Genomic DNA, 55,805 nt, shown 5'->3' with positions numbered 1-55,805 from the left:
GTTTGGGTTAAATGAGGAAAAAATAAAGAAACTAACTTCATCATTTTAATAAGAGCGTAGATAAAAAATGCAGGGAAATGTTTTATGTACGCGAATGTAATACTTGAGGGGTATGGGAGCTGTTAGCCTGTTTTCACTCATTTTTTATACATTAAAAGTACCATAAACGTACCATTTAGGTTCTTTTTGTTTTCTATTTTACTACTTTTATTATTCAAAATCTAGACGAGCGTACAGTAGACGCTTATGACTATAGAGAGAAAGGTGTTTTTGGTTATCATGTTCAATAAATTAAAATTGGAGTGGTTTGGCAACGTGAAAGGAGATATTCTTTCAGGTATTGTCGTAGCGCTTGCGCTCATTCCTGAAGCTATTGCATTTTCTATTATTGCCGGGGTAGATCCGATGGTGGGCTTACACGCATCTTTTTGTATCGCCGTTGTGATGGCCTTTGTAGGAGGGCGTCCTGCGATGATTTCTGCAGCTACCGGCGCGATGGCCCTGCTGATGGTGACACTCGTAAAAGAGCATGGAATGGAGTATTTATGGGCAACGACTATTTTAACGGGTGTGATTCAACTTCTGTTTGGCATCTTTAAAATTGCTCGCTTTATGAAATTCATTCCGAGGTCCGTGATGGTAGGATTTGTGAATGCATTAGCGATTTTAATTTTTATGGCACAAGTTCCGCATTTTGTAGGAATCTCAACGATGACGTATGTGTTTGTTGCGTTAACTCTTGTTATTATTTACGTTTTACCGCGCTTTACAAAAGCAGTGCCTTCGCCATTAGTAGCGATTGTCGTCATGACAATTGTAGCTGTTTTTGGAGGATTTAATTTGCGTACAGTAGGAGACTTAGGAGAAATTACAAAATCACTGCCGGTGTTTTCTATTCCTAACGTTCCTTGGAATATGGAAACACTGTCTATCATTTTTCCAACAGCGCTAGGATTATCTATTGTCGGATTAACGGAATCGCTGCTAACGGCATCGATTGTGGATGATATGACAGATACGTCTAGTAATAAAAACCAGGAAAGCAGAGGGCAAGGAATTGCGAACATGCTCGTTGGTTTCTTTGGCGGCATGGCTGGCTGTGCGATGATTGGTCAAACCGTTATTAATGTAAAATCAGGAGGACGCGGTCGTTTATCAACGTTTGTAGCAGGCATATTTCTCATGTTTCTTATCTTGGTACTAGGGGACTGGGTTGTTAAAATTCCAATGGCTGCACTAGCCGGGGTCATGATTATGGTATCGATCGGAACATTTGACTGGTCTTCACTTCGTACATTAACGAAAGTTCCTTTAACAGATACCGTTGTGATGCTTGTTACGGTGATTACGGTTGTAGCAACGCATGATTTATCAAAAGGAGTTATTGCGGGTGTTATTTTAAGTGCAGTGTTCTTTGTGGCTAAAATTTCAAAGCTAGATGTGTCAGCAAAAGAATCTGAACATCGAACAGTTTACAAAGTAAAAGGTCAGCTGTTCTTTGCCTCTGTAGAAGACTTTGTTAACTCGTTTTCGTTTACAGAAAAACAAGATTTAATTTTAATTGATTTTTCAGAAGCGCATATTTGGGACGACTCAGCCGTAGCGGCTATCGATAAAATTGTACTGAAGCTAAAAGAACAAACGTCTGCTGAGGTGAAGCTGACAGGTTTAAATGATGTAAGTGAAGAATTACTTCAAAGATTAGCGACTTACAACAAGCCAAATGCAAGAGCATCAGCTCATTAAGAGAGTGATAATTCCTAGGTTCAAATTCTATAGAATTTGAACCTTTTCTTTTGCGGTTAAATATGTCACCTTGTTTTCTTTACCAGTCTATATAGTTTTGGAAGACTAGAAAACCAAGCAGTATAAAGAAGGCAAAAACAAATAAGGCTTCGGCAGAATGTTGTCGTTCCGCTTTTTTTACGTTTATTTTTTCTCTATATTTCGATTGAATGTTTCTTCTTTTCGAATCCAGTTTCATATATAGACTCCTTAAACGATTTTATATAAATGATTTTACCATATTATTGAATATATGGTTTTTTAATCTGAGAAATCAAGATTATTGGAACAATGAATGAAGTTTGTAATTTGTATATTTCAATTTAGTACTATATGGTATTATTTTCTTTAGTTAGGAGGTATTTGAAATGAGTGTTTCAAAAGAAAATAAGCCAATTGTATTAACAATTATTTTGCTGGCAGCTGCGTTTGTAGTGTTTTTTGCGAATCGGATATTCCCATCAAATTCAATTTTTCCAAGTAGAAGCGGTGATTTGACTATTCCGCTGTGGCTGTTTTTTGGGATAGATGTTGGCTTTATTGTGGCGTTAGTTTTAGGAGTTCGAACAAAGAAGCCAAGCGTCGTGTGGTTTAGCATTATCACAAACAGCATCTTTATTGTGTTGCTTTCTGCTTTGATGTTTTTATTAGCGATTGCAAATGGAATTTCTGAGCCGTAAGTTTATTATTTTTATTATAGGTGAATGATTAGGATTTAGAGAGGTTGATAGATATGATGATAGGCGGTCCTTTACTGATTGCCCTGCTGCCAGGTGTACTTATACTCATGTTAACTTGGCTGTTCAGAAAAATGAAATGGAACAAGGTCATTAGAATGCTTCCTTCAATGCTAACCGTTCTTGCCGCCGCCGTGTTTTTTTATATTGGCTATGTAGAAGTAAGAGGGTTTGAAGGCGCCGGCTATTTGTTTTTATCCGTATGTTTACTTGTGTTTGCGACTGTTGCATTTATCATTGCCAAAAAACCTGTAGGATAATTTTTATAAACTTTATAAATTCTTTATAAATCCCTCCTATACTACGTGTAGGGGGGATTTAATATGAAAAATATTATTTTAGATGTAAAAAGCGTTTCAAAAAAAGTAAGGCGTCGTCACTTAGTAAAAGAAGTATCGTTTCAAATTAATGAAGGGGAAATATGTGGACTGCTAGGGCCAAACGGTGCTGGTAAAACGACTTTAATTCGTTTGTTGACGGGGTTGATTAAACCAACTGGGGGAGAAGTTTTTATTAATAGTAAAACCATTCTTTCACAAAGAAAAGAAGCGCTGCAAAGCGTTGGTGCGATTGTAGAGTCGCCCATCTTTTTTCCTTATATGACAGGAAAAGAAAACCTGACAAATTTAGCTCGCCTGCATTCATTTTCGACAAAGCAAAAAAGGCAGCAAAGAGTAAAAGAAGTGCTTGATATCGTGGGATTAACCGGCAGAGAAAATGATAAAGTTCGAACGTATTCTCTGGGGATGAAGCAAAGGCTCGGAATTGCCCAAGCGCTTTTAGGCGACCCGGACCTGTTGATACTAGATGAGCCAGCCAACGGCTTAGATCCAATGGGCGTACGTGAACTGCGCGAGCTGCTTTTTACGTTAAAACGTGACTATAACAAAACGATTCTGATTTCTAGTCATTTACTGGATGAATTACAGCGAGTATGTGATCAAATTGTTGTAATGAGAGAAGGAGAGCTAATGTGGGACGGCGCTTTAGACCGGTTAGCATCTGGTAAAAATCTTGAAGATGCGTTTGTAGAGCTGGTGTCGCAATGAAGGAGCTGTTAGTAGCGGAGTGGGAAAGACTTTGGAAACGAAAAGTGGCGTGGCTGACCTTTTTGTTAGTGCCGGTGGTGCTGTTAGCTGCTTCATCCTATCTCCAAAAAGAAAACGGAGCACTCACAGTCGATTTACCACAGTATACGTTTGCAGGAAACTTTCCTGTACTAAGCCTAGCCGAAATGTTATTTACCGTTTTTAATGCCATGTTCTTAGTTTTTATTACGCTCGTTGTTACCGGCGAGTACCGGTCAGGACAGCTTCGAATGGTTATGATACGATCATATTCGTTTAAAGAAATCATCCTAGCAAAAGCCATAGCGCTTCTGCTGTTTAATTTACTGTTTTTTATTACGTATTTTTGTATGAGCCATGCGATAGGCTTTCTGATGTTTGAACATCCGCAAAGCTACTTTGTGTTTTATCACAGTCATGCTTTTAACATAAAAGAAGCGCTAGTATATAATCTTGCATTCTATGGATATGCCTATTTAACGACGATTGCAATATGCTGCGTGCTGTTTTTTATCTCTGTTATCAGCAAAACGACTACTACGGCTGTTGGAATTGGGGTTGCTTTTATACTAATATCATTTTCGTATCCTACTTTATTAAGAGGGTTTAGACAGTGGATGAGTGAAGAGCTCTTTGGACAGCTGTTTTTTACTTCCGTACCGATGATTCAATGGCAGGGCATTACAGTCATGATGGCAGAAAACCCGCAGTTTGTAGGGTGGAATTTCGGGGTTTTAGGTTTTTATATTTTATTTTTTGGCGGTTTAACGTATGTAGCTATTCGAAAAAAAGAATCGTTTCTATAAAAGGAGAGAAGACATGATGACAGGACTTTTTATAAGTGAATTAGAGCGAACGTTTAGACGGAAAAAGACAGCGGTGGTACTAGGTGTGTACATAGGATTACTTGCTTTTAGCTGGTTCTTTTTCTTTCAAAGGGGAGGCATTTCGTTTTTTGATGCGGCTCATGACGTAAAAATTGATTCTTTAAATGCAGCACCGCTGCTTCTTCGAGACCTATCCTTTGCGATTACGTTTATTGTCATTCCTATGTTTGTGGCAGATAGCTTCAACGGTGAGTACACGTCGGGAGCTCTGCGTATGGTACTAATTCGGCCGCACCATCGCGTGAAGCTGTTTTTTGTAAAGTGGGCAGTTCAATGTTTACTAGTTTTTATTATTCTTTGTATTACGTGGGTAGTGGGGACATGTCTTGGAAGAATGGTTATGCCTCATGTAAATGAAACCACATTTTTAGGCGGACATACGCTAGGGACTTTAGGGGCGTTACTATATTCGCTCAAATTTTACGGCATTTGTTTTTGTATCTTTATAGCAGTTATTAGTATCGGGAGTATCCTGAGTGTTCTTATGCCTAATTCCATTTTATCTTACGTCGCAACCACGGGTGCTTTAATTGGAAGTGTGTATGTGTCAGATAAACTAAGCTTCTTTTTCTCCGTAACCGATTCTGTTTTTCATGAATTAAGCAGACCAAACTCTGAATTTTTAGTGAACCTATTATTTCCAATTTTACTCATTAGCCTTATAATAAACCTATTCGTATGGAAAAAGAAGGAATGGGTAGGGTGAGATGGAGATGAAGCAAACAATTTTACTAGTGGACGACGAAAAAGACATTATTTCCTTTATGAAAGATGCGCTGCAAGATGAAGGATATGAGGTGGTGTTTGCTTACGAAGGTCAAGAAGCGTTAACAAAGTTAAAAATAAATCCAGACTTAATTGTGCTGGATGTGATGATGCCAGGCATGGACGGCTTTGCACTTTGTGAAATGATCCGAAAAAGCATATCATGCCCCATTATCTTTCTAAGCGCTAAACAAACGGAGCAGGACCGAGTAAAAGGACTATTAGTGGGTGGAGATGATTACTTAGTTAAGCCTTTTAGCATGAAAGAACTAAAAGCCCGCATTTACGCCCATCTGCGCCGAGAGCAGAGAATTAACAGTAACTCCTATAACAGGCTTCACTTTGGAGAGTTAACCATTGATTTAAATGGCTATCAAATTTTACATAGCAATGAAGTAATTCCGTTTACTTCAAGAGAATTTGAGATTATTCATTTTTTAGCTCTTCATCCAGGTCAGGTTTTTACACGCGAGCAGCTGTATGAAAAGGTGTGGGGCTACGACGCGGAAGGAGATTCGTCTACGATTACGGAACACGTAAAGAAAATTAGAGCAAAACTATTAAAATATGACGAAACGCCTTACATCTCAACCGTTTGGGGCATTGGCTACAAATGGGTAAAATAAAAAAATGGATGAACCGAGCAACATTAAAAGCGCAGTTTGTGTTATCGTTTCATTTAATCTTACTGTACAGCCTGCTTGCGACGCTCTTAACGTGGGGCATTGTGATTGCAGTAAACTGGTTTCTTATGCCTGGAGCACTGAATCCAGCAAATTACTATGAAAAACAAATTCCTGATATTCTTCAGTTCGTCAAAGAAAAAGAAGATGCGCTCCTTTCAAGAGATGCTAAAAACCAAGTAGAAGCGGTGATTCCGCTAGAAGGAATGGATTATCAAATTATAAATAAAAAAGGGCAAATTGTGTATGGGTCCATGTCCACTTCATACATAAAAAATAAACGGGATTTTTACTCTCAGGTCAATACCAATATTCGCTCAGGTAAATATATTATAAAAGTTTATCCGCTTTTTAATTCAAAAGACGAAGTAAACGGGGCGATTGCGCTAAGATATCAATTAAATATGGCTTCTACTAATCCGAATATTAAATGGATCGTTGCGCTTGTCACATTTGTATCGCTAGCCAGTCCGTTTCTTTATTTTTACTTGTTTGCCTATTTGTTTGGAAGACGATTTAGTAAAAAAATTGAACGGCCTTTTAACGAGCTGATGACCGCAGCCAAAAACATTCAGCATAATAATTTAGATTTTTCGCTGTCCGTCACTCAAGACGCCAAAGAATTAAGTCAGCTGCTTCACGCCTTTGAAGAAATGCGAAAAGAATTAAAGCAATCGCTAACTAAACAGTGGCAGCTAGAAGAAGACCGCAAAGATATGACGGCTGCGATTGCGCATGATTTACGAACGCCTCTTACGATTATTCATGGGCATACGGAAATTTTAGTAGAAGGAAGCAAAAGAGACCCGGAGAGGCTTAATCGATATTTACATACGATCTACACAAATACACAGCGTTCGATTCAGCTATTAAATCAGCTGCAAGAAGTATCTGTCATAGAAAGTCCGGGCTTTACTGTAAAACGGGAACCTATTGATATCTATACATTTGTTCATGAGAAAACAGACGAGTTTCAGCTTTTATGTCAAAAAAAAGAGATTGCCTTTTTACCTTCGGTTAGTGAAACAGAAGCATCAAGTCAATTTTACGGAGATCCTCAGCGTATTTCTCAAGTGCTAGATAATATCATTACAAACTGTATTCGCTACACGCCTGAACGAGGGGAGATAGCGTGGAATACCGTCATTCATCAGAACGAAGTAATCTTTGAAATACATGATACGGGTCCCGGCTTTGCGTTATCAAACAAAGAGCAGGTGTTTAAAAAGTTTTACAGAGAAGATGCATCGAGAACAAGCGGCCACGGAAACTTAGGGCTAGGTCTTTATATTGCTCATTCCATTGTGAAAAACCACGGAGGAAGCATCACGGTCGATAATAAAGAGACGGGAGGGGCATTATTTAAGATTGTTCTTCCGATGGGAAAGAAGTAAACGCATAAAAAAGAACCCTCAAAAAGAGAGTTCCAAAAAGGGTAAGTAAGAAAGAAATGTACATGTTCCTTTGGGGGGACTGCATCTGTACAGTAAAATTTATACCCGGTATGCACTTGTTAAAACGTTGAAAAATAAACCAATCATGTAAAAAATAGATGAAATCAGCTTTTAGCATTTAAAAAAAGACTGCAAAACGGCGGTATACCGTATTCTGCAGTCTTTCTCTCGTTTATTTGCTTAAAAACTCTCTCATAAATTCATTCACCTTTTCTGGCTGCTCATGCTGAGGAGCATGTCCTACACCATCTAAGCGGTGAATCGTTACGTTTGGAACGTACTCTTCAATTCCATCTAAATTACTATTTTCAAACGCTTCGTCCGCATTTCCCCATACAATTAAAGTTGGAGATTCGAATACTTTATGCGGCAGTGCTACAGGTTTATGAACGCGCTCTTCAAACGGGTAAAGTGAAGACGCACGGTAGTAGTTAAGCATGGATTTCATTGCATTCGGCTGGTTCCACGCCTCTACGTATTTAGCTTCTTCTTCTTTTGTTAAATAGCCTTTTTTAATGCCTGGTTCTGTCAGCATGTTTCTTAGCTTTTCACTATGATTCGCGAGTAGCTCATCCTGAGAGTTTGGCTTTTGGAAAAAGCTCATATAGCTGCTTGCTTCTCGTTGAGCAGGATTTTCAGCAAGCTCTCTTATAAATGTGTAAGGGTGCGGTGCATCAAACATCACTAATTTTTTGACATACTGCGGATATGTATAAGCAAATGCCCATGCTACAGCGCCGCCCCAATCATGCGCCACTAGCACGCACTCTTTTTCACCAAATGCTTCAATTAGTTGCTTTACATCTTCCATTAGAATGGGCATGCTGTAAGAAGAAATTTCTTCTGGCTTATCTGATAAGTTATAGCCTCGCATATCTACAGCTACCACGCGATAATCTTTCGAAAACTCTTCTAACTGATGGTGCCACGTGTACCAAAAGTAAGGGAATCCGTGTAAAAACAGCATAAGTTCGCCTTCACCTTTTGTTACGTAATGAAGATTTACATCATTTACTTTTACATAACCGTCTTTAAACATGTTACTCATCCTTTCGCTTTTAACCTTTATTATAGAAAAACTTTACTCTTTATTAGTTGATGTATCAAACAATAAGGTTTCCTTACGCGATAAATGAGCTATAAAGCTCTCTTAAAACCCTTATTTTGGTTATTATTTGTGAAATATAACCTCGATATTCCTAGGATGTACGCGACGCTTTATCTGGCTCATGAGAAGAAAATATTTATAGAACGCTAGAAATAAAGCAATCGCGTTTGTAATGAATACAGCAAAAAGGCTCTCTAAAAGTACTTTATAGAGAGCCTTTTTTTTAAAATCACCGGCCTTGGCAATTCCTAAATTAGATTCAAAGTCAGTAATGTATACACAGGCATTTGTATATTTATCATAGGAATTATAGCGAAAGTTTCTGCTTATATTATAATCTCCACTTATAGGTTTATAGGATTGAATCGATTTAATTTGATCGTTAAGAGACAAATCAAAATTATGAGTGGCTTTTTTTAATTGTTCGAGCTGGAGCTTGGTGAAACTATCGCGGTGCTTTTGGATTTCGTCTTGCATGAGCTCTATTTTATATTTAGATGCGGTGTTGATATGACTAATCGCAGGCCCCATATCTTTTTTTATTTGTGCTTCGGAAGAATGAAAGTGTTTATCATCAAATGAGTCTAACACGTTACTGCTTTCTTCCGAAGTTTTTGTTGCATCTATGATGTCATGCATATTGTTCATGAGCGTAACTTCATAGATCGTCTTGCTTGAATTGAATTTTTTATAGGATGTTACATACTCTTTTTCTGTTAAAGTATCTACGTCTTTTGCTAAGTGGGCTATGCTTTTTTTTAGCTCGCTATCACTTTGTGTTTCTACTTTTGACGTACTATTAATAGACGCAGACAGCAGGTTAAAATCATTTTTGTAGCTTTGAAACGTTTTATCGTCTGATTTTCCATCTTTATTGATTAACCGTTCACACTCGTTTTGCAGAAATTTCAGCTCTATGGTCAGCTCTTTTTTTGCTTCGGTTTCATCTATGCTTTTATTGTTTGAACGTGCGTGACTGCACCCCATTAATCCAAGCGCCAAAGCGATCGTAATGGTCCCAGTTGTTATCTTGCTTATGTTCCTCATGTTGAAACTCCATTTCTATTTGTTTATTACTTACTTATAAAGACTATATCATATAAATGGAATATTTATCTTTATATACTATTAAATGTTACATTTTGTATAGGTAAACTTAAAAAGGTATTATAATGGAATTTATAAAAATAGTACTAAAAGAAGATAAAGGTAATAGAAAAATTAATTATGCATTTATACTTTTTTATTATTAATATGATGTCTAAAGGAGGAAATCAATATGAGTGGAATTGCTAAAACCCCCGAACCGCCTTATTATGCCGTTATTTTTGCTTCTGAAAGAACGGAAGGTGAGAAGGGTTATGGACTAATGGCAGATAAAATGGTGGAGCTTGCATCTAAACAAAAAGGCTTTTTAGGAATAGAAAGTGCCAGAGATCAAGATTTAGGCATTACCGTTTCATACTGGGATTCCTTAGAATCAATCAAAATGTGGAAAGAACATTCAGCTCACCGCGCAGCCCAGCACAAAGGAAAAACAGAATGGTATCAAACGTTTTCACTTAGAGTGTGCAAAGTGGAAAGACATAGCTTTTTTAAGATGTAGGGCGTATATGCTTAATTGCTTTAAAAAGGGGAGAAGCCGTTATGTTTTATGGCGTTATAGGATTTATAGCCGTTTTTATCACTTTGTCTTCGATAGAAGCAAAGCTAAAAACAATCGTTAAGCAAAATGATAGAATCATTGATTTACTTGAGAAACAGAATAGAGAGTAAGAAAACGCTAATGAACTCACCGTTTATAATATCATCTCCTGAGTTTAGTTAAGGGAGATGTTTTATTTTAAGAGTGCATAAAAAAAACCTCAGTAGGAGGTCTAGTTATTACTTTTAAAAGCACTTATAACAAGCTCATTTACTGTCGGATGTCATCTAGAGGCTAATTATAAAGTGAGGTTATATTTATCGTTTCACCAGAAAATATGAGCTCAATTTCTTTATTTCTTACTTGTGAGCTTTCATTTAATCACCGTATTTTTTTCTGTAGGTAAGAAACGTTATCAAATATATAACTGAAATCATCGTTAGAAATATTAGCGGCGAAATGCCAATGCCATCATAAGAACTTTTCCCTTGAAAAGTCCGGTAAATGGACTCTATAACTTCTAAAATCAGCATACCTATAACTACCACAAATGCGTATGATTGAGCCTTCGTACTGATAAACTTCTTTCTTTCATCACCTTTTCGAGAAGATGATGAAACAAAAATCAAAATTCCGCAAACTAACAGGATGAATGAATACACAATTTTAACCCAATCCATTCTTGCTCCTCCTTACAATAAATGTAAAACTCTTTTTACATTGTAAATTATTTGTATAGAAGAATTGGTAAATAAAAAATGATTTTATAACACAATGTCACGCTACAAAGTGACTTAAATCAACTCCATTGGTAAAATGGAAGTAATAGGAATTTTTGTGTTTCACCAACTAAAAGTGAGGTGGGTTATTTGGTTCTTCATAAAAAAACAGTGTCTTTTGTTGCTCTTTTCTTGTTGTTATTAGTGATAAGCTCGAATTATGTGTTATATCATTCTTCTTTTGGACTTCAGTCGTTGCCTGCTGATTTCAACGGAGTAGTAGTAGGTTCTATTTTAGACTTAAGCCTTGTGGCTCCGCTCTTATTTCTAGCTTGGCAGCGTAAGTTCAGTCTCAAATACTTTATTGTATTAATGGCTACAGGCCTTATTGCTGCGCGTTTTATCATTCCGAGTGAATACTTGGCTTCTTTTCAGTCGATTATGTGGCTAGGAGTTGGCATAGAAGGACTACTTATTTTGTTTGAACTTTCACTGCTATTTATGCTAGTCAAAAACGTACCGCCTATTTTAAGAAGGATCAAATCAAGCTCTTTACCGCTGTTGTTTTCCTTTTCACGGGCTGTAAACGAAAAGTTCTCCAAACAAGCTTTTATACAAATCCTTTGTTCAGAAATGCTGATGTTTTACTATGCGTTTGGAACGTGGAAGAAGCAGCCGAGTACTGAAGAGAATACGTTTACTCTGTATAAACGCTCAAGTTTTGTCACGTTTCAAATTATGATTATTCACGCGATTGTTATTGAAACATTAGGACTTCACTGGCTGCTGCACAACACGTCTATAATTCTTTCAATCGTTTTACTGATCCTTAATATTTATAGCATTATTTTCTTTATAGGAGATATTCAAGCATTAAGGCTTAACCCTTTACGAGTGGAAGAGGATCGCATATACATTTCGTTTGGTTTAGCTAAGCGTATGGAAATCTCTTTTAAAGATATTGAAGAAATAATAGAAGACACTCACATCCTGAAACAAAAAATACCCAGCACCACGATTGAATTTATCGCACGCGATTTTGAAACCGTTCATCCTGATCTTTTACTAACACTAAAGTCTCCAGTAGAGGCGACGCTTTTTATGGGAATTAAAAAGAAGTATCAGCAGGTCGCCATTCGCGTAGATGATCCACATGCGTTTAAGAAAATAGTCAAAGAACGTTTGGAGAAAGCTAAGCGGGATGAGCTGATCTAGAATTCTAGAAAGATAAGACCTTATAGAGATATCTATAAGGTCTTTTTGCTGTTGATTAGTTACCGGACATAAATAGTGAAGTGCTAGCTGTATTTTAGTAAAATGGAAGTAATAGGTAAAGTGGTAAAGGGGGATAGGATATGGGGATTTTTTTTAGAGGACAAGAGAAGTATTCAAACTCTATAGAATGGCTATCTAAAAACTCAATCCATTTAAGAGAACCAGCTGAATGTATGCCTGAAGAGTTTGAATTTCTCCGTCATATAATAAAAGATAAGAGAATTGTGTGGTTAGGGGAAAACGGTCACAACATAAGAGAACACAATATGATGAAGTCAAAAATAATAGAATTTCTACATAAAGAAATGAATTTTACCGTACTGGCATTTGAAAGTGGATTAGCGGAATGCCATAGCGCTAATGAGTTAAAGAAGGAGTTTACTGATGAAGACTTTTTAAAAAACGCCGTTTATTCTTTATGGGCAACAAAAGAAAATCTGTCTTTGTTTCAGCTAATGAAAAAATCAGATTTAAGTTTAATAGAAATAGATAGTAACCCTTCTTCTAATCCTGATCTTTTCGTAAAATTTGTTCAGCAGCTGAGTCCCGTAGTGTCTGAAGACGTGATAGAAAAGATAGAATACATTGAAGCAGACGTATATAAATGGTACTACCAGCTAGGGCAATATAAAGCGAGAAGAAAAAAAGTCCCAACAGAAATGCTACGTGAGTTTGAAGAGTTTAAAGAAAAAGTAAGCGCGGTGATAGGAGATTTAGAAGCCTATCTACATGAAGAATACGTTTTGTATTTTGAAAATCAAGAGCTTGTATGTAAGGTTAAAATGATTATTCGATGCCTGCAAAATCGCTTGTATGTTATTAACCATATTCACCATAACCACCGAACGTATAAAAAAGTAAGAGAAAAAAGGATGAAAGAAAATCTAGAGTGGGTTTGTCAGGAGCTGTATCCTGACGAGAAAATTATTATTTGGGCCCATAACCTTCATATCTTTAAACAATACAAAACGTTTACGGGATTTGAACCTCTAGGAGCAATTGTCTCTAATGAAATAAAAAACAGTCTTATTACTTAGGCTTATTTATGTATGAAGGTGAAATACATACGGATACAGGGCAGCCATATAAAATAGAGAAGCCACCTAAAAAAAGTCTAGAGGACTATATGCATCAAGTGCAATCACCGGCGTTATTTACGGATTTCTCACAGGTTGAAAAAAACTCAGACAACAAGTGAATATTCACTAAAACGATCTTTTTAGAGAGCAGTACTATGCCGACTTTATTTGTACCGCGTGATCAGCTAGACGGTGCTTTACTCGTTGAGTCTGTTTCTCCGCCCGAGTATCTTAAACGCAATAAAAATAAATAAAAAATCGTAATGAACAAAGAAGAGGTGTACATTGAAAATCTACAAATTCAGTAAAGAGCATGGCAAAAAAATAGAAAAATATCAGTCTAATTTAGCTACTTACGTAAAAATGATTCAAACAAACGAAGCAGCTACGATCGGTTATATGTATATAGACGGAGAAGGAACGGTAGGATATCACGAAGCGCCTATACCTCAGTTATTTATCGTAGTCGAAGGTGAAGGGTGGGTAACAGGAGAGGATCAAAAACGAATTTCGATTAAACGTGGAGAAGCAGCACTGTGGGAAAAAGGAGAGTGGCATACATCGGGAAGTGAAACCGGTATGGCGGCCATTGTCATTCAATCGGAGGAGCTAAATCCTGAAACATTTATGGAAAGGAAAAAGCACGCTTAGATAAGTTATCTAGGCGTGTGACTTTTCTATAGGACTTTAAATTTTTTAAGGGCAAACTCAATCCCCTCTTCACCCGATTTCTTCGTGACAAAATCAGCAGCGCTTTTTAACTTATCAGATCCATTTCCCATCGCAATTCCAAGGCCGGCTAACTCGATCATATCAATATCGTTTTCGCCGTCTCCAAATGCGATAGCTTCGGAGTGATCGATGTTAAAATAGTTTAAGACGTTTAGGATAGCTACCGACTTTGTGATTTCTTCTTGAAGAACACTTACGACAAAAGGGTGCCACCTTTTGAACATTAAATGAGGAAATCGCTGTGCATACTGTTCAGCCGTTTTTTCATCAGCGAATAAGCACATTAAATAAATATCTTCATCGTAAATACGCTCACTTATTTGAGGATAATCACTAAGCGATAATGTTTCGTTCAGGGCTTTTAAAATATTTTTATCTTTGACACCGTTCATGCTGAGCTCTTTTGTGTAAAATGAAAGACCGTGATTTTCTGATGCAGCGTATTCAAAAACTTCGCGCACAGCGTGCTTATCCATAGACAGCTTATGAATGATTTTTTCATTATGTACAGTAAACGCTCCGTTTGCGGTAATAAGCGTATCTATACCTAATTCTTTAACTTCTTCACACAGAGATAAAGGCCTTCCAGTAGCGGCTACGATTTTTAATCCTTTGTGCTTTAAACTTTTTACAACCTCTCAAGTTTTGGTGGAAATCGTCCCGTTTTCGTGATGAGTAAGAGTTCCGTCCACGTCAAAGAATATAATTTTATAGCTCATAGTAATCTCCTTGCTTAAACAGCACGCTCTTTTTTATATTTACAAGCAGTAGCGAACAGGCAAAAATAGCACCTACATATAAAAATGCAGAAACAACCGGTTTATGTAAAAAAGAAGTATGATTGTATGAAGAGTCATACAAGTAAAGAGCGGCTAGAAATAGAAAAGGCAGTAGTTTTTTCATGTTGTCACCTCCTGGTTTTATTATACATATTTTCCTTGTATTTGTATGTAATCTTAATAAGAGTGATAGAATAATAGTATTTTACATAAGCAAAGAGAAAGAGAAGTGACGAATATGACTGTACATCACTATATAGGATCTCCTTATGAATTGCCTACAGGAAGTTTTGGCACAAAAGAAAAGTTGATTACAATCTATGAAAAAGAAGAAGATGCGTACGGTATTAGTGTTAATCGTTTAACTGACGGGTATAGCGACATCAAGCATGTATTCACCTTGCCTTATGTATACGAATTATCTTGTGATCCACATCCTAAATCAATAAGAGAGCTGTTTACTTATATTGAAGAACAGCTGATAGAGGGCTGTCACATTGAATTATATTCATGCTTAGACGGTGATGAAGCAAAAGAAAAAGATTCAAGTCTAGACACGAGTATTAACTTAAAGACCTTGTATTTTTGAAAGCATTATAAATTAGACAAAAAGAAGTATATCTATGAATTAGGGGAGCTGTTTACATTTGAAGATAAACAATTTGTAGTGGTGGTGAAATGAGGGGATTAGCCTATAACCTTTAGATAAGAGTTATAGGCTAACCAGTTTAAGCAGACTGATATTTATAAAAAAGGCTTGATATATGGAAGGCTTAAACCAACGTAAATAACAAATGACATAAGCAAGTAGCAGCCGATAACACTTCTTCTAACTGGTTTAGAAGCTTTTTTTAGCCAGCCCCAGTGCTTATCATCATAGTCAAAGATGAAGTAATCCAAAATGACGGATAACGTGATAATAGCAGCAATCATTAGTAGGACCATATGTACCCTCGCTTTTAGTTTATAAAGTAATTTCCTATTTATAACAATATACCTTGTTATCCAATTAATTACAAAATGGTAAAACTTCTATGAAATCTAGGGGGAGTTTTTATAGAAGGTAGTTCACGGTTTAGTATTAACTACCTTATTATGGTAGAATTCATAGCGTATAGTATAGCTTTTTTTAAAAGACAGCTATGAAAGTATTGGATTATGTTTATTTTATAGATAAGGGAGATTAGTTAAAGTGGCACGAATTATCAACTTTTGGTCATTTATCTGTGTATTACTATGCGTTGCTTTCTTTTTCATCGCATTTTATCATTCATCATTATTGAATATAAATTTATGTTTAGCAATTATTCTGTTTTTTCTCGGCATTGCAGGCTTTTTTGGAATAAATAATTGGACATCGGCTCTAAGAAGTATTCTAACAGTGGTAATTAGTGCTGGGTTAATTCTAGTGACAGGATTTATTATCTTCATCGGCAAACTATTTTATTTCAACTAAAGAACGCCATCTATTCAGGAAAATTGATGGCGTTCTTAGTATCAACTTTTTATATGAGAAGCAACCCCTAAACCATCAATAACATGGCAGATACATTTGATTCCGTTCAAAAAGTTTTCTACCTTTATATTTTCGTTGGGAGAATGATTTCGTTGATCAAAGTTGGCATAAGGAAAAATGATAGATGGTGTTTTTAACATTTTAGTCCACACATAATCCGGAAGAGAACCGGCTAAGCTAGGCTGAATCAACGGTTCTTTCTGATAGGCTGTTTTTATGCTTTCTGTAACGAGCTTCACAATCTCTAAATCTGCGGATGTGCGAGATGGCTTCATTTCTCCTAAATAGTTGACGGTAATTGTAGGATCATATTTTTCGACATGACGACAAATTTTATGATAAATATCAATAGGGTCTTGGTCTACAACTAATCGAATATCCATTTTTAGTCTAGCGGAAGAGGGAACGATTGTTTTGGCACCTTCACCTGTATAGCCGCTTTCGATTCCTAAAATATTAAAAGTAGGTTCCATTGTTAGTTTATGGTAATAAGATTCTCCGTCCATGTTCAAGTCGCGATATCCGATTTTTTCTCCAATATCAATTGGATCAAAAGGCAAGTTTTGTAGTAATTCTCGTTCCGTAGCAGATGGCTTTAAAATATTATCATAGAAGCCGTCTATTAACACATTCCCTTCCGAATCGCGCATAGTATGTAGTAAATCAACTAATTTCCAAGCGGGATTAGGAACAATATTTCCGGTGTTGCCAGAATGATTATCCCAATCAGCTCCTTTTGTCACCATTTCAAGCAGCAGCATTCCTCTTACCCCTAATAAAATAAGGGGAGAGCCGCTGTTATGAGACGAGCCGTCAGATGTAAATACAAGATCAGCTTGAAGTAATTCTTTATGTTCTTCTACAAATGAGGGGAGGTTTACACTTCCATTTTCTTCTTCTCCTTCAAACACAAATTTTATATTGATTGGCAGTTCCTCAAACAAATCCAAATACGTCTTTATTCCTAGCAGCTGTGCCATTAATTGGCCTTTGTTGTCGCCTGTTCCTCTCCCAAATATTCTTCCATCTCGAATTGTAGGCTCAAAAGGAGGTGAAATCCAATCTTCTAGTGGGTCGGGTGGCTGCACATCATAATGTCCATATATTAATAATGTGAAATCATTCTCATCTCTACATCGTTCTCCATAAACAACTGGGTGTCCATTAGTTGGCATAATCTGCGTTTTGATGCCGATGTCCTCCATCATATCTTTTAAGAGTGTGGCACATTCTTTTATTCCTTTATTTTGTGAACTAATACTTTGCTGACGCAGCAGAGTAAATAGTTGGTTTAAATACTCTTCTTTTCGCTCTGAAATGACCTGTTCTACGTGTTCAATGCTCATACAATGAACCTCCTATAAGTGCTTGTTTTTTAGATATAGCCTAGTAGTTAAAATAAATCATCTTCAAAATAGTTGCCGAGATCTACTTTATAAATTCTTTCTTGGCATAGGTGAATTGATCGTATAACTTATCGATAGGTTCAAAACCAATACCATGCCCTTGAGGGACTTGTATCATGCTGTTTTTATCAATGGTCACTTCTGGCTGCACAAAGTCTTCATTCCAATATCGAGTAGAAGCAGGGATGTCTCCAGGGAATTTAAAGTTTGGTAGCGTAGCAATAGAGATGTTGTGAGCACGGCTAATTCCGGTATCAAGCATTCCTCCGCACCATACTGGGATATTATGAGCAGCACATAAATCATGAATTTTCTTTGTTTCTGTCAATCCTCCTACGCGTGCTACTTTAATATTAATCGTTTGTGTACTTCCTAATTCAATGGCTTTTCTTGCATCTTCTACTGAGTGGATACTTTCATCTAGACAAATTCTAGTTTTAACGGCGGCCTGCAATTTAGCGTGATCGACGATATCATCGTGTGCTAGTGGTTGTTCAATCATAATTAGATTCAACTTGTCCATTTTCTTAAATAAATCAATATCATCTAGCGTATAGGCAGAGTTTGCATCCGCCATTAACATAATATCTCCAAAATGTTTACGAACAGCTTCTAGGTAGCGAATGTCTTTTCCGGGCTTGATTTTTATCTTCACTCGTCTGTAGCCTTCTTCTAAATGTCCTTCTACAACGCGGAGTAAATCATCTGACGTATGTTGAATGCCGATGCTGACTCCTGTTTCAATCTGATTTTTGTTACCTCCTAGCGCTTGCGATAGTGAAATGCCGTTTTCTTTGGCGTATAAATCCCAAATAGCACAATCTAACGCCGATTTAGCCATTTGATTACGCCTTATATGGGAAAAAAGCTCATTAACTTCTTCTGGGTGCGCAATTTCTTGTTTTTCAAAAAGTAATGGTATAAGGAAATCCTCTAGTATATGCCACGCCGTAGAGTTCGTTTCTTCATTGTAAAATGGAAATGGAAGAGCTGAACAATCACCATATCCAATAAAATCTTTTGAGTGAACTTCCACTACAATAAAATCCCGTTCTTTTAATACGGCAAAGCTTACTTCAAAGGGGTTTTTTAGTTCCATTTTCATCCTGCGTAAGACAATTTTTTCGATTTTCATACAGCACCTCTTTTTTTGAATATTCAGATATTTATTTTTGTACAACGCTTGGAGCTTGATCAGGAAACGAATGAACCGTTTTTCTTGTTTTTATGGTTAAGCTAGATACGACGGATAAGCAGGCTGCTCCTATTAAAAACCAAAAAGCGGCATCGTAAGATCCATTAAAAGCACTAACCATAAAACCAATAACAATAGGGGATATAAAACCGGCAGATTGACCAAATAAGTTAATGGTTCCAGCAGCTGACCCCACAATTTTTGCAGAGAGAATTTTCATTGGCAAGGCCATTGTAGTTGCAAAGACAAACGATTTAAAAAAGTATACGATTGCTTGAAATGTAATGACTAGCGCCACGGTATCAGCAGTGTACATAAAGTACAAAAAGATAGCTGTTAAAGAAGCGCTCCCTACTAATAAGTACTTTTCCTTTCCGTTAAAAAAGCGGACCATAATCCACCCGCCAAAAGCTGTAGCAACACCAGCTGCAATAAAGGGAAGAGGAGTTAAAATACCGATAGCCTTTAAATCCAACCCGCGTACATTTAACAGGTAAGAAGGCATCCATGAATCTAAGCCTTTGTTTATTAAGCTAAGACCAAACCAAGTCAGAGCCAGCTGCCACATAATAGGCATTTTAAACAACTGTTTTAGGTTTTCTTTGTTTGCTAACTTCTCTTTTTGTTTTTGCTCTGAGTTAATACTAGCTGTTCTTTGAGCTGGTTTTACTGCCAACCAATAAACTAGGGCAAATGCGATTCCTACAACCCCGATGATATGAAATAAATTTCTCCAGCCAAAATGAAGCAGGAAGGGAGCAATGATTAAAGGAGCCAGAGCGCTTCCTATATAGTTAGAAGACAGCAATACACTTGATACTTTCGGCCTTTCATTTCTAGGAAAGTTCTCCGCTACCCCTTTAAGACTGGCGGAGGGAAACGCGCCTTCCCCTAATCCAAACAAAAAGCGAATAATAATGAGAGACGTTAAAGACCAAGCCCATCCAGTAAATGCTGTAAACAGAGACCATAGTATAATAGCGATAATAATGATGTTTCTAGAACCATATCGATCAGCTAACCATCCTCCAGGAAGCTGCATTAACGCATAACCAACAAAGAAGCTGCTGAGAACAATTCCTAAAACCGAAGCATCTAAGTTGAAATCTTTTCCGATAGAGGCTAGTGCAATACTCATTGCAGCGCGGTCAATGTACGATACACACCAGCCTATAAATAATAATAGTAAAACAATATATTTGTTGTTTGCTTTTAATGAAGTAGTCCCCATCACAAAACCTCCCGCCTTATTTTCGTTAATAGTTACGATCCTTTTTTCTACACTTCAATTAAGAGGTAATAGAAGACTTTTGAAGTATTAAGGAGTAGTAGTTGTCTTTTCATCGATTAAATAAAGTTCGTATAAGTTTCTAGGTCTTCCTCTGTGAATAGGCTGTTCTTCTCCTGTAATAGCAGCGAGTTTGTTACGTTCAAGCGTATTTAAAATTCGACGCGCGCTTCTAATAGTCAAACCAAGGCCAGCTGCTAAATCAAGCGCCGTTATGCCTTTATAACCAAAATTTTCACAAAAAGAAAGTAGCTTGTTAATGGTAGCAACACTTAGATTAGAGGTCTTTGCTAAATGTATTCGGACAGGGTCATCGCTTCGCAAGGAGTATTGCAATTGCTTTTCTTGCCCTACAGGTCCGTATAGGGTACCGTCGAGGTCAAGGACAAAACAGCTTGGTGATGCTAATGATTGAGCTTTTAATAATGCTTCACGTGCATTTATTTCAGCTTCGTTTGCCGTATACCCTAAGCCTATTCCAAGCGCTGGTTCTATTCCTACCTTCATACATAGGTTATTTAAAAGAGGCAACTTTTTATACGTTTGAGTAATCGTTTCAATTGCTCCGCGAGTAGTTATAAAACGAACTTCATCTCGATTCGACCAGTCAAAAATTGCTTGAGCTTCTTCACTAAAGTCAATGAGTAAACTTTGGATTCCGGCTTTTTTTCTTTTTAATGCGTATTCAGATACGTCACTCGTGGTAAATAAATGATTAAATCGAAGTACACCTACAGCTATTTGTGTACTCTTTTGCAGGAAGGATTTTCTTTCTGCGATCATGTTTTGTAAGGTGGATCTAACGGTAGACTTGGTTGGAATAACGCGATAAACTAAAACACCTAAACTCTTTAACGCCTCATAAACAGAGGTTACGCACGTAATTGCAACATCTATTTCTTTGTTTATCCACATCTGATAATGGAAATCTACTAGTTCATCAACTTTCTTATCCTTATTTAAAAATAGTTTGCAGGTATGAAGCTCTAGTTCTTCTAAACATTCATCAACTTCTGTTTTCTTTAAAGTGTCCATACTAATCCGAAAAGGAGTTTGAGTAGGGTTAAGTTTCGTTTCCGTAAGAACTTTAAAAAGCGTACGGTATAGTGCAGTTCCGGTTAGTTGTATAAAAGCCATAGGTGTATCCGTAATAGGGTGGCTTTTAACAATTTGATAGGGAATGTTGCCAGCAAATAAAAGAACATCGGCTTTGGTTGTATTTTTCTTAACGACCTCTAGCGTTTCTTGCTCGTGGGTATAAGGGGCCGGTATTAAATTAATTTCAGGATAGGAAGCACCAACTTTCAATACTAAATTAATTAAATCCTGAGGACCTATCACTACAACGTTTATATTCATACTTCATTCACCTCCTATATATTAAAAATTCTAAAAATAAAGAAAATTTAAATGATGATAATTATATTAACTTTACTCGTTTTAAAAGTAAATGTCTTTAAATGGACCTAAAATAAAGAGTTATAGAACCTTGTTAAAAGGTCTTACACACACATGATGCTATTTTAGGTGGATTATTATGATGGAAGAAATCAATAAAAAACTAGATAAATATAAGGTAATCATAACTGTAGGAAAATGTGCTGTGTAGATAGAGCGAGAGGGGAGTTTACTCATAATACTTTTTTTACTTCATTGCTAATTGTAAATGACTTATTTTAAGTTATAAATTAAGTCATTTAGACGCTAAAGATAAATGTTAAGACGCCTAGAAACACTAGGTCTCTAGGCGTCTTGAAGGTGGTAATATGTATCTGAAGTAGATGAAAACATTACCTTCTTACATATCTTTTCTCTATTTAGATTAAAAACGCAATATCTTTACTCCATAGTAGTTCCCGCAAATACAAACGTAATAATCCCTAATACAAAGAACAGCTGAGAAATCACGCCGACTATACTGCAAATTAATCCTGCAATTGCGAGTCCTTTACCGCCTTGATTGGAAGCAGCTATTTCGTTTGATGCTTTTTTGTAGAGGATAATGCCGATAATACCTGTAATAAACCCGATGATTGGAATAAAAATGGACAGGACACCTAGAGTTAGAGAAACAATAGAGTTGGTGTTTACTTGAGGTTTTGTATTAGTTTCCAATAGTTTCACTCCCTATAAATTATATTTTTTGATTATACCATAAAAAGGAATAATATCCTTTTTACTAATAAAAGTAGAAATTTTTAGAATTATATGTGTCTCCTTATATTTTCTATGCGCCGTTTCATAAAACGTACGATGACATGTACAAAAAGAAACTTATTTTTTGACTCCTATAAGGAAATCGATTTTGTGGGCTACCTTAGATTAAATCTGCTTCATAAAACATTTAATCTAAATTAAGGATCTTTTATAGCAGATCCTTTTTTTATTTGTGATTTCGCTAAATAGGTCAGGCAAGAATAGTACAGGCAGATGTTGTCATACATATTACGGTCATTAAAAACAAACGAAAGGCAGCAAACCTTTATGTTATCATCGACTTTTTCTAGTTTACTAGCTATAATTGGTATTAAATAGTCATTTTTGTAAATAAAAGGTGATTTAAAGTGCCGTCAAAATAGCTAAATCAGTTACTTTCTATGATTACACCTAACTCTACTAATAGAGAAAGTGAAGTGAGCACATGACAAATCTTTTAGAAGTTAGAAACATGGCAAAATCGTTTGGCCGAAATGAGGTTTTAAAAGATGTTTCATTTCATGTACCTCCTGGATCGATTGTTGGATTTATTGGTGATAACGGAGCAGGGAAATCGACGACGTTTAAAGCAGTACTAGGATTAATTTCGAGAGATAGCGGTACGGTCGAAATATTTGGTGAAGACAATTTAAATAAAGATGCGACGATTAAAGAAGACATTGGAGTCGTGTTTGATGCGATTAATCTGCCGGTTTCTTTAACGATAAAACAGTTAAACAACGTTTTTAAGAAACTATTTAAATCTTGGGAAGAAGCTGATTTTCACCGGTTGATTCATTCTTTTTCATTGCCAGAAGATAAAAAAATACATACGTTTTCACGCGGCATGTCGATGAAATTATCTCTAGCGGTAGCGCTGTCTCACGGTGCTAAACTATTGCTGTTAGATGAAGCGACAGGAGGATTGGATCCTTCGTCTAGAGAGCAGATATTAGATGAATTAAAAGCTTTTGTCAGCGATGGCAACAGCGGAATACTGCTTTCATCTCACATTATGAGCGACGTCGAAAAAATCGCGAGCCATCTTGTTGTGATTAAAAACGGTGAAATTTTATTAAATGAAGAAAAAGAGAAAGTGTTTGAGGAGTACGCAATTGCCGTTATGAAGGAAGAACAGCTAAACGTACTTCCCGAAGAGATAGTAGTAGCAAAAAGAACGTATGATACGTCTGTCCGCGTACTCGTATCAGATAAGCATCAGCTGCCAGATGAAACTATAACTGAACCGATGTCGATGGAAGAACTAAGCGTGCTTTTAACAAGGAGTGAACGATAAATGAAAGGTCTATTGTTAACGAACTATTACCTCATTCACCGAAGCTTTTTGACTTACACAGCGCTCGCCATAGTTATTTCTGCAGTCATCTTTTATTTTGCTGATCCTTCATTTTATCGTATTATAGCGATGTTAATTATTTTATTAATGGCAATGCCAGCGCTTGAAGTGATCAAACTAGAAAGCAAAACCGGCTATGACAAATACGTGCTTACCCTTCCAATTAGCCGGAAAAATGTGGTGCAAAGCCACTATGTTTTTTACTTTTTAATTGTCGTCAGCGGAACCATCCTGTCCTATGGTGTTTTCTCAATGTATTCGCTTATTTCTAAGAGTGCAGTAGAGAATATAGTAAATATCGTTTCATTTGGTACATTTATCGTCCTTTTTGCCGGTGCACTTGCTTATCCGCTTCTTTATGTATTCGGAGCAGAGAAATCTGACGGAATAGTACTTGGAGGTGGAATGGGAGGTCTTTTCGTTGCGATTGCTTTACAAGGAGTTGTTGGGTATATAGTTGAAATATTAGCAGCATCCAGCTTACCGATCGCTTCTTCTTTGCATGTTCCTATCTTATATACTCTCTTTGGAGTGGTGATGTATATTGCTTCTTACTTTATTGCGCTGTCTATCTACCAAAAGAGAGAATTTTAGTATGAATTGATTTTGAAGTAAATACTACAAAGCGTTCTTTAAGGCTATTTATCAACAAATAATTCAAACAAAAAAACAGCTAGAACATTTGATAAACTAAGCAAACAAGATCTCAAAAATATAGCTGATATTATTGGTGATCAAGCTTAACTTATTAAGGTTTTCACAAAAGTTAATTGTGTCCTCTAAGCACATGTATTATAGTAAAAGATGCAGTTTTAAAATGTGAAAGGAGACTATATGGGGAATTTGTTTAAACGGGCTTCAAACGTATCAAAAACCGCTTTTATTGCTACACTGATTTTGTACATAATTATTGTAGCGTGTTTTATTCCGTCAATTGTATTTGCCGGAGCTTTCTTTGCTATAGTAATTAAAGTAGCAGCAGCACTTTTAATCTTAGTAACAATCCTAGGAATGATTTATTCGTGCTTCATTAAAGGCGGCCAAAAATTTCTTTTTTTACTGTTACATGCCGCTTCTTTATTGATTGTTTTGTTTAGTATCTCTGCTTTTATGCTCGCTAAAAGCGCTGAGTTGACATAGTAAAGAGGAATTACATATGCAAAAAGGCAGGAGAAATCCTGCCTTTTTTATTTTTGTATGATTTCAAGAGGACTCGTATGTTCTAGGGAGGCGCCGCTGACTATTTGGCTAAACTTGTTTAACAAGAAGAAAAGAAGGAAAAGGAAGAAAAAGGAGATGTGATAATTTGGAAATAGTCATAACTGTGACAGCGGGTATGGGTTTTCTTTTCTCTTTTTATCTTTTTTACATTCACCTTGTTATAAGTGAAAGAAGGGGTAAACCTTTGAGTGAAAGTTAAAGTTATATATTGAGAGGAGTAGCTGTAATCGTTCTTTTAGCCAGCTTTATTTTAGGAAGTCACTTTTTATAAAAGATGATTGATACATAATGTTGAGTGCATCTCTCAATCTAAAAAATGCTGCCACTATCAAGCTAGGCGGGTTGAAAAAGAGAGGAGGCTACTAGAATGAAATGGTACAAGCACGCGCTCATTCCTTTAGCTATAGGCTTTTTGAGCTTCGTATGTTTTATGATTTATAGTAAAGCAGCAGGAAATACGAGTTTTCAGCTAAACCAGGCGCTGTTTATTTCCATAGGTATATGTATTGGAGCAGTCCCAGTCTCATTTTTTGTAGAGCATCAAAAGAACAAAGAAAATAAAAAGTTTCATAGCTGAGTTATTTACCAATTGGACGTTCGTTCTTTATTTTGTTTGTGAAAAAGGATGTGATTACCTGTTAATTCTCGTAAAGGTTGGTATGTTGGTTTTTATCATTTTGCTGCACCTTGCCTTTCGAAAACTGATTTTTTACGCCCATAAAAAACAAAAGAAATCCCCAAAAGAAGGGCGAAGGATATTAATAGAAGGGTTTTTAATTGTGTTAGTCATCCTGTTAGCTATCATGAATTTTGTAAAGTATTATTATGGTAGTTAAAAAAGCTCGGAATGCGTATTGTATATCTATGTGATCCTCATCAATTAACCTTTTGGCATAAAAATATTAAAAAATATCCAGTTAGACTACCAGCCTTTAGATTTATAAATCCAAAGGCTGGTTTGATGTCTAGAAGTCACATTATAGTAATGAAACATGTGTGAAGTATATGTACGTTCCCATAAGGACTTTAATATACAGTGAAGGGTAAAAAAGAATTATTCCAGGGAGAGGGAAGTGTGTGAAACGTCATTTAACCTTAATTTTATCGTTATGTAGTAGTTTGCTCATTTTTTTACTGTCACTGTTTCAATGGGATTTAGATGATCGTATAGGGAAATACGTAAGTCCATATATATGGTTATTCTTTATCATTCCTTTCTTTTTACTGCTAACGCTGTGGACAGGAATTTATCTGTTTAGCAGTAGAAAGTGGCTACCTTTAGTTATTCAAGTGATAACCGCTGTGCTGTGGTTCTTCATGCCGTTTGAGCAGCTTAATTTGGACATAAACTTTAAACTCCATCAGCAGAAGAGAGAAGAAGTGACAGCTAACATACAAAGTGGCGTCTTGAAAGCCGATGGAATCGACTACCCATCGCTCATTCCTTTCTCCAATGAACCCGACAACTCATCGCTGATTGATCTACCGAAAGAGTATGCGAGTGTGTCCAGAGGTCGAGATGATGTTGCAGTAGAAACCAAAGGAAAGGCAACCTCCGTACTTTTCTTTACAAACAGTGGACTATTCGGCCATTTCTCGGGTTTTGTGTATGACCCAAAAAACCGTAAACCTTCATCAGGCGATTTTGGTCTGAAGTTTGATGAAATAAAAAAGATACAAAGAAATTGGTATTATATATCTTATTAGTAAAAACAGGGGCTTTGAATTATAATTCAAAGCCTCTGTCTTTTAGTGTTCACGTTTGTAATTAGTAACCGAGCTTCCTATGAATTCGAATATAGTTAAACGAATGGAGGTAGGCGTGTCGTCTACTTAAACTTAAAGATTTTTAAACACAGCCTGTCCACATCCATTCATTCTATCGTTACTATAGGGTCTAGTTCTCTTGCTTTATTTACAACAAAGAACCGCATTTTATCTAAAAAATAACTAAAAGAATAAAAAGTAAGAATTTTTAAGAAAATTTTAATAACTCGCTAAGAAACTTCTAATTTCCTCTTTATTTTTTTGTAAGTTGTCTCCTTTAAGATAGAAGTAATCGAGTAGCCCACCTTATTTTGAATGGTTGAAAGCTCAATAAGGTTGTATGACCAAAATACGAATGGGTAACCTCACTACTTAAAATGGAGGCTGATGTACACTTATGAATCTAGAGGTTTTTCGAAATTACTCCTTGCAGCATTTGAAGAAAGATATACTATCGGGTATTGTTGTTGGCATTATAGCTATACCTTTAGGGTTAGGATTTGCGATAGCTTCTGGAATATCGCCTGTTACAGGACTTTATACAACAATTGTAGCGGGCTTGCTAATTGCTATTTTAGGTGGATGTAGGTTTCAAATCGCGGGACCTACCGGTGCGTTTGTTCCTGTTTTATTAGGAATTGTGTTGCAATATGGCTATGAAAACTTATTAATTGCCGGCTTTATGTCCGGAATTCTCCTCATTATCTTTGCGCTATGTAAAGTAGGAGCTTTAATCAAGTATTTTCCGTCCTCTATTATTGTAGGATTTCAGTCAGGAATTGCGCTGATTATCTTTAGCGGGCAGATACCAAACTTCCTTGGGCTGCACGCGATTGACAAATTTCAGTTTTTTCATTTGAATATAAAAGAGATCTTTGGTAATTTACACTTCATCAACATCTATAGTATCGCTACAGCAGGATTGTGCTTAGCTACGATTTTAATTGTTCTTTACTTTTCGCCTAAGTCGCTGGGAATGTCTTATTTACTCGGAATTATTGTATCAACGGGCTTGGCATCTTTTTTCTTTGCAAATCAGTTTGAAACGATTGGTTCCATTTACGGAGAGATACCTCGTCATTTCCCGGCGCCAGCGTTTCCAGATATAACAGTGGAGAGGGTGGTCACTCTTTTACCTTCTGCGTTTGTAATTGCTGTACTTGTAGGGTTACAGTCTTTGCTGACAGCTCGCGTTGCGGATGAAATGACAAAGTCAAAGCACAGCAGCAAAAAAGAACTGATTGGCCAGGGAATCGTAAACATGGTAACGCCGATGTTTTCAGGTATTCCTGCAGCAGGAGAGATTGCAAGAACCGTTACCAATATTAAAAACGGCGCTTCATCTCCCATCGCAGGAATCACGCACGCTATCTTTGTGTTGATTGTGCTGCTAGTGCTTGCTCCGTATGCTTCATACGTAGCGCTTGCCAGTCTCGCGCCGGTTTTAATGGTCGTGGCATGGAACATCAGTAAAAAAGAGCAGTTTGCAAAGGTGGTAAAAGAAAGATCATTTCATTCGCTAGTTTTACTCACGACCTTTTCGTTAACGGTGTTTACAAACTTGACGATCGGAATCGCCGTTGGATTATGCCTGTCGGGTGCCCACTTTATGATAAAAAAGAGCCAAGAAAAGCAGAAATTATTAAGAAAAACAGGTTAACGTAAAGTAGAATAATACGCGGAAAACCCTCACTGTAAGCTTGCACAGTGGGGGTTTTTTATAATATTTTAATTACTTTCCTTCAAACCAGCAGCGGGCGTTGTCAAAAAGCATATGCTGAATCTGCTGTTCCGTTACGCCTTTTCTTTTTAACTCAGGCACGACTTCTTCTAATACAAAGCTCATCGACCATTTTGGAAAACGTTCTTCAATCACGCCTTCTGGAAACCAGTCCATTGTACAGCAGTAGTCTTGTGAGAGAAACATGCGGTTTGAATAGCCTTGTTTAGCCAATTCAATGACCGTGTTATTTCTATTTTCAGTTGAACATTCTCTTGTCAGGCCGTAGCGGTCCATACCGATAAAGGCACCTTGACTTAATATGTTTGAAATATACTCAAGGTTATCCGTATCTCCCGTATGTCCAATCAGAATTTGATTTGGATTAGCGCCTTCATCGAGTAAGATGTCCAGCTGCTTTAAGCCTGTGCCGCTTGCAGGATGTGAATGAGTCATAATTGGCACGCCCGTTTTTTTATGAGCTCGTGCGACAGCGCGCATTACTTTTTCTACATCAGCCGTTACGCCAGGTGCATCCGTAGCGCATTTTAAAAAGCCTGCTTTAATCGACGTGTTTTGAATGCCGACTTCGATATCTCGAACAAACAGGTCTGCCATATAGTCAATGCTACGAGTTTGAAAGTGAGTAGGGATGTAGTTATACGTATAAATTCCTGTGGCTGCAATGATTTGAGTGTCCGTTTCGCGGGCAATTTTTTCAATAAAACGAATATCGCGCCCTTGTTCCATCACCGTTGGATCACAGATCGTGTTGACTCCGAGCTTCTTTGCACGATTTACTTGTTCGACTGCTTTTGCAACTTCTTGTTTCTCATCATATAAATGAGGAAACTGTGCGTGAACAGATTCAGAACGAACGCGCATATGTTCGTGGATTAACGTTAGCCCTAGTTCTGACGAATCGACTGGGCCTGTTACAGAATTGATAAATGTCATAGTATGATTCCTTTCATAATCTACCTGTAAATCAAACAGCGGATGATTAGGTACAGTTTTCATATAATCTGTTTTTATATATAGACTTCTGTTATAAAAAACACATATTGCATTATACAATATATATGTTGTCTTACACAACACGCGAGACTTTTACTCACTATGACAAAAAATCCTTCTTTCCAAACAGGAAGAAGGATTAGTTATATTGATGATTACCCAGCATTTACACTGTAATTATCACCATTTAATTTACGGAATTTTAAATAGCTGCCAACTCTCCAAATAACAATATATATAAAGGCTAGCGTCATCGTTAAGACCGCGAAGTCTATCGAATCTAACCCTTTAAAGTACTGACTCAAAGCCATTCTTATGAAGATAATAGCAATAATCACATATTTAAAATTTTTATTTGGCTTTGAGTAAATGAAGCCGTCTTCTCTTACTTCATAGTCTGTTTGGCTAAGCATAATAAGTCCAAACACAATACCTAATACACCAGCAATCAGCATTTCCCAGTAGGGTGGTAAGTGAAATGATTGGCCCGGTATGTGCATCATCTGACTTAGACTAAGAGAAAATGCAATGACTATAAAGAAAATAGGTGCTAATATACCAAGTCCATTCTTTTTAATGGGCTTATTTTTCTTTTTCATTTTTCTCCAAATAATGAATCCAATAAGAGCGATAACAAATAGATAAATAAGCAGCATTTCCATCGTCAGTTTGCCTCCTTTTTCAGTTCTACGTTCTTACAATCCACTATTTAGTATAAACAATAAAAGGATGAAGATAAAAGTGCATTCTTTCATTTTTTACACATGAGAATTCTCACTATTTTTTAGGGGTATCGTTTTATGGATTATACGTCTCATTACTGTTTCTTTCTTTTTTACCACAATATGTTAGAATTGTAGAAAACGAGAAAACGTAGTGCAAACAAATTTTGTTTACAAGCTGCCACAGTTATAGAGGTGAATGAGTTGAGGCTAGGAAATCAATTAAAAAAATTAAGAGAAGAACAAAAAATGTCAGAAGAAGAGGTTGCTGAACAGCTGAGTGTATCGGTACAGCACATACATAAATGGGAAGGTAATCAGAGCTACCCTGATATCCAACAACTTTTAAACTTAAGCGACATCTATGGAACAACTATTAATGAGTTTATTAAAAATGATGCTGCGTTACAAAACAGAATAAACATTCAGGAAGAAGAAAAAGAAGACGAAGATAAGCTGCTTCACCCAGGCTTTTATATCGGAATTGGCCTCATGTTTTTTGGGAATTTTCTGAGTCTCATCATCGGCAATCTTATGATTATGATGGTGACAAACATCGCTGGAATGTTAATTATCTGTTTTTATAAAGAAATCTTAAAGCTTTTGAAAGATGTCAAAAAAGATTTTTATGAACAGAAATAAAAAGCAATGTTATGTAATAACACAAAAACGATGAGGTGTACAAGGTGAAAGAGTTAAATTTAAATTTTATGACCATCTCTTTTTTATGCTTAGTCAGCTATTACTTATTTCGAGTGGGAGCATACGCTTTAGCGAGAAAGTATGTAGTTAAAACGTCCGAGGGAAGTGCTTTGAATTGGGCTGTAAATGTACTTGTGAGAGGCGATAAAAAAATGGAGTTCAGTGATTACGTCACATGGGCAGGGTTTTGTGCATTTTTGTACTTTGTGTAATCACAGTAAAAAAGGAGGAACGATCTTCTTATTTTAAAAGGAAAAAGCGTTGCCTCACATGGTCTTTGAGCTTGAATGATAAAAAGGTGAAAACATATAAAATCCTTAAAACGAATATAGGTTATCAATGAAGCCTAAAGTAGAAAGGTAGTGTAGTGATGATCAAGTCAAAGCTTTTATGGAAAGTTATTGGCCTAGAAATCTTAGTTATCTTTTGGTTTGTGGTAAACGGTGCATACGTGAGCATGACGCATCCTACTGCACATTATCTTCAGTTTTTAGGAGTTGTCCCTTTAGCAATAGGAATAGCTTTTTATCTAACAAAAACAAAAAAGTGGCAGCATTTTTTCTCCTTTCAACAAAACATGTCCTTTAGAACAAGAATCCTCTTTCTTTCTCCGCTTCTTTTGTATTTGCTTATTATCCTCATCGGGAACAAAGGTGTACACGGAAGTTCTACTGCAGATATTGTTCTTATTTTGCTTACCCAAACTCTAATCATAGCATTTGTAGAAGAGATGGTATTTAGAGGATTTATGCTGAATTTGCTGTTATCAAAAAGCTATAAAGTGGCGGTTCTTCTATCATCGTTCCTATTTGCCTTTACGCACAGTTTGAATATGCTAAGCGGTCAATCGGTAGGAAATACAATTTTTCAAATTTTATTTGCATTTGTTATTGGATTGGTCTTGGCTTTACTGATCGTTAACGGTCAATCCATTGGAGTTATGATCGTATTTCACGGCTTAAATAATTTTCTCCAGTTTACAAGTCCTGTCAACGCAAATGATTCTTTATTTGTTAATTACGCGCTGCTTCTATTTTTAAGCGGATATGCCTTTTATTTATGGAACCGAAAATCTACTTTATCTGTTTCTCATCATCAGGTTAGTAGCTAATCAAAAGAGGTTGAGACGTAACGAGATATGAATCCAATCTAAAAACAACAACTAGTATGCATGAGCTGAACCGCTCGTTACATCGCAGTTGATTTCCGTGCAAGGCTTCGCTTTCCGCGGGGGGCCGATGAGCCTCCTCGTCGCTTACACTCCTGCGGGGTCTCACCTGTTCCGCTTTTCCCGCAGGAGTCTTCGCCTTGCCCTCCAATCAACTGCTAGAAAAACCTACACACATGAAAATTATGTTTACCACAAACAAACGAACCACGAATCAAAAGTATTGATCAATGACTCATTTTTCACTTCGTCTAATCTCCTTTTGTCCCAGTCTCTTTTTAGTGTTTTAAAGCAGGGATTAATCTACCCAAAGCTGAATAACTTCTATGGCTAGTGTTACTCAATTTAATTTGTTGAGATTTTATTAAACGCAAAAGGGGAGAAACGTATGTTTGAAGAAAAAGTAGGGATTATTACGGGTGGAACGTCGGGGATTGGCTTAGCAACAGCGGAATTACTCGCAAAAGAGGGCATGCATGTTGTGATTGCTTCTAGAAATAGTGAAAAAGGAGAAGAAGCTCTTTCTGTATTAAGAAAATGGTCTCCTCACTCTCTTTTTATTAAAACGGATGTAACGAATAGTCAAGATGTCAAAAACCTTGTGAGCCACACATACTCTACTTTTGGAAAAATTGATGTGGGCTTTAATAATGCGGCTAACACGGAGGCAGCTTCTAATGCTACCCATGAATTCAAAGAAGAAGACTTTGACCATTTAATAAACGTTACGTTAAAAAGCGTATGGCTTTGTATGAAATACCAGCTGCAGGTAATGACCAAACAAAACAGCGGTGTCATCGTGAATACGTCGTCAATGGACGCTATTTTATGTTCAGCAGGGACAGGCGTATATGCGGCCGGCAAAAGCGGTGTGATCGCTTTAACAAAATCAGTTGCTCAAGAATATGGCCATCAAAACATAAGAATTAACTCTCTGTGTCCAGGTGCATTTCGGACATCTATGTTAGAAGAAAAATTTTCTGATCTATCTTCAGAGGAAAAAGCAAAGCTCAATGAGTCCTATCAAAAATTAAACGCGCTAGGCAGAATTGGTGATCCGCTTGAAGCCGCAAAAGCAGTAAAATGGCTTCTTTCGGACGACGCATCGTTTGTTACGGGTCAAAATATTATTGTAGACGGCGGGATTGGGTTTAGGTTTGAGTAAGAGTAAGAGTAAGAGTAAGTGATAACAAACACAAATCTTTTACTCTCTGGAGTTAGGGCTCTTTTTTTAAAAATGGATCTTAACATATTCTAGATTCTTAGAGTCTATCACATGCTTAAATACATAAATGGTATAATGTGGTTATCAACTAAACTTTGTTGCTATGTATATGGAGGAATGATTGATATGAAAAATACGATTGCGATTATTGGAGGGACCGGAAGAGCAGGTAGATTTTTAGTGAAAACAGCTAAAGAAGAAGGCTATCGCGTTCGTATGCTAGAGATCAAGATGTCATTCTTTCCTTATTAAGTGGATGCCATGCCGTTATCAATACATTCGGTCAGCCTAACAAAGCTGTACCTTTATATAGCGAAATTACAGCATTAGTTATTCAGACTATGAAAGAGCTTGAAATAAGGAGATATGTTGGAGTAACTGGGGGATCTTTAGATATAGAAGGAGATAAAAAATCAATTCTTAATAAGGTAGGAGCTAGTGTATTTCGTATTCTGTACGCTGAAATGATGGAAGATAAAAGAAAAGAATTGTAGCTTCTTCGAAAAAGTAAACTAGATTGGACGCTTATACGCCTTCCTTTTGTTAAAGAAAACAAAAAGTCTCAAGCCATAAAAGAGGATGAATTTGATATGCCAGGGTTTAAGATATCTTCTCGTGATATTGCGAGATTTATGATTGAGCAGATACATAATCCATCTTACATAGGTAAAACTCCGTTCATTGCTAATTAGAATAGCTGACAGCTCGAATATGTTCAAACGGTATAACAAGATGTTTCAAGGAGGTATGTATGTCTTTCATTCTTACTAATTGTATGGCCATTAGTATCATATTTGTGGTAATCCTTTTTGTAAGTATTGTATTTAACAATAGAATAGCCGCGCTGGTTATTTCCTTCTTTACAGTGTTATTCGGTTTATTTCTACTTTTTTACGCTTTTGCGAAAATAAGCGGGCTTGATGCTCTAGACATTCAAATAAAAGGTTTAATCATTATAGGAGAAGGTTTACTCTTACTTGTTGTTACAAGCGTATTCATTTCCGTACAAGAGGCAAAAAAGAAAACGCTGTAAAGTGAAAAATAAATGGCTGCTAAAGGCGGGGATAAAATGGCAATTGGAGTGGCATTAACGGTTTTAGTATTAGGTCTGATGTTTGCAAGCGGACTAAGCCAAGGAAAATCAGCTAAAAGAAAATATATAGTGTGGGGAACAACAACTATATTAATCATAGCTCCGTTCTTTTCATGGGCCGTTTCAATTTTGTTTGCAATTAGCCAGGAAGAAGGTTTTGCAGGAGTTGCATTAATGATGTTATTGTTTCCGTTTTTCTTTTTAGTAGGACTCGTTACGCTGTTAATAGGGATTTTTAAGAAAGAAAATGTGAATAAATCTGTTTAGGAACAGGGAGAGAACTATCAAAAGTTCATATCCGCAGATGAGTTAATGATGAGGAAAGATAATGCTGCTTTTGTGTATGAAAGTATTCCTAGTATAGTAAAGGTTTCGGTGTTGAAATCCGAAGGGGAGTTATTGCTTCCTAATACAAGTGAATTTGCTGAAAACCATAAAGTGATTATTCCTATAATTAAAGTATGATTTTTGTTTATTCTCCACGTTTTTATTTAAAATCACTAGGGGAAAATCTAAAAAAAGTAATATAAACAAAGTGGAAAGAAGCATAAAAACCCTAATATAACAGGAGTTTTTATGCTTTTTTAATATTCAATAAAATGATGGGTAAATCATAACTTACAATTCTGATAAAAATACTATAATATTTTATATAAGATATTATGTTTACCAACCTTAAAGGAGTGTGTATGATGCCGTTTAGTTATGTTTCTCACTTATATTGTCCTAAATGCAAAAAAGAATATAGTCCAAAAGAAAAACATCAATTATGTGAATGTGGCTCACCGCTATTGGTAGCGTATGATTTAGAGAGATTGAAAGCTAACTTGACTCCAGAAGCTGTTCAAAGCAGGGAACCAAATTTATGGAGATATCATGAGCTCCTTCCAGTAGAAGATCCTAAAAACGTCGTGTCCTTAGGTGAAGGGATGACGCCGCTTATAAAAATGCCTAAGCTAGGGAAAGAAATGAACATTCCAAACTTATATATGAAAGATGAAGGCATTATTCCAACGGGATCGTTTAAAGCTAGAGGCGCCGCTGTAGGGGTGTCAAAAGCAAAAGAACTTGGCGTTGAACAGTTAGCCATGCCCACAAATGGGAACGCCGGAGCTGCTTGGTCGCTGTATTCGTCGCGCGCTGACATAAAAGCAACGGTTGTCATGCCAAAAGATGCGCCTGTTATTACACGAAATGAGTGTGCTGTCGCTGGAGCTGACCTTTACTTAGTCGATGGACTCATCAGTGATGCGGGTAAAATTGTCGGTGAGGCTATTAAAGCATGGGGTCTTTATGATGCTTCTACGCTTAAAGAACCGTACCGAATCGAAGGTAAAAAAACAATGGGCCTAGAAATTGCTGAACAGTTTTCTTGGAATCTTCCTGATGTGATTTTATATCCAACAGGAGGAGGCGTTGGCTTAATTGGAATCTATAAAGCGTTAAATGAATTAAAAGAGCTTGGCTGGATTAAAGGTGATCTTCCTCGTTTAGTGGCGGTACAAGCTGAAAACTGCGCGCCTATTGTAAAAGCATGGAATGAACGAAAACAAGAATCTGAATTTTGGCCGGATTCTTCAACCATCGCCTTTGGTATCAACGTACCAAAAGCAATCGGGGACTTTCTTGTTTTAGAAGCCTTATACAATACAAATGGATGTGCGATTGCGGTTGATGAAGATAAGATTGTGGAAGAACAAAAAAAGGTTGCGCAGCTTGAAGGATCGTTTATTTGTCCGGAAGGGGCGGCTACATTTTTAGCTGCACGCCGTTTGCGAGAAGAAGGCTGGATTAAAGAAAACGAAACGGTTGTTGCTTTAAATACAGGGCTTGGAGTTAAATATCCAAATACGGTAGATATTGAAGTACCAATTTTAGAGCGAGATGGCAGCCTTACTAAAAAATAAAGCAAGTGAAAAAATAGATCTCCGTCTAAGTGGAGGTCTATTTTTTATGTCATCGCACACTCACACTTATTTAATGTAAAAAATTGTAATTATAGTGAATCTTTATGTTCAAAACTATATGAGTGAATGTAGGTTTAAAGTTTGTCTTAGAGGGTATCTAAGAGAAGAAAGAGGATATCTTTCAATTTGGAAAAACAGCTCGGTGAGGAGGTTGAGCGAGCATATTACAAAGCTTGAAGAATATGACAAAAGCAGCGCTGTAAACCAGTTTGCTTTTACGGTAGAAAACTTCCATGAAGCCACGAACCATGATAGGGAGAAAGGAGCTGAATTTTTATCCCCCGAACCTAGCCAACTCTTGAAATTTTGTTCTAAGGGCAGAATCATACACTGTTACAATTATTAGAACGAGCTTTATAATTTATTACTAAGTTTACATAATGTTTGTAATGAAAACCGTGTATTCATTGCAAAAATGAAGCTTGTATCTAATGGGTTGTGACAATAATTGTCAGGTGATCTGAGTGGAAATTATGATCCGTGAATTGTACGTTGAAATAAAAAAATTATTTTATTTTTAATTAATTTCTTTATCAACGATTATTCTTTAGCATTTTTCTTGCTCTAACCCCTTTAGCAGCAACCTTTTTTATATTTACCACCAGATGAATATTTTTTGTTTTTTACTTAAAAATAAGTAGTGTTCCAAGACAGTTACGTGTGAATTACAGTAAGTCAAATTTGACTTTACTACTCAGTCTTGTATAATCGTATACCGCGGAGGTGACGTGATGAAATGAAGTTTAACAAGAAAAAAATTAACGTCGTAGATATTGACAAAGCTAAAAAAAGCGTCTTTGCTACAGGAGTAGGAAACGCGATGGAATGGTTTGACTTTGGCTTGTATTCATATTTAGCCGTTATTATTAGTCAAAACTTTTTTAGTGCAGTTGAAAATGATCAGCTCAAATTAGTGTTCACATTTGCCACATTTGCGATTGCCTTTTTAATGCGTCCATTAGGCGGTGTTATATTCGGTAAAATTGGAGACAAGTTAGGAAGGAAAGTCGTTTTAACCACCACCATTATTTTAATGGCCTTTTCCACATTACTCATTGGGTTGTTACCTACATATGATCAAATCGGTATATGGGCACCCATCCTTTTATTAATTGCACGAATCATTCAAGGTTTTTCAACTGGTGGTGAATATGCTGGTGCGATGGTGTATATTGCAGAATCGTCTCCAGACAATAAGCGAAATGTGCTTGGAAGTGGACTAGAAATCGGTACACTTGTTGGCTATATTCTTGCTTCACTGCTAGCCAGCTTACTGTTTTTTGTTCTCTCGGATAAACAGATGGCCTCATGGGGCTGGAGAATTCCCTTCTTATTAGGATTGCCTTTAGGACTTATTGGTTTTTATTTACGAAGAAGTTTAGGGGAAACACCTATTTTTGAAAATGAACTTTCCAACGAAGACGAAGTTGAAGAAGAAAGCTTCCTCTCTATTTTAAAAAATCACAAAAAAGATGTGTTTGTTTGTTTCGTAGCCGTGGCTTTCTTTAACGTTACAAACTATATGCTATTATCGTACATGCCTTCTTATTTGAATGAAATTATTGGTTTATCAAACACAGTTGGTACGGTATTAATTACGGCAGTTATGATTTTAATGGTGCCGCTTGCTCTTATGTTTGGAAAACTGAGCGATAAAATCGGAAACAAGAAAGTTTTCTTAATCGGTTTAGGCGGATTGAGCTTACTGTCAGCCTTTTCGTTCTATTTAATCAACTTAAATGGTTTAGTTTTTATTTCAATCGGTATTCTTATTCTAGGTGTTTTACTTGCTACGTATGAAGGAACAATGCCAGGAACGCTGCCAACAATGTTCTACACAGATATCCGCTACCGAACATTAGCGATCACGTTTAATGTTTCAGTTTCTATCTTTGGAGGAACGACGCCATTAGTTGCGACATGGTTAGTTCACGCAACGGGCAATCACTTGGCTCCAGCGTTCTATTTAACGATTGTGAGCATCATCGGATTTTTCGTGATTTTATTCTTGTTTGCGAACACAGCAGGAAAATCACTCAAAGGTTCATACCCAACGGTTGCTTCTAAATCTGAATACAATGAAGCGGTTGAAAATCCAAAAGATTCATTATGGTGGCACACAGAGCAAACAGAAAAATAAAGTAAATAAACAGCAGGTGCTACATCAACTGCTTCGTAAAATAGGAACACTCAAAAGAGCCTTCTCTTTGTATAGAGCTACAAAGAGAAGGCTCTTTTTATCGTTCGACGATTTATTCCATTCCCTGTATTTGCTATCTTTGATTCTGTATGTTACGATTGAGTTAATTATTTTTGTTCGGTATAAGATTGAGAGAAGAGAAATCTCTTCCATAGAATTTTTTATCTTAAGATAGTATGGTTGGACAAGGGTAGTAATACAAGCGTGGAGTATTCCACACCAGGAGGCAATATTATGGAACAAGGTACAGTGAAATGGTTTAATGCAGACAAAGGCTTCGGCTTTATCGAAGTTGAAGGCGGAGACGATGTATTCGTACATTTCAGCTCTATTCAAGGTGAAGGCTTTAAGTCGTTAGAAGAAGGTCAAAAAGTAACGTTTGACATTGAACAAGGTCAACGCGGAGCACAAGCTGCTAACGTTCATAAAGTAGCATAATTAATCCAACGTAAAAAGACTCCACATAGGGGTCTTTTTGCTTTGGATTTTAATAATTAAAAAAGAAATCTTCATTGGACTAGCCGTTGGAAAAGGTTGCTGACTATCAGAATGCTGATAAGGTCTCAAATATAAGCTGCACATTATATTTCCCGATAAATAAAGTTAAAAATTTGATTGGTTTTGATATAAGAGAGGATGAAGGATATGACTATAAGCTTATTTGCTAATGGAGAAACAGTAAGTATAAAAGCATCTAATGAAATAGTGATCATTGTAAAAAGTCAGTATGTGAAAAATATGAAAAGATATTCTTATACAGTTGATAAATATCCCAGTACATTTTTCTTTGAAGAAGAGTTAATGAAGCACGAATCATAATTATTCATGAAGAAATTTTGATTTATAGTTTGGATTCCGCCAATACTATGCTATACTGAGTTTACCATTTGTATTACCGATTACTATTTTTGTATTAATAAGCCCTATTCCTCAGTGGATAGGGTTTTATTATTACATTTTCAAAGTAATGAAAAAGACAGACTCCATGGAGTCTGTCTTTTTCTATTTATGATGGATTACGCTTTTTGAACGTTAGTAGCTTGAGGGCCGCGTTGACCTTGTTCTACTTCAAATGTAACTTCTTGACCTTCGTCTAAAGATTTGAAGCCTTCGCTTTGGATTGCTGAGAAATGTACAAATACATCGTCTCCGTTTTCGCGTTCGATGAATCCAAAACCTTTTTCTGCGTTAAACCATTTTACTTTACCTTGTTCCATAATTGTTGCCTCCTAGTGTGACACGCACACATTGTATTACTATCCTTGCTCAAATCTATAGACGAAAGTTATGTAACTTATCAATCTTTGCCGAACAAAAATAATTCTTCTTAAACTTAACAGAAATAGAGACTTATTGCAAGGATAGAGTCTGTACAGCTAGAAGTTCTCCTTTGTCTATGTTTGCACTATGTGAGCTAAAAAACGATACGTAAGCCTCCTCAGTTCAAATAAAGAGAATGTTTGTGGTACACTTAAATAGTAAAAAACATTTAAAAGCGAGGAATTATATGAACACAACTAAAAAACATCACAGGCCTAAGCGGCTAAAAATTGCTTTCCGAGCATTAATGGTCATTATCGGAGGGATTATTGCAGCTTACGGCTTAGAAACTGTCTTAATTCCAAACCATGTTTCAGATGGAGGGGTAACAGGCATTAGCATCGTTGCTTCAAACCTATTTGGCTTGCCACTTGGGGTTCTCATCGCCGTTATCAACATTCCTTTTGTATGGTTAGGATATCAACAAATCGGGAAAAGTTTTGCCATCTTTTCAATCCTCGGAATCGTCTCATTAGCTGTCGGTACAAGCCTCATGCATCATACTCCAGCGATTATTGAAGGAGATACACTACTCGTAACCGTTGTCGGCGGTATTATCCTTGGTTTTGGAATGGGAATTGCACTGCGTAACGGCGGGGCCTTAGATGGCATCGATATGCTAGCTGTACTGCTTTCTCGAAAACTGCCGTTTGGAACAAGTGATCTTATTTTGTTCTTAAACGCGTTTGTATTTATTTTTGTTTCATTAGTATTTGGTCTGCAAGGCGCGATTCTTTCTGCAATTGCATACTTTATTGCATCCAAAGTTATTCACATCGTAGAAGTAGGTCTAAGCGGATCGAAAACCTTCCAGATTATCACTTCTCAGCCTGCGTTAATGGTAGAGACAATACGTGATCGTTTAGGTCGAAGCGCTACATATAAAGAAGCTTACGGCGGATACTCTCATGAGAAATTCAAGGAAATCACATGTGTAATCAACCGCTTGGAAGAAAGCAAAATGAAAGAAATTATCAATGAAATTGACCCGACGGCTTTTGTTACGGTATATGACGTAGCCGAAGTTAAAGGCGGTAATTTCCGAAAGAATAATATTCACTAACATCATCAATACATTGTAAGAACACTCTACTACATCCTTTTTTACTTAGGCGTGTAGAGATAAGAAAAAGCAGCGTGATGTTTTACATCCGCTGCTTTTTTATATGGTAAAATCCACTTGCTGAGCGGAGGGTTTTAAAATCGGATATGCTGAAAAAATGAGACGGTCAGAGTTAAAGTAGATAGGGTACCTGCATACATTCACGTAATGATTTTTCCTTTGTATTTCTTCCTTGGAAACTTGACAACAGCGTTCCATATTATAATAGAAGCAATTGTTACTCGGAAAAGCCACATGCAACTTCTTCCGCCGTCAAACAGCAGACTCAGATAGCCTACGTGTACCACATGTATTTGTATTCACTTTCCTCTCGTGCTGTATTTAACAAAGCCAACAGAAAAAATCTCTGAACGTAGAAGAACAGAGATTCAACAGAATGATGATTCTTATATCATACAAAGGATGACTTTTCCTGTCTCAGAAAGGTCATCTTTATCGTACCACCAGAAAGGACTTGGCGCTGTGCGTTTTCTCACAGCGAGGGAAGAAAAACTCTGCTATTGTATAGAGGTCGGAGTAAACTTTCTTAATTATGTGCGCTTCTTTCATATGTATCGAACCTGTTGACTAAGATCAGCAGGTTTTTTTTGTTACCAGCTAGCTATCATCTTCAAGGGGGCAAGACTGCTTAATCTTTATAGACAAATAGACTTTATACCATTTTACCCATACGTAAAATAGGTTAAAATAAAGAGGTGAGGCATGGAGAGAAAAGAGTTAAATAAGAGGTGCGTAACATTATAATCACAATTTATCTTACAGGGTTATAACGGTGATTATACTAAATGGTGAACGTTGAAAGGGGATACATAGTTTTGAACACAAAATATCTAGATTTACTTGCACAAAAGTATGATACGGAAGAAAAAGTGGTAACCGAAATTATTAACCTTGAAGCTATTCTTCATCTGCCAAAGGGGACCGAGCATTTTGTCAGTGATTTACACGGCGAGTATCAAGCCTTTCAGCATGTGCTGCGAAATGGTTCAGGAAATGTAAAAGAGAAAATCAAAGACCTTTTTAAAAATGTATTATCTGACAAAGAAATCAATGAATTTGCGACATTAGTGTATTACCCTGAAGAAAAATTACCGTTGATTAAAGCACAGTTTCGAAACAAAAAGGAACTCTATCAATGGTATAAAGAAATCATTGATCGTATGCTTAATCTTATTTCGTACGCTTCTTCTAAATACACGCGTTCTAAACTGCGTAAAGCATTGCCGGATCAATTTGTGTACATTATTGAAGAACTGCTATATAAAACGGATGAATTTACAAATAAAGAACAGTACTATACAAAAATTGTTCAGCAGATTATTTCTCTAGGACAAGCCGATAAGCTTATTATAGGCCTTGCTTATACGACGCAAAGGTTGGTTGTGGACCATCTGCACGTAGTAGGGGATATTTATGACCGTGGACCTGAACCGGATAAAATTATGGATACGCTCATTAATTATCACTCCGTTGATATTCAGTGGGGAAATCACGATGTGCTGTGGCTAGGCGCTTTTGCGGGTTCAAAAGTGTGCTTAGCTAATATTATTCGTATCTGCGCGAGATACGACAATCTAGATATTATTGAAGACGTATATGGCATTAACCTGAGACCGCTGCTTAACTTGGCGGAGAAATATTATGATGATAATCCTGCTTTTAGACCAAAAGTAAGCTCGAGTGACAAACTATCCGATCACGAGCGACTACAAATTACGAAAATTCATCAGGCCATTGCGATGATTCAGTTCAAGCTGGAAAGTCCGATTATAAAAAGACGTCCTTTCTTTAATATGTCAGAAAGGCTATTGCTTGAAAAAATTGATTATGATAAAAATGAAATTTCGATATACGGAAACACGTATCCGCTGGAAAACAGCTGCTTTGCAACAGTTAATCCGGCGCAGCCTGATCAGCTATTAGAAGAAGAAGAGCAGGTAATGGAAAGACTGCTGCTTTCCGTGCAGCACTCAGAAAAGCTGGCGAGACATATGAAGTTTCTTATGAAAAAAGGCAGCCTTTATTTGAAATATAACGGAAACTTATTAATACACGGCTGCATTCCTTTAGATGAAGAAGGAAACATGGAAAAAATGACGATAGAAGATAAAACGTATGCAGGCCGTAACTTGCTTGATGTGTTTGAACATTATTTACAAGAGGCTTTTGCTCACCCTGAAGAAACGGATGATTTGGCAACAGATATGGTCTGGTACCTATGGACAGGAGAATATTCATCACTCTTTGGGAAACGCGCCATGACGACGTTTGAACGATATTTTATCAGTGATAAAGCAACGCATAAAGAGAAGAAGAATCCATACTACTATTTACGGGAAAATGAGGAAGTCTGCCAAAACATCCTCGCAGAATTTAATCTGAATCCTGATCACGGTCATATTATTAATGGTCATACGCCTGTCAAAGAAATCGAAGGAGAAAACCCGGTCAAAGCAAATGGAAAGATGATTGTTATTGACGGCGGTTTTTCAAAAGCGTATCAATCCACAACAGGTATCGCTGGATATACATTATTATATAATTCTTACGGCATGCAGCTAGTCGCTCACAAACACTTTAATTCAAAAGAAGAGATTTTATTAGAAGGAACGGACGTTTTATCCGTAAAGCGATTGGTTGATAAAGAACTAGAAAGAAAAATGGTTTTAGAAACAAATGTCGGAGAAGAATTGTTAAAAGAAATTTCGATTTTAAAAGATTTAAGAAAATATCGCTATAGTTAAAAATACGACAAGAGCAGGATGCCTAAAGGCTCCTGCTCTTTTTTACACCGTCATTTCCCAGCTCGACATTTCCAGCCAGTGCTCTTGTTCACGATAATCGGGCATGATTTTCCCGACAAGACGCCAAAAGGACCGATCATGATTCATGTGAACCATGTGGCACATTTCATGAACGACTACGTAATCAATGACGTGCTGCGGTGCCATTGCCAGCCGCCAGTTGAAGGTTAGCTGACGCTTAGAATCACACGTGCCCCACGCTTTTTTGCTATCGGAAATCGAGATGGATCGCGGCTTTGTTTTAAAATGTTTTTGATAGGAGGAGATACTTTTGGTTACGAGCGCTTTACATTGTTGATAGTAAAAACGTTTGAGCGCTTGTTTTATCGCTTCATCGTCGTGCTGATTGACATAAATCTGAAGCGTGTTCGCTTCAAACACTACAGAATCCTTTGTAATGGTGGAATCGTGATGAATCTGTATCGGATAGTTTTTTCCTACATATAAAAAGCTTTCTCCGTGTTCATAGACTTTTTTCTTGGGTCCATGCGTTCTATCTTTCATTTCATTTATTTTTTGCTGAATTAATGCCCAGTTGTTCTCTAATAACATACGTACTTGTTCAGTAGAGGTTCCTTTAGGAGCAAGGACTTCGACCGTTCCGTATCCGTCTACTTTAATTGCAAAAGAACTTCGGTTTTTATATCGTATTTTATAATGGATACTCTGATTTGAAAAAGTGTGTATCATGTTATCCTCTATATTGTACGGTTAAGCCTCTTAGGAATTTTCGAGCAAAATTCTCTTTGCACGGTTTGTAATTTTTATGGCCTTTTTTTCGTAATAAAGCACCTAATTCTGCTTTAGATACACGTATTCCACCGTCGTCAAATACTTCTAACATCTCTTCGCTTGTTAGGGATAAAGCGATTTTCACTTTCTTTAATAAGACATTATACATATTTTGATTGCTCTGAACCGGCGCTGGAGGTGCTTGCCCTGGTTTAGGATCTTGTTTTCCTCTTTTAAAGGTAATAAAACCGTTTAAAAAAGAATCTAACATACTGTTCGTGCACGGTATATGATCGTCCGCATGAACTGCATCCTCGTCTTCTTCATCCGGTGTTCTCGTAAGGATTTTTAATACGTCTTCTTTGGTTACATCTTCTCCGCCAAGATTAAAGATCTCTACCATTTCTGTATTTTTTAAATCCAAGGCATATCGTAATCTAATTAAAATATCGTTATTATCCATTCTTGCTCCTCCTATAACTTGCTTGCTGTATGTAAAAATTATGACTGCCACAATCTGAACGGACTTGGTCAATATCAGTACAATTATAGTAACAGGTTCCGCTGGAATTCTAAGTTATTCCATTCATTTCTACAAACATATAACTTCTCATATTTATCAGCCTTCGTCAACTCTTGAAAAAGAACGATTTGCTCATATTATGTCCGAACAGACACTTTGCCATAACAAAAATTAGGAGGTGAAGTCTGCTAAAGGAAGGAGAGGCAGCTTTATTTTTTTAAGAACGGATAGGACAATTTTTGAAGTTAGCGGATCTCTGTGTGCTGCTAGAATGATATACCCTACTAAATAAATAGTTTTACATATTTATTTAGTATCCAAATAGGAGTATGATAGTAGTAAAAAAAGAAAGAGGTCAACAGATGAATTCAACATACTCACCAAGAGAATCAACCAAAATCAAAGCTTTATCCATGCATGCGCTTTTTATCGCACTGACGTTTGTAGCGACAATGTTTATCAACATCAAGCTTCCAATCATGGGTAACGGAGGCCTCATCCATTTAGGCAACGTTCCTCTTTTTATAGCGACCTTTATTTACGGTAAAAAAACAGGAGCCATCGCCGGCGCTTTTGGAATGGGGTTATTCGATCTGATCTCGGGATGGACAGCATGGGCACCGTTTACGTTTATTATTGTAGGGACCATGGGCTTTTTAGCAGGTCTTATCTCTGAAAAAGCACCTGGTAAAAGAGCACTTGTCAACACACTGGCAGTTGTTGCTGCGCTGATTGTGAAAATCGTGGGCTACTATTTTGCCGAAGTGATTCTTTACGGTAACTGGATCCTTCCGCTTGGCTCTATACCAGGCAATGTGATGCAAGTTGTTATCGCCGGTATCATTGTCGTTCCGCTTGTAGGGCGCTTAAAGAACAGAGCGGTACAAATTTAATCCGTCAATCGTAAGTCGTTTTACCATTATCCTATCCTTAAGTGATATACTTGATAGATATTCATCAAGTGAAAGGAGCGGAAAACACCATGAAATATCTAAAATCACAGATGAAGCAGCTCATTAAAGACAATCAGGAACTGCAAGGTAAGCTGAATGGACTGATGAAAGAGCACAGCCTTGAAAAAAACTTTGCTCTTAAAGCTCTCTACCATGCAGAAGTGGCTGAAGGCGGGAAATATCAGCTTGCTTATCAAGCATTAGACGCACCGAAAAAGTAATGGCCTTGTTGCTCATTCGTATATTTCTTCATAATAAAAAGGCAGCCGAATCGCGTATTTGGCTGCTTTTTTTAGCAAATAGAATGACGCACAATCATCTTGGTGTTTGTACAACTTCTTTTGAACTGCTTAACTCTAGATAAATAGGGTATGTAAAAATTAAAGATAGCTATCGTTCTAATCATATAAGAAAAGAGGAAAATAGCGATGACCGTATCTGCTTTAGAACAAGCAAAAGTAGAATTACCGAATGGAGAAACAGTAAATTACCGAATGAAAAAAGGCGGAAAAGAGGTGCTTTTGTTAATTCACGGAAACATGAATTCTTCCCTTAACTGGGATGTGTTAATGAACGAACTGCCAGAACATATCACAGCTTATGCCATCGACCTAAGAGGGTTTGGAGACTCCACTTATCATACACCTATCCACACAATCAAAGACTTATCAGATGATGTCAAACTGTTTGCAGATGCTTTAAAGTTGTCTGCTTTTACAATAAGCGGGTGGTCATTAGGAGGAGCAGTTGCTATGCAATATGTGATTGATCATCCGAATGATGCCAAAAATTTAATCCTATTAAGCTCCGTCAACATCAAAGGCTATCCCATTCCAAGAAGAACGTTTCTAGAACTGCCTATTCCTAACAATTTTATACAAACCAAAGAAGAAGTAAAAGAAGCATTTAGAATGGTAGAAAACGCGAAAGAAACAAAAAACACATGGTTTTTAAAAATGATGCTGCGTCAATTTTTATATACAAAAAATAAGCCGTCTGCTGATCAATTTGAAAAGTATTTAGAAGGAACGATCAAGCAGCGCAACTTAATTGATATCAATTACGCACTCATGAGATTTAACATTTCAAACGATTTTAACGGGGTTGTTCAAGGAACAGGAGAGGTGGAAAAAATCACGATTCCTACTATGGTTATTCAAGGAGATGAAGATAAGATGGTTTCAACAAGAGATGCATCTGACATCGCAAAAGGCATAGGGGAAAATGCAACGTTAAAAATCATGAAAGGTGTAGGCCACTGCCCGTTGTTAGATGATTTAAGCGGTTTAATAGACTTATACAATGCTAAGTTAAGCAGGGCTTAGGAAAAGCGAGATTTTCTTTCCTAACAAAAGCTTTATAGTTGCTAAATGCAGCATGTTCTAAATCCACACAAAAAAATGGGCTGCCTGCAAAAGAGATACTGTGTGATGAAAAAGCGTGCTATCTTTTGAGGAAGCTTATAGCGAGTAAATAAAGTCACTACAAAAAACGTAAGGTCTTTTCAAAGAGGCTTACGTTTTTTTACATGTACTCAACATATTCAATTCTGCTTTTCAAAATAAAGAAACAGATTGGTAATCCATTTTGATAGCACTATCACCCCGAGATAAAATACAAATAAATAACCGTAAGTAGCCCATTCATGCAGCTGGAAAAAGCCGATCCCTGTTAATAATGGTTTGAAAATAAAAGCAAAAAATAAACAAAGAGCCGTTGCGTATAAATAATAATTTTTATGACGGTTGATCGTCCATTGGTAGAGAAGCATAAAAGAGACAGGAATAAGCGAAGCATCTAGGCTAAAGCTTACGGGTATAACGGTATTCATTTGGTAAGGATACGTCCACAGCCCCTTATAAACGCCAGCAGTATCACTATAGTGAAACCAAACGTGCACGTTAAATCCATAAAAACCTAGATGAAAGGCTTTTTTTCGATCAATAAAAAAATAGAGAATGACTAGAGGCAAAATAAAAGCGCCCAAGGTCACCCAAAACTGCCAAGAGCTTGGACTGGAGTAGTGGTGCCAATATTCAGCCCACGTTTTGGAGAGATTTTCCTGTATGCTATGTATTTTTTCAAGGTATTCCTTTTGACCGGTTGTCAACGTGATCCATCCTTTTTAAGTAAGAAAAGTTTTTTATTTTTAAACTGCCCTTTTCTTAAGGTTTGGATACCTTTCCCTGTTGAGTTGTTTGTATTTTTCTGTACGTACATTTTAACTGGCCTTTATGCTAAAATAGGAGTTATAAAAAGGAAAAAGAAGGGAACGTATGGATAGCTCTATTTTAAACATAGTGATAGCGGTTTTTTCTATGATGGCCGGGTTAATCATCCTTTCCTTATCTCGATCATTATCCGATGAATCAGTGAAGCGGGTTCGAATTAGAGGGCTTCTTATCCCCATGTACTGGATAGCTAAAGGGTGCTTTGGCGTATCGTTTGAGCGGTTTGTACGTAAAACGATGTATGTATTCGGTATAATCTGCGTACTTACGTCGATTTTGCTGTTCGGAAAGGCCGTTTATCAGCTCATCATTTAAAAAGCAGTTACAGCGACTGCTTTTTTCCATTTTTATGAAACTTTTAGCGCGGTTTTTACGTATAAAAGGTATCAATAAAATAGGAGAAAAAGGAGTGGTTTTTTGTCTGAAGAAAAGAAAAAGACAGATTATCTAGGAGTAGGATTAGGTCTGGGCATTGCAATGGGGGCTTCTTTTGGGATGTTGATGAATAATATTGGGTTTGGTATTGCGATTGGGACCTCATTAGGCGTTGTTTTTGGAACGACGATGAATCAAAGAAACAATAAGGAATAAATTTCTGAAGAAAGGAGTAGAGAATGAAATATTTTGACGAAGCAAAAGAACTATGGGTAAACTATGTCCCGAGAAATGGGCAGTCGGATATTGTAGAAGGAGAGGTTATCCGAGCTATTGAAAAGCTCCGCTGTGAAGCTCAAGGAAACGGAAATGCCAATTGGGACGGTGGGTTTGAGATGCTGGTGTTATATATATTAGACGTATTAAATGACCCGGCCGTATTCAGCTCAGCTATGTTAGCCGAAATAAAAGCCGATGTTCACACCTTGCTCACTTCGGCAGAAGATCCGTATTTAGAAGACGACGTATACGATCGCTTGACGGACCGCGTCATTGAGTGGCATATAGCCAAAGGCGGACCTATCAAACGAGAAAAAAATCCTCAATTATATAGATAAGCGAGAAAAAGGAGCTGTTTTAAACGGGCTCTTCTTTTTTTGATCCCCAACGCTTTGCTTAACCAACAACTATCTAATTGCATCATGTGCTAAATAAATACATATTAAAAATCAGCGGTTTACATCACAGCAGTGTAGCATAAACTTCTTAAAAAATCGATTCATAAACGATTAAATGTTTGCTGACCTCCATAAAAAGTTCATAACTGACGCTGTTGCAAACACCTGTATTATTATATTCTTTACTAAATAAAAGATAAAGGAGAAGTGCCGATGTATATTCCAAAGTATTTTAAAGTAAATGATGAACAAATCATGTATGATTTTATTGAAGACAATGGATTCGCCACTTTGTTTTCGTATCATAATGAAAAGCCTTATGCTACTCATTTGCCCTTGATGTTAGATCGGAAAGAAAAAGCTTTATACGGGCATTTTGCTCGTCCGAATCAGCAGTGGAAAGATGCTGAAAATCAAGAAATTTTGATTGTGTTTCAAGGGCCTCACTGCTATATTTCACCGTCTTGGTATGAAACGAATCAAGCTGTACCAACATGGAATTATGAAGCTGTTCACGTGTATGGAACCATGAAAATGATTGAAGAACCAACAGAACTGCTTGGGCTGCTGAGTAAGATGGTAGAAAAATATGAAAGCCCGAGCAGTACATATACACTAAATGACGTTGACCCTGCTTATATGAATGGTTTAAGCAAAGGAATCGTTGGATTTAAGATCGATATTACTAAAATGGAAGGCAAGCAAAAGCTAAGTCAAAATCATTCAGAAGAGAGACAGCAGCTAGTTATAGAAAAATTAGAGCAGATGCCTCGTGAAAATGAAAAGAAAATTGCGGAGCTGATGAAACAAAATGTGCAGCGTGCGCTTAAAAAATAAGCGCTGGTTGAAAAAGTGATCTATTCGTTAGTTTAAATCCAAAAAGAAACTGAATATATTTTTAGTTTCTTTTTTTATGTCCACAGTAATTTTCTTGTTATTGACAAACTGGCTGTACATCCTTTAAAATTATCTTTAATTAAAGATAATTAAATTAAAGATAATTTTAGTGAAAGTTAAAAAATTTATATATTATGAAAAGAGGCGGAGCAGATGGAATTGTTAGGGTTGCATCATGTATCTATTTTGACGGGGAAAGCTGAGAAAAACTATCAGTTTTTCACCAAAGTTTTAGGCATGCGATTAGTAAAAAAAACGGTGAATCAAGATAACACGCAGTCTTACCACTTGTTTTATGCAGATGGAGAAGGGACGCCAGGAACGGAAGTAACGTTTTTTGATATTCCGGGGCTTGCAAGAACGCATCAAGGTGCATCTGACATTTCGACCGTGTCGCTTCGCGTTAAAAGTACGGATTCTTTACACTTTTGGAAAGAGCGCTTCGAACAGTACGGAGTGGAATATGAAGAAATAGCTAAACGAGCTAATCGTGATACGTTAGCATTTAAAGATTATGAAGGTACACGTTTGCTTCTTGTCGCGGATAACGGCGAAAAAGGGGTAAGAGCAGGCGTGCCGTGGAAGCGTGAAGACATTCCGTTAGAACATGCGATTATCGGTTTAGGACCTGTCACGCTAACGGTGGGCACGGCAGAACCAACTGTTGACGTACTAACAAACATTATGGGATTTCGCTACGTGGGTTCTTATCCATCTCTTGCAGGAGATCATAGAGATATTTTGGTTTATGCAACAGGTGAAGGCGGAAGCGGAGCTGAAGTTCATATTGAAACGAGACCTGATTTGCCGAAAGTTCGCTTAGGGCGCGGTGGCGTTCATCACGTTGCCTTCCGTGTTCCAAATGAAGAAGAATACAATAAGTGGGCAAGTCGATTAGATGAAAACAGTCTGCCGAATTCTGGTAAAGTAGAACGATACTATTTCAAAGCACTTTACTTCAGAGAACCAAACGGCATTTTATTTGAATTATCAACGGACACACCTGGATTTGCGACCGATGAACCGCTTGAAACGATGGGCCAAACATTAGCGCTGCCGCCATTTTTAGAGCCGAAGCGCAAAGAAATCGAAGAGAAGCTGAGACCGCTAGATTTGGACGAAACGCTATAAGGTTTGCAGCGATTAAGACATGAAAAAACTCCAGTGTTTATACTGGAGTTTTTTGGGTTAACACTCATCGTGGCAGAAATTGAAACCACATGCACCAATGATAATGAGTAAAATAAACAGTACGATGATAATGGCAAAACCACTACCTCTGTGGCAAGGAACGCTATATCCACATTCCATATATCCATAGTCCGGCATTGTGTATCCGCAGTGTGGAATCATATGGTCATAAGCAGGAGCAGCGTAGCCATGGTGAGCCATAGCAGGTGAGAACGGCATATTTTCATTAGAACTAAAAGGTGCGTTTACGTTATTATGCATTTTGATATCTTCCCTTCATTTATAAAACTTTTATAAAGCTTTGATAACTTATTCATATGTTCCAAGGTCCTCATATGAAGCTTATTCACAGCCCAATTATGGTTAATTAACTATATTTTATGGTGAATGGAAATGAAGCAGTGAGTTTTACGGTGCTTGTGGCCTTATAAGTTATGTCAGAAGGGAAGGGGTTTACCTGTTTTTGACTGCGCACAGCTGTTTCTAGAGTGGTTATGATGAACGTTTTGATTTTCTTAATTCTATATCGTATACGTACCCAAGCTTTCGATGGTTCATAACGTCTTCAGGGGTTGTATTCCAAGGATACATCGGATCTCTAAAGTTTTGACCAAATGGCCCGTTTTTCATCGGCTGATAGTTTTGATTGCGATGAACAATTTGCCATACAGCCCAAATACGATCCACATTTGCGTGGTGTAAAAAGAAGACAGGATCATTCGGAGCAGTAGGGACAACGCCCATCTGTCCGCCAACCCAACGGTGTACGCGATTGTGAAGCTGCGGTCCGTTAATAAATCCTTCAAGCTGATTACGAAAGCTGTTTTGGCTGGTCATATCCCAAGGCGGCGTATCATATTGAGTTATTTTTAAAGCTTTGAGAACATCATCTCGAGTAGGGAGTGTAGGCGCCTCTTTCGTTGCTCCAAAATTACGTTTTAACCCTCCGGAAGGATTTCCTTGTTCATCGATCGTCGTCCAGCGCCCAGCTGCAAATGGCCCAGTATCGACGATAAAATCCTTTTTGGGATTTCCGTTTCCGCCCATAAAATCTGCGCTCCAAATTGGTGATTGTGATGGATCCTGCAGCTGTGCATCCGTTTCCCATTCCCAATAAGGAAGGGTTACTTCTGGATTGATCGACTGGAGGTCACGTTCGAATCGCAAAAGGTATTCACGATGCCACGGCAAAAAAGCAGAACTCATATGTGCTGCATTTCGATCGCTGCCCGGAGGAGTATGAAATTTACCTGCTGCACCATGCCAGGCTATATAGCGGTCATATATTCCTTTTTCCTTTAGTATTAGCACGGCACGAATAAAATCTCTTTTTTCGGTGTCTGTAAGATGTAATACGTTTTTTCTGACTTTATATTTGTTACTCATTTTTTAACCTCTTTCTAAAAAAGAAGCAAGGGGCTGTTTCTTTTTTATATTTAGAATATGTCCAAGAGGTAAAAGTGCTACTGTCACATCTCCAAAATTTAACAGTCTAAAGTTGGGTTTTTTACATATCAAATAGACTTTAAATCAATTATTAACTTTCTAGAGCTGTAGATAATGAGAAGAGGTATAATGAAAAAAAGCAGGCGTGGGCCTGCTTTTTTCATTGTATATATTAGGGTTAATGACCTATTGGATACATGGTCGTTACACTGTAGTCGTAGTCTTTGCCTCTGTAGTCGGTATACACAACTCTAACTTCTTGGTTTAAAGAACTAATATATTTTTCTTTAACGTAATTGCCAGATTTATTATTGGTGCCGTCTTCACCTTCGTTAATGACTTTTTCGGCAATAGACATGGCTTGTTTTTCATTTAAATACTTGCTGAATTGGCTTTTACCATGGTAATTGTCCGCTCCTGGTTTTTGCATATGCGCGACAATGTGGCAATATCCGTATTTATCATTTCCTTCTTGTAAGACAAGCTCTTTGCCGGTAAATAACCTGTCGCTTTGAGTCTCTGCAGAGCATTCGTTGCTTGATGTAGTGTCCGATGTACTCCCCGATGTACTGCTGGATGTGCTGCTTGAATTTTCATGCTGCTGAATGAGGGAAATAGGCGAATTGTTGGTAAATACAGCGATGAGAGCAATCACAAGTGCTACAATGGTGTATAGTATTTTGCTGTTTTTTAAAAAATCCATTCCTTTATGCGTCTCCTTTTTGAATCAACGTTAAAATCAAATCAACTTTCTTTTCTAGCTGATCGATTAAGTTTTGTTTTACTTGTTCTGATTGTAATAAAGCGCTTCTTAGTTCGTCCATATCTTTTTGCATATACGCACGGTTTTCTTTTTCTTGCTGCAGCTCTTTTTGAAGAGCGTGTATCGTGGACAGCAATTCTTTATCTTGGCTCATTTCTGCGTTCACCGCCTCTGTATTGATAAAAAGCAACGTATGCCCACTATATAAAATACCACTATCTCTGCTGTAAATCGACTATTTGGATAGGAAATGAGCCCTCCCGGGTGAGGTTTTAGCAGGATATTGCTAGTTGAGAGGAGAATAGTATGGTTTACCGTAGATAGATAAGCTGCGCAGAAAAGAGGGAAGAAAATGTTTCCGGAATTAGAGACAAAACGGCTGATATTAAGAAAAATTGTAGAAAATGATGCGGGTGAGATTTTAGAATGCTTTTCTGATGAAGACGTGCTGCGCTATTACGGGCAAAAATCTTTAGAATCGATTGACCAAGTGAAAGGGATCATTGAGAATTTTTCCAAAGGCTACGAAGAAAAGCAGTTGATTAAATGGGGGATTCAGCTAAAAGGAAACGAAAAGCTGATTGGCACAATAGGGTTTCAAGAGTGGTCTTCAGAGCATAAAAAAGCAAATATAAGCTATGCTCTTTTTCCAGAGCACTGGAACAAAGGATACGCAACGGAAGCCGTTCATGAAGCGATTTCTTATGGCTTCCACGAACTTCAATACAATCGCATAGGAGCGATTGTATTTACGCAAAATAGCGGATCTATCGCTTTGTTAAGCAAAGTAGGATTTAAAAAAGAAGGGACGTTAAGAGAGTACCTATATCAAAACAATATCCCGTTTGATACATATGTTTATTCGCTGCTGCGCGGGGAAGCAAAGATATAATTGTAAGCACAAAAAAAGGAACATGGGGAGATGTTCCTTTTTTTTGTGCTTATATTTGTTATTAGAACGTACGTGCAGCTTCTTTAGCGCGAGCAATACCGTCTTCTTTAATTTCTTGTGCTTTATCTGGCATTGCAGCCTGTCCTTCTACAAATAGGCTTCCGATAGAAGGAACCCCAAAGAAGTTCATCATAATGCGCATATAGCGGTGACCCATTTCTAGTTCACCAGCAGGGCCGCGAGAGTAGATACCGCCGTTTGCTTGAATATGATACGCTTTTTTATCTGTTAATAGACCTACAGAACCTTCTGCTGTATATTTAAATGATTTTCCAGCTACTGCTACAGCATCTAAGTATGCTTTCATCACTGGAGGGAATGAGAAGTTCCACATTGGTGTAACAAATACATATTTGTCCGCTTGAGCAAATTGGTCACTTAACTCGTTTAGGCGAGCAACTTTGCGCTGTTCTTCAGAAGTAAGTGTATCAAATTCTGCGCCGCTTCCAAGTTTGCCCCATCCGCTGAATACATCGCCGTCGATGTGAGGGATATGCTCTTGATATAAGTTAACGTGAACAATCTCATCCGCTGGGTTTACTTCTTTATACTCATTAATAAATGCATCTCCCGCAGCCATACTGAATGATTGCGTAGCATCGTTAGGGTTTGCTGTAATATATAATACTTTTGCCATAATTCTTTTCACCTTTCTGTTTTCAATATATAAATGTTGTTTTATGAATTAAAGATAATATGTTCGAAAACATCTACTACGTTATTAATAGTAACTTACGTAACAAATTTAGTCAAAGGTTTTTTATTGGGTTTTATCATGTTCACAAACATTTTTAAGAGTATTACGCTTTTGGATTTTATGGATGAATCCTTTAAAAATAAGGGTTTTTTCAGGTTGAAGTGTGATTTTAAACGTTATTTATCTAGAGGAACTATCTTTTTTTGAAGATGGATAATTAAAAAACGAAAAAGAAAAATTATATATCTTTGTTTCATGCGTTATTAATAGTAACAAAAAATAACAGCGTTTCATCTTTCCTTTTAACCTATTTTCAGCGTAAAACGAGCAGAAAGGTGATAATTATTTCAAGGGAAATATAAGGGAGGGAAGAGTAAAGAAAAAGACCTCAATCTGTTTCGAGGTCTTTTTGATTCTTATTGAATTTAAAACGTTTTGGCCATTGAATGTGCTTTTTGGAGTGCTTTTTCTTTAATTTGCGGAATTTGATCCGGGAATTTTACTTGCCCTTCAATAATAATGCTTTCAAACGCTTCGATTCCAAAGAAGTCCATCATGATTTCTAAATAGCGGTGGCCCATTTCTCTTGCCATTTCAGGGCCTTCTGAATACACGTCTCCGCGGGACTGAATGTGAATTGCTTTTT

Annotated in this window: 65 protein-coding genes and 2 pseudogenes (2 of these 67 running past the window's edge); 43 read left to right on the top strand and 24 right to left on the bottom strand. The window is 37.1% G+C overall.

Annotated features, from left to right (window positions below; translation table 11 throughout):
- The 9 genes from AC1VNJ_RS08305 to AC1VNJ_RS08265 all read left to right on the top strand — a co-directional run.
- On the top strand, positions 1 to 49 hold the 3' end of the coding sequence (locus tag AC1VNJ_RS08305) for a helix-turn-helix domain-containing protein (protein WP_034268367.1). The gene continues 155 nt to the left of window position 1, outside the view; the window shows 49 of its 204 coding nt (coding positions 156–204); its start codon lies beyond the left edge, outside the window; its stop codon occupies positions 47 to 49.
- 230 nt (positions 50 to 279) lie between these two features.
- A complete protein-coding gene (locus tag AC1VNJ_RS08300) occupies positions 280 to 1,746 on the top strand; it encodes a SulP family inorganic anion transporter (RefSeq protein WP_482640606.1) in 1,467 nt (488 codons plus the stop codon).
- A gap of 407 nt (positions 1,747 to 2,153) precedes the next feature.
- Positions 2,154 to 2,465: a hypothetical protein gene (locus tag AC1VNJ_RS08295; RefSeq protein ID WP_482640605.1), complete on the top strand. Its 312-nt coding sequence runs from the start codon at positions 2,154 to 2,156 to the stop codon at positions 2,463 to 2,465.
- A gap of 53 nt (positions 2,466 to 2,518) precedes the next feature.
- On the top strand, positions 2,519 to 2,782 hold the full coding sequence (locus AC1VNJ_RS08290; RefSeq protein ID WP_482640604.1) for a YesK family protein: 264 nt from the start codon (positions 2,519 to 2,521) through the stop codon (positions 2,780 to 2,782).
- Between the two features lie 63 nt (positions 2,783 to 2,845).
- Entirely contained in the window at positions 2,846 to 3,571 is a 726-nt protein-coding gene (locus AC1VNJ_RS08285; RefSeq protein WP_482640603.1) for an ABC transporter ATP-binding protein, read from the top strand.
- Positions 3,568 to 4,395 carry an ABC transporter permease gene (locus AC1VNJ_RS08280; RefSeq protein ID WP_482640602.1) on the top strand — a complete coding sequence of 276 codons (828 nt, stop codon included), beginning with the start codon at positions 3,568 to 3,570 and terminating at the stop codon, positions 4,393 to 4,395. Before AC1VNJ_RS08285 ends, AC1VNJ_RS08280 begins: the two co-directional genes overlap by 4 nt.
- A gap of 13 nt (positions 4,396 to 4,408) precedes the next feature.
- The gene (locus AC1VNJ_RS08275) at positions 4,409 to 5,182 is read left to right on the top strand and encodes an ABC transporter permease (RefSeq protein WP_049165726.1); all 774 of its coding nucleotides are present in this window, start codon (positions 4,409 to 4,411) and stop codon (positions 5,180 to 5,182) included.
- Between the two features lie 7 nt (positions 5,183 to 5,189).
- Positions 5,190 to 5,867, top strand: coding sequence for a response regulator transcription factor (locus AC1VNJ_RS08270; protein ID WP_033580353.1), 678 nt, complete (start codon positions 5,190 to 5,192; stop codon positions 5,865 to 5,867).
- On the top strand, positions 5,855 to 7,318 hold the full coding sequence (locus tag AC1VNJ_RS08265) for a sensor histidine kinase (RefSeq protein WP_482640601.1): 1,464 nt from the start codon (positions 5,855 to 5,857) through the stop codon (positions 7,316 to 7,318). The genes AC1VNJ_RS08270 and AC1VNJ_RS08265 overlap by 13 nt, the downstream gene beginning before the upstream one ends.
- Before the next feature lie 232 nt (positions 7,319 to 7,550).
- Here AC1VNJ_RS08265 and AC1VNJ_RS08260 read toward each other — a convergent pair whose 3' ends face one another.
- Positions 7,551 to 8,417: an alpha/beta fold hydrolase gene (locus AC1VNJ_RS08260; RefSeq protein WP_223546198.1), complete on the bottom strand. Its 867-nt coding sequence runs from the start codon at positions 8,415 to 8,417 to the stop codon at positions 7,551 to 7,553.
- A gap of 132 nt (positions 8,418 to 8,549) precedes the next feature.
- Entirely contained in the window at positions 8,550 to 9,488 is a 939-nt protein-coding gene (locus AC1VNJ_RS08255) for a hypothetical protein (RefSeq protein ID WP_482640600.1), read from the bottom strand.
- 277 nt (positions 9,489 to 9,765) lie between these two features.
- On the opposite strand from AC1VNJ_RS08255, the gene AC1VNJ_RS08250 reads away from it, so the two are divergent.
- Together AC1VNJ_RS08250 and AC1VNJ_RS08245 are read left to right on the top strand one after the other, a co-directional pair.
- Positions 9,766 to 10,092 carry an antibiotic biosynthesis monooxygenase family protein gene (locus tag AC1VNJ_RS08250; RefSeq protein ID WP_482640599.1) on the top strand — a complete coding sequence of 109 codons (327 nt, stop codon included), beginning with the start codon at positions 9,766 to 9,768 and terminating at the stop codon, positions 10,090 to 10,092.
- Between the two features lie 41 nt (positions 10,093 to 10,133).
- The gene (locus tag AC1VNJ_RS08245; protein ID WP_482640598.1) at positions 10,134 to 10,262 is read left to right on the top strand and encodes a hypothetical protein; all 129 of its coding nucleotides are present in this window, start codon (positions 10,134 to 10,136) and stop codon (positions 10,260 to 10,262) included.
- A gap of 246 nt (positions 10,263 to 10,508) precedes the next feature.
- On the opposite strand, the gene AC1VNJ_RS08240 is transcribed toward AC1VNJ_RS08245, so the two are convergent.
- Complete coding sequence (locus AC1VNJ_RS08240; RefSeq protein WP_028414656.1) at positions 10,509 to 10,811, bottom strand: hypothetical protein; 303 nt, start codon at positions 10,809 to 10,811, stop codon at positions 10,509 to 10,511.
- Between the two features lie 189 nt (positions 10,812 to 11,000).
- Between AC1VNJ_RS08240 and AC1VNJ_RS08235 the strand changes: the two genes are divergently transcribed.
- The 3 genes from AC1VNJ_RS08235 (at position 11,001) to AC1VNJ_RS08225 (ending at position 13,855) form a co-directional block, all read left to right on the top strand.
- Positions 11,001 to 12,065 (top strand): beta-carotene 15,15'-monooxygenase, encoded by a 1,065-nt coding sequence (locus AC1VNJ_RS08235; protein ID WP_482640597.1) that lies wholly within the window; start codon positions 11,001 to 11,003, stop codon positions 12,063 to 12,065.
- Positions 12,066 to 12,205: 140 nt separating this feature from the next.
- Positions 12,206 to 13,162, top strand: a complete 957-nt coding sequence (locus tag AC1VNJ_RS08230) for an erythromycin esterase family protein (RefSeq protein ID WP_482640596.1) — start codon at positions 12,206 to 12,208, stop codon at positions 13,160 to 13,162.
- Positions 13,163 to 13,489: 327 nt separating this feature from the next.
- Positions 13,490 to 13,855 carry a cupin domain-containing protein gene (locus AC1VNJ_RS08225; protein WP_482640595.1) on the top strand — a complete coding sequence of 122 codons (366 nt, stop codon included), beginning with the start codon at positions 13,490 to 13,492 and terminating at the stop codon, positions 13,853 to 13,855.
- A gap of 26 nt (positions 13,856 to 13,881) precedes the next feature.
- Here AC1VNJ_RS08225 and AC1VNJ_RS08220 read toward each other — a convergent pair.
- A pseudogene (locus AC1VNJ_RS08220) lies at positions 13,882 to 14,655 on the bottom strand (Cof-type HAD-IIB family hydrolase).
- On the bottom strand, positions 14,645 to 14,839 hold the full coding sequence (locus AC1VNJ_RS08215) for a hypothetical protein (RefSeq protein ID WP_034328132.1): 195 nt from the start codon (positions 14,837 to 14,839) through the stop codon (positions 14,645 to 14,647). Before AC1VNJ_RS08215 ends, AC1VNJ_RS08220 begins: the two are co-directional and overlap by 11 nt.
- Before the next feature lie 105 nt (positions 14,840 to 14,944).
- On the opposite strand from AC1VNJ_RS08215, the gene AC1VNJ_RS08210 reads away from it, so the two are divergent.
- Positions 14,945 to 15,304 carry a hypothetical protein gene (locus AC1VNJ_RS08210; RefSeq protein WP_482640594.1) on the top strand — a complete coding sequence of 120 codons (360 nt, stop codon included), beginning with the start codon at positions 14,945 to 14,947 and terminating at the stop codon, positions 15,302 to 15,304.
- 155 nt (positions 15,305 to 15,459) lie between these two features.
- On the opposite strand, the gene AC1VNJ_RS08205 is transcribed toward AC1VNJ_RS08210, so the two are convergent.
- From AC1VNJ_RS08205 to AC1VNJ_RS08180, 6 genes are all read right to left on the bottom strand, one after another.
- The gene (locus AC1VNJ_RS08205) at positions 15,460 to 15,660 is read right to left on the bottom strand and encodes a hypothetical protein (RefSeq protein WP_263033953.1); all 201 of its coding nucleotides are present in this window, start codon (positions 15,658 to 15,660) and stop codon (positions 15,460 to 15,462) included.
- A gap of 552 nt (positions 15,661 to 16,212) precedes the next feature.
- The gene (locus AC1VNJ_RS08200; RefSeq protein ID WP_482640593.1) at positions 16,213 to 17,577 is read right to left on the bottom strand and encodes a M20/M25/M40 family metallo-hydrolase; all 1,365 of its coding nucleotides are present in this window, start codon (positions 17,575 to 17,577) and stop codon (positions 16,213 to 16,215) included.
- An 82-nt stretch (positions 17,578 to 17,659) separates the two neighbouring features.
- Complete coding sequence (gene menC, locus AC1VNJ_RS08195) at positions 17,660 to 18,772, bottom strand: o-succinylbenzoate synthase (protein WP_482640592.1); 1,113 nt, start codon at positions 18,770 to 18,772, stop codon at positions 17,660 to 17,662.
- Between the two features lie 31 nt (positions 18,773 to 18,803).
- A complete protein-coding gene (locus AC1VNJ_RS08190; RefSeq protein ID WP_482640591.1) occupies positions 18,804 to 20,063 on the bottom strand; it encodes an MFS transporter in 1,260 nt (419 codons plus the stop codon).
- Positions 20,064 to 20,150: 87 nt separating this feature from the next.
- Positions 20,151 to 21,479: a transcriptional regulator gene (locus tag AC1VNJ_RS08185; RefSeq protein ID WP_482640590.1), complete on the bottom strand. Its 1,329-nt coding sequence runs from the start codon at positions 21,477 to 21,479 to the stop codon at positions 20,151 to 20,153.
- Positions 21,480 to 21,959: 480 nt separating this feature from the next.
- Positions 21,960 to 22,235: a DUF4190 domain-containing protein gene (locus AC1VNJ_RS08180; RefSeq protein WP_482640589.1), complete on the bottom strand. Its 276-nt coding sequence runs from the start codon at positions 22,233 to 22,235 to the stop codon at positions 21,960 to 21,962.
- 526 nt (positions 22,236 to 22,761) lie between these two features.
- Between AC1VNJ_RS08180 and AC1VNJ_RS08175 the strand changes: the two genes are divergently transcribed.
- From AC1VNJ_RS08175 to AC1VNJ_RS08150, 6 genes are all read left to right on the top strand, one after another.
- A complete protein-coding gene (locus tag AC1VNJ_RS08175) occupies positions 22,762 to 23,613 on the top strand; it encodes an ABC transporter ATP-binding protein (protein ID WP_482640588.1) in 852 nt (283 codons plus the stop codon).
- Positions 23,614 to 24,267: an ABC-2 transporter permease gene (locus AC1VNJ_RS08170; RefSeq protein ID WP_482640587.1), complete on the top strand. Its 654-nt coding sequence runs from the start codon at positions 23,614 to 23,616 to the stop codon at positions 24,265 to 24,267.
- Positions 24,268 to 24,507: 240 nt separating this feature from the next.
- Positions 24,508 to 24,813, top strand: a complete 306-nt coding sequence (locus AC1VNJ_RS08165; protein ID WP_257042207.1) for a hypothetical protein — start codon at positions 24,508 to 24,510, stop codon at positions 24,811 to 24,813.
- A gap of 448 nt (positions 24,814 to 25,261) precedes the next feature.
- Positions 25,262 to 25,471 (top strand): hypothetical protein, encoded by a 210-nt coding sequence (locus tag AC1VNJ_RS08160; protein ID WP_482640586.1) that lies wholly within the window; start codon positions 25,262 to 25,264, stop codon positions 25,469 to 25,471.
- A 500-nt stretch (positions 25,472 to 25,971) separates the two neighbouring features.
- Positions 25,972 to 26,601: a hypothetical protein gene (locus AC1VNJ_RS08155; protein WP_482640585.1), complete on the top strand. Its 630-nt coding sequence runs from the start codon at positions 25,972 to 25,974 to the stop codon at positions 26,599 to 26,601.
- A 457-nt stretch (positions 26,602 to 27,058) separates the two neighbouring features.
- Positions 27,059 to 28,321 carry a SulP family inorganic anion transporter gene (locus AC1VNJ_RS08150; protein ID WP_482640584.1) on the top strand — a complete coding sequence of 421 codons (1,263 nt, stop codon included), beginning with the start codon at positions 27,059 to 27,061 and terminating at the stop codon, positions 28,319 to 28,321.
- A gap of 72 nt (positions 28,322 to 28,393) precedes the next feature.
- Here AC1VNJ_RS08150 and AC1VNJ_RS08145 read toward each other — a convergent pair whose 3' ends face one another.
- Together AC1VNJ_RS08145 and AC1VNJ_RS08140 are read right to left on the bottom strand one after the other, a co-directional pair.
- A complete protein-coding gene (locus AC1VNJ_RS08145; protein WP_482640583.1) occupies positions 28,394 to 29,338 on the bottom strand; it encodes a phosphotriesterase family protein in 945 nt (314 codons plus the stop codon).
- Positions 29,339 to 29,553: 215 nt separating this feature from the next.
- Positions 29,554 to 30,060, bottom strand: a complete 507-nt coding sequence (locus tag AC1VNJ_RS08140) for a CcdC protein domain-containing protein (protein WP_482640582.1) — start codon at positions 30,058 to 30,060, stop codon at positions 29,554 to 29,556.
- A gap of 255 nt (positions 30,061 to 30,315) precedes the next feature.
- Between AC1VNJ_RS08140 and AC1VNJ_RS08135 the strand changes: the two genes are divergently transcribed.
- From AC1VNJ_RS08135 to AC1VNJ_RS08125, 3 genes are all read left to right on the top strand, one after another.
- Positions 30,316 to 30,762 (top strand): helix-turn-helix domain-containing protein, encoded by a 447-nt coding sequence (locus tag AC1VNJ_RS08135; RefSeq protein WP_482640581.1) that lies wholly within the window; start codon positions 30,316 to 30,318, stop codon positions 30,760 to 30,762.
- A 44-nt stretch (positions 30,763 to 30,806) separates the two neighbouring features.
- Positions 30,807 to 31,034 carry a hypothetical protein gene (locus AC1VNJ_RS08130; protein ID WP_221832444.1) on the top strand — a complete coding sequence of 76 codons (228 nt, stop codon included), beginning with the start codon at positions 30,807 to 30,809 and terminating at the stop codon, positions 31,032 to 31,034.
- A gap of 158 nt (positions 31,035 to 31,192) precedes the next feature.
- Complete coding sequence (locus AC1VNJ_RS08125) at positions 31,193 to 31,933, top strand: CPBP family intramembrane glutamic endopeptidase (protein WP_482640580.1); 741 nt, start codon at positions 31,193 to 31,195, stop codon at positions 31,931 to 31,933.
- Between the two features lie 77 nt (positions 31,934 to 32,010).
- On the opposite strand, the gene AC1VNJ_RS08120 is transcribed toward AC1VNJ_RS08125, so the two are convergent.
- Entirely contained in the window at positions 32,011 to 32,145 is a 135-nt protein-coding gene (locus tag AC1VNJ_RS08120) for a hypothetical protein (protein WP_258524406.1), read from the bottom strand.
- Positions 32,146 to 32,378: 233 nt separating this feature from the next.
- Here AC1VNJ_RS08120 and AC1VNJ_RS08115 point away from each other — a divergent pair, with 233 nt between their 5' ends.
- The 8 genes and pseudogenes from AC1VNJ_RS08115 (at position 32,379) to AC1VNJ_RS08080 (ending at position 39,294) form a co-directional block, all read left to right on the top strand.
- Positions 32,379 to 33,155 carry an SDR family NAD(P)-dependent oxidoreductase gene (locus tag AC1VNJ_RS08115; protein WP_482640579.1) on the top strand — a complete coding sequence of 259 codons (777 nt, stop codon included), beginning with the start codon at positions 32,379 to 32,381 and terminating at the stop codon, positions 33,153 to 33,155.
- A 177-nt stretch (positions 33,156 to 33,332) separates the two neighbouring features.
- Positions 33,333 to 33,907 (top strand): annotated as a pseudogene (locus tag AC1VNJ_RS08110) (NAD(P)-dependent oxidoreductase).
- Positions 33,908 to 33,966: 59 nt separating this feature from the next.
- Positions 33,967 to 34,248, top strand: a complete 282-nt coding sequence (locus AC1VNJ_RS08105; protein WP_033580225.1) for a hypothetical protein — start codon at positions 33,967 to 33,969, stop codon at positions 34,246 to 34,248.
- Between the two features lie 12 nt (positions 34,249 to 34,260).
- On the top strand, positions 34,261 to 34,575 hold the full coding sequence (locus tag AC1VNJ_RS08100; RefSeq protein WP_243494922.1) for a hypothetical protein: 315 nt from the start codon (positions 34,261 to 34,263) through the stop codon (positions 34,573 to 34,575).
- 425 nt (positions 34,576 to 35,000) lie between these two features.
- Complete coding sequence (locus AC1VNJ_RS08095; protein ID WP_482640578.1) at positions 35,001 to 36,215, top strand: threonine synthase; 1,215 nt, start codon at positions 35,001 to 35,003, stop codon at positions 36,213 to 36,215.
- A gap of 796 nt (positions 36,216 to 37,011) precedes the next feature.
- Positions 37,012 to 38,415 carry an MFS transporter gene (locus tag AC1VNJ_RS08090; RefSeq protein WP_482640577.1) on the top strand — a complete coding sequence of 468 codons (1,404 nt, stop codon included), beginning with the start codon at positions 37,012 to 37,014 and terminating at the stop codon, positions 38,413 to 38,415.
- A 294-nt stretch (positions 38,416 to 38,709) separates the two neighbouring features.
- Complete coding sequence (locus AC1VNJ_RS08085) at positions 38,710 to 38,913, top strand: cold-shock protein (RefSeq protein WP_014459099.1); 204 nt, start codon at positions 38,710 to 38,712, stop codon at positions 38,911 to 38,913.
- A 207-nt stretch (positions 38,914 to 39,120) separates the two neighbouring features.
- Positions 39,121 to 39,294: a hypothetical protein gene (locus AC1VNJ_RS08080; protein ID WP_165636422.1), complete on the top strand. Its 174-nt coding sequence runs from the start codon at positions 39,121 to 39,123 to the stop codon at positions 39,292 to 39,294.
- A 197-nt stretch (positions 39,295 to 39,491) separates the two neighbouring features.
- Here AC1VNJ_RS08080 and AC1VNJ_RS08075 read toward each other — a convergent pair whose 3' ends face one another.
- Positions 39,492 to 39,692: a cold-shock protein gene (locus AC1VNJ_RS08075; protein WP_029714163.1), complete on the bottom strand. Its 201-nt coding sequence runs from the start codon at positions 39,690 to 39,692 to the stop codon at positions 39,492 to 39,494.
- Between the two features lie 290 nt (positions 39,693 to 39,982).
- On the opposite strand from AC1VNJ_RS08075, the gene AC1VNJ_RS08070 reads away from it, so the two are divergent.
- Positions 39,983 to 40,858: a YitT family protein gene (locus tag AC1VNJ_RS08070; protein ID WP_013058095.1), complete on the top strand. Its 876-nt coding sequence runs from the start codon at positions 39,983 to 39,985 to the stop codon at positions 40,856 to 40,858.
- An 875-nt stretch (positions 40,859 to 41,733) separates the two neighbouring features.
- Complete coding sequence (gene fbp / locus AC1VNJ_RS08065) at positions 41,734 to 43,662, top strand: fructose-1,6-bisphosphatase (RefSeq protein ID WP_482640576.1); 1,929 nt, start codon at positions 41,734 to 41,736, stop codon at positions 43,660 to 43,662.
- A gap of 42 nt (positions 43,663 to 43,704) precedes the next feature.
- On the opposite strand, the gene AC1VNJ_RS08060 is transcribed toward fbp, so the two are convergent.
- Both AC1VNJ_RS08060 and AC1VNJ_RS08055 read right to left on the bottom strand, forming a co-directional pair.
- Positions 43,705 to 44,412, bottom strand: coding sequence for a M48 family metallopeptidase (locus AC1VNJ_RS08060; protein ID WP_482640575.1), 708 nt, complete (start codon positions 44,410 to 44,412; stop codon positions 43,705 to 43,707).
- Between the two features lies 1 nt (position 44,413).
- Positions 44,414 to 44,917 (bottom strand): YehS family protein, encoded by a 504-nt coding sequence (locus AC1VNJ_RS08055; RefSeq protein WP_034268493.1) that lies wholly within the window; start codon positions 44,915 to 44,917, stop codon positions 44,414 to 44,416.
- Between the two features lie 422 nt (positions 44,918 to 45,339).
- Here AC1VNJ_RS08055 and AC1VNJ_RS08050 point away from each other — a divergent pair, with 422 nt between their 5' ends.
- The 3 genes from AC1VNJ_RS08050 (at position 45,340) to phaZ (ending at position 47,255) form a co-directional block, all read left to right on the top strand.
- Complete coding sequence (locus AC1VNJ_RS08050; protein ID WP_482640574.1) at positions 45,340 to 45,870, top strand: ECF transporter S component; 531 nt, start codon at positions 45,340 to 45,342, stop codon at positions 45,868 to 45,870.
- Positions 45,871 to 45,959: 89 nt separating this feature from the next.
- Entirely contained in the window at positions 45,960 to 46,151 is a 192-nt protein-coding gene (locus AC1VNJ_RS08045; RefSeq protein WP_013058089.1) for a hypothetical protein, read from the top strand.
- A gap of 207 nt (positions 46,152 to 46,358) precedes the next feature.
- On the top strand, positions 46,359 to 47,255 hold the full coding sequence (phaZ, locus tag AC1VNJ_RS08040) for an intracellular short-chain-length polyhydroxyalkanoate depolymerase (protein ID WP_482640573.1): 897 nt from the start codon (positions 46,359 to 46,361) through the stop codon (positions 47,253 to 47,255).
- A 218-nt stretch (positions 47,256 to 47,473) separates the two neighbouring features.
- On the opposite strand, the gene AC1VNJ_RS08035 is transcribed toward phaZ, so the two are convergent.
- A complete protein-coding gene (locus tag AC1VNJ_RS08035; RefSeq protein WP_482640572.1) occupies positions 47,474 to 48,040 on the bottom strand; it encodes a CBO0543 family protein in 567 nt (188 codons plus the stop codon).
- A gap of 166 nt (positions 48,041 to 48,206) precedes the next feature.
- Here AC1VNJ_RS08035 and AC1VNJ_RS08030 point away from each other — a divergent pair, with 166 nt between their 5' ends.
- From AC1VNJ_RS08030 to AC1VNJ_RS08010, 5 genes are all read left to right on the top strand, one after another.
- The gene (locus tag AC1VNJ_RS08030; RefSeq protein WP_482640571.1) at positions 48,207 to 48,476 is read left to right on the top strand and encodes a hypothetical protein; all 270 of its coding nucleotides are present in this window, start codon (positions 48,207 to 48,209) and stop codon (positions 48,474 to 48,476) included.
- A gap of 102 nt (positions 48,477 to 48,578) precedes the next feature.
- Positions 48,579 to 48,752: a glycine zipper domain-containing protein gene (locus AC1VNJ_RS08025; protein ID WP_482640570.1), complete on the top strand. Its 174-nt coding sequence runs from the start codon at positions 48,579 to 48,581 to the stop codon at positions 48,750 to 48,752.
- 23 nt (positions 48,753 to 48,775) lie between these two features.
- Positions 48,776 to 49,153 (top strand): hypothetical protein, encoded by a 378-nt coding sequence (locus AC1VNJ_RS08020; protein WP_340843517.1) that lies wholly within the window; start codon positions 48,776 to 48,778, stop codon positions 49,151 to 49,153.
- Between the two features lie 273 nt (positions 49,154 to 49,426).
- Complete coding sequence (locus AC1VNJ_RS08015) at positions 49,427 to 50,050, top strand: FMN-binding negative transcriptional regulator (RefSeq protein ID WP_482640569.1); 624 nt, start codon at positions 49,427 to 49,429, stop codon at positions 50,048 to 50,050.
- A gap of 213 nt (positions 50,051 to 50,263) precedes the next feature.
- Entirely contained in the window at positions 50,264 to 51,241 is a 978-nt protein-coding gene (locus AC1VNJ_RS08010) for a ring-cleaving dioxygenase (RefSeq protein ID WP_208733156.1), read from the top strand.
- 57 nt (positions 51,242 to 51,298) lie between these two features.
- On the opposite strand, the gene AC1VNJ_RS08005 is transcribed toward AC1VNJ_RS08010, so the two are convergent.
- From AC1VNJ_RS08005 to AC1VNJ_RS07990, 4 genes are all read right to left on the bottom strand, one after another.
- Entirely contained in the window at positions 51,299 to 51,562 is a 264-nt protein-coding gene (locus tag AC1VNJ_RS08005; protein ID WP_098112416.1) for a YjcZ family sporulation protein, read from the bottom strand.
- A gap of 231 nt (positions 51,563 to 51,793) precedes the next feature.
- Complete coding sequence (locus AC1VNJ_RS08000; RefSeq protein WP_482640568.1) at positions 51,794 to 52,687, bottom strand: tyrosinase family protein; 894 nt, start codon at positions 52,685 to 52,687, stop codon at positions 51,794 to 51,796.
- Positions 52,688 to 52,925: 238 nt separating this feature from the next.
- Positions 52,926 to 53,450 carry a hypothetical protein gene (locus AC1VNJ_RS07995; RefSeq protein WP_028414607.1) on the bottom strand — a complete coding sequence of 175 codons (525 nt, stop codon included), beginning with the start codon at positions 53,448 to 53,450 and terminating at the stop codon, positions 52,926 to 52,928.
- A gap of 4 nt (positions 53,451 to 53,454) precedes the next feature.
- Positions 53,455 to 53,664: a hypothetical protein gene (locus AC1VNJ_RS07990; protein WP_028414606.1), complete on the bottom strand. Its 210-nt coding sequence runs from the start codon at positions 53,662 to 53,664 to the stop codon at positions 53,455 to 53,457.
- Positions 53,665 to 53,862: 198 nt separating this feature from the next.
- Between AC1VNJ_RS07990 and AC1VNJ_RS07985 the strand changes: the two genes are divergently transcribed.
- Complete coding sequence (locus tag AC1VNJ_RS07985) at positions 53,863 to 54,402, top strand: GNAT family N-acetyltransferase (protein WP_028414605.1); 540 nt, start codon at positions 53,863 to 53,865, stop codon at positions 54,400 to 54,402.
- A gap of 61 nt (positions 54,403 to 54,463) precedes the next feature.
- Here AC1VNJ_RS07985 and AC1VNJ_RS07980 read toward each other — a convergent pair whose 3' ends face one another.
- Both AC1VNJ_RS07980 and AC1VNJ_RS07975 read right to left on the bottom strand, forming a co-directional pair.
- The gene (locus AC1VNJ_RS07980; protein ID WP_028414604.1) at positions 54,464 to 55,099 is read right to left on the bottom strand and encodes an FMN-dependent NADH-azoreductase; all 636 of its coding nucleotides are present in this window, start codon (positions 55,097 to 55,099) and stop codon (positions 54,464 to 54,466) included.
- A gap of 485 nt (positions 55,100 to 55,584) precedes the next feature.
- Positions 55,585 to 55,805, bottom strand: partial view of an FMN-dependent NADH-azoreductase gene (locus tag AC1VNJ_RS07975; protein ID WP_028414603.1) — the final stretch only. Its footprint extends 415 nt past the window's final position; 221 of the gene's 636 nt are visible here — the last part of the coding sequence; the start codon falls outside the window, past its right edge — the gene reads right to left on this strand; its stop codon occupies positions 55,585 to 55,587.

Source organism: Priestia sp. 3CA3 (assembly GCF_056836725.1).
Note: the sequence above shows the minus strand (reverse complement) of the source record. Positions and strands in the feature narration are given on the sequence as shown.

Coding starts and splice junctions, on each gene's coding strand:
- AC1VNJ_RS08300 (WP_482640606.1), top strand. CDS start 280: ATGTTCAATAAATTAAAATTGGAGTGGTTTGGCAACGTGAAAGGAGAT.
- AC1VNJ_RS08295 (WP_482640605.1), top strand. CDS start 2,154: ATGAGTGTTTCAAAAGAAAATAAGCCAATTGTATTAACAATTATTTTG.
- AC1VNJ_RS08290 (WP_482640604.1), top strand. CDS start 2,519: ATGATGATAGGCGGTCCTTTACTGATTGCCCTGCTGCCAGGTGTACTT.
- AC1VNJ_RS08285 (WP_482640603.1), top strand. CDS start 2,846: ATGAAAAATATTATTTTAGATGTAAAAAGCGTTTCAAAAAAAGTAAGG.
- AC1VNJ_RS08280 (WP_482640602.1), top strand. CDS start 3,568: ATGAAGGAGCTGTTAGTAGCGGAGTGGGAAAGACTTTGGAAACGAAAA.
- AC1VNJ_RS08275 (WP_049165726.1), top strand. CDS start 4,409: ATGATGACAGGACTTTTTATAAGTGAATTAGAGCGAACGTTTAGACGG.
- AC1VNJ_RS08270 (WP_033580353.1), top strand. CDS start 5,190: ATGAAGCAAACAATTTTACTAGTGGACGACGAAAAAGACATTATTTCC.
- AC1VNJ_RS08265 (WP_482640601.1), top strand. CDS start 5,855: ATGGGTAAAATAAAAAAATGGATGAACCGAGCAACATTAAAAGCGCAG.
- AC1VNJ_RS08260 (WP_223546198.1), bottom strand. CDS start 8,417: ATGTTTAAAGACGGTTATGTAAAAGTAAATGATGTAAATCTTCATTAC.
- AC1VNJ_RS08250 (WP_482640599.1), top strand. CDS start 9,766: ATGAGTGGAATTGCTAAAACCCCCGAACCGCCTTATTATGCCGTTATT.
- AC1VNJ_RS08245 (WP_482640598.1), top strand. CDS start 10,134: ATGTTTTATGGCGTTATAGGATTTATAGCCGTTTTTATCACTTTGTCT.
- AC1VNJ_RS08240 (WP_028414656.1), bottom strand. CDS start 10,811: ATGGATTGGGTTAAAATTGTGTATTCATTCATCCTGTTAGTTTGCGGA.
- AC1VNJ_RS08230 (WP_482640596.1), top strand. CDS start 12,206: ATGGGGATTTTTTTTAGAGGACAAGAGAAGTATTCAAACTCTATAGAA.
- AC1VNJ_RS08215 (WP_034328132.1), bottom strand. CDS start 14,839: ATGAAAAAACTACTGCCTTTTCTATTTCTAGCCGCTCTTTACTTGTAT.
- AC1VNJ_RS08205 (WP_263033953.1), bottom strand. CDS start 15,660: ATGGTCCTACTAATGATTGCTGCTATTATCACGTTATCCGTCATTTTG.
- AC1VNJ_RS08200 (WP_482640593.1), bottom strand. CDS start 17,577: ATGAGCATTGAACACGTAGAACAGGTCATTTCAGAGCGAAAAGAAGAG.
- menC (WP_482640592.1), bottom strand. CDS start 18,772: ATGAAAATCGAAAAAATTGTCTTACGCAGGATGAAAATGGAACTAAAA.
- AC1VNJ_RS08190 (WP_482640591.1), bottom strand. CDS start 20,063: ATGGGGACTACTTCATTAAAAGCAAACAACAAATATATTGTTTTACTA.
- AC1VNJ_RS08185 (WP_482640590.1), bottom strand. CDS start 21,479: ATGAATATAAACGTTGTAGTGATAGGTCCTCAGGATTTAATTAATTTA.
- AC1VNJ_RS08175 (WP_482640588.1), top strand. CDS start 22,762: ATGACAAATCTTTTAGAAGTTAGAAACATGGCAAAATCGTTTGGCCGA.
- AC1VNJ_RS08170 (WP_482640587.1), top strand. CDS start 23,614: ATGAAAGGTCTATTGTTAACGAACTATTACCTCATTCACCGAAGCTTT.
- AC1VNJ_RS08165 (WP_257042207.1), top strand. CDS start 24,508: ATGGGGAATTTGTTTAAACGGGCTTCAAACGTATCAAAAACCGCTTTT.
- AC1VNJ_RS08160 (WP_482640586.1), top strand. CDS start 25,262: ATGAAATGGTACAAGCACGCGCTCATTCCTTTAGCTATAGGCTTTTTG.
- AC1VNJ_RS08150 (WP_482640584.1), top strand. CDS start 27,059: ATGAATCTAGAGGTTTTTCGAAATTACTCCTTGCAGCATTTGAAGAAA.
- AC1VNJ_RS08145 (WP_482640583.1), bottom strand. CDS start 29,338: ATGACATTTATCAATTCTGTAACAGGCCCAGTCGATTCGTCAGAACTA.
- AC1VNJ_RS08140 (WP_482640582.1), bottom strand. CDS start 30,060: ATGGAAATGCTGCTTATTTATCTATTTGTTATCGCTCTTATTGGATTC.
- AC1VNJ_RS08125 (WP_482640580.1), top strand. CDS start 31,193: ATGATCAAGTCAAAGCTTTTATGGAAAGTTATTGGCCTAGAAATCTTA.
- AC1VNJ_RS08115 (WP_482640579.1), top strand. CDS start 32,379: ATGTTTGAAGAAAAAGTAGGGATTATTACGGGTGGAACGTCGGGGATT.
- AC1VNJ_RS08105 (WP_033580225.1), top strand. CDS start 33,967: ATGTCTTTCATTCTTACTAATTGTATGGCCATTAGTATCATATTTGTG.
- AC1VNJ_RS08100 (WP_243494922.1), top strand. CDS start 34,261: ATGGCTGCTAAAGGCGGGGATAAAATGGCAATTGGAGTGGCATTAACG.
- AC1VNJ_RS08095 (WP_482640578.1), top strand. CDS start 35,001: ATGCCGTTTAGTTATGTTTCTCACTTATATTGTCCTAAATGCAAAAAA.
- AC1VNJ_RS08090 (WP_482640577.1), top strand. CDS start 37,012: ATGAAGTTTAACAAGAAAAAAATTAACGTCGTAGATATTGACAAAGCT.
- AC1VNJ_RS08085 (WP_014459099.1), top strand. CDS start 38,710: ATGGAACAAGGTACAGTGAAATGGTTTAATGCAGACAAAGGCTTCGGC.
- AC1VNJ_RS08080 (WP_165636422.1), top strand. CDS start 39,121: ATGACTATAAGCTTATTTGCTAATGGAGAAACAGTAAGTATAAAAGCA.
- AC1VNJ_RS08075 (WP_029714163.1), bottom strand. CDS start 39,692: ATGGAACAAGGTAAAGTAAAATGGTTTAACGCAGAAAAAGGTTTTGGA.
- AC1VNJ_RS08070 (WP_013058095.1), top strand. CDS start 39,983: ATGAACACAACTAAAAAACATCACAGGCCTAAGCGGCTAAAAATTGCT.
- AC1VNJ_RS08060 (WP_482640575.1), bottom strand. CDS start 44,412: ATGATACACACTTTTTCAAATCAGAGTATCCATTATAAAATACGATAT.
- AC1VNJ_RS08055 (WP_034268493.1), bottom strand. CDS start 44,917: ATGGATAATAACGATATTTTAATTAGATTACGATATGCCTTGGATTTA.
- AC1VNJ_RS08050 (WP_482640574.1), top strand. CDS start 45,340: ATGAATTCAACATACTCACCAAGAGAATCAACCAAAATCAAAGCTTTA.
- AC1VNJ_RS08045 (WP_013058089.1), top strand. CDS start 45,960: ATGAAATATCTAAAATCACAGATGAAGCAGCTCATTAAAGACAATCAG.
- phaZ (WP_482640573.1), top strand. CDS start 46,359: ATGACCGTATCTGCTTTAGAACAAGCAAAAGTAGAATTACCGAATGGA.
- AC1VNJ_RS08030 (WP_482640571.1), top strand. CDS start 48,207: ATGGATAGCTCTATTTTAAACATAGTGATAGCGGTTTTTTCTATGATG.
- AC1VNJ_RS08020 (WP_340843517.1), top strand. CDS start 48,776: ATGAAATATTTTGACGAAGCAAAAGAACTATGGGTAAACTATGTCCCG.
- AC1VNJ_RS08015 (WP_482640569.1), top strand. CDS start 49,427: ATGTATATTCCAAAGTATTTTAAAGTAAATGATGAACAAATCATGTAT.
- AC1VNJ_RS08010 (WP_208733156.1), top strand. CDS start 50,264: ATGGAATTGTTAGGGTTGCATCATGTATCTATTTTGACGGGGAAAGCT.
- AC1VNJ_RS08005 (WP_098112416.1), bottom strand. CDS start 51,562: ATGCATAATAACGTAAACGCACCTTTTAGTTCTAATGAAAATATGCCG.
- AC1VNJ_RS08000 (WP_482640568.1), bottom strand. CDS start 52,687: ATGAGTAACAAATATAAAGTCAGAAAAAACGTATTACATCTTACAGAC.
- AC1VNJ_RS07995 (WP_028414607.1), bottom strand. CDS start 53,450: ATGGATTTTTTAAAAAACAGCAAAATACTATACACCATTGTAGCACTT.
- AC1VNJ_RS07990 (WP_028414606.1), bottom strand. CDS start 53,664: ATGAGCCAAGATAAAGAATTGCTGTCCACGATACACGCTCTTCAAAAA.
- AC1VNJ_RS07985 (WP_028414605.1), top strand. CDS start 53,863: ATGTTTCCGGAATTAGAGACAAAACGGCTGATATTAAGAAAAATTGTA.
- AC1VNJ_RS07980 (WP_028414604.1), bottom strand. CDS start 55,099: ATGGCAAAAGTATTATATATTACAGCAAACCCTAACGATGCTACGCAA.